The organism is Bartonella sp. AS69XJJH (genome assembly GCF_042195585.1).
GTDB lineage: Bacteria > Pseudomonadota > Alphaproteobacteria > Rhizobiales > Rhizobiaceae > Bartonella.
In genome coordinates, this window is the sequence record NZ_JBHIOO010000003.1 from 115,343 (window position 1) to 167,943 (window position 52,601).

Genomic DNA, 52,601 nt, shown 5'->3' on the forward strand with positions numbered 1-52,601 from the left:
TCTTGCCCAAGAAGAGCTACCATCGTTATATAAAAAAGTAGAGCAATTTGAAAAAGAACTCCAGATTTTGCTTTTGCCTAAAAATGTTGCTGATGAAAAAAACGCTATTGTTGAAATTCGAGCAGGAACGGGTGGATCAGAAGCAGCACTTTTTTCCGGTGATCTTTTCCGCATGTATGAACGTTATGCCCATGCTCACAATTGGAAAGTAGAAGTTATTTCACTCAGTGAGGGGGAAGTTGGCGGATATAAAGAGATTATTGCTACCATCTCAGGAAAAGGTGTCTTTTCTAAATTGAAATATGAATCAGGGGTTCATCGTGTGCAACGCATCCCTGAAACAGAGACAGGTGGACGTATCCATACATCTGCTTCTACCGTTGCTGTGCTTCCAGAGGCTGAAGAAATTGATATTGATATTCGTCCTGAGGATATTCGTATTGACACAATGCGTGCATCTGGAGCAGGAGGACAGCATGTTAATACAACAGATTCAGCTGTTCGTATCACGCATATTCCAACAGGAATTATGGTCGTACAAGCAGAAAAATCACAACATCAAAACCGAGCGCGAGCCCTTCAAATTTTACGAGCACGCTTATTCGATATCGAACGACAAAAAGCGGAAAGTGAACGTTCAGCTTCTCGTAAAAGCCAAGTTGGTTCTGGCGATCGTTCAGAACGTATTCGTACCTATAATTTTCCACAAGGACGCGTCACGGATCACCGTATTAATCTAACCTTGTATAAGCTTGATCGCATTCTAGAGGGAGATCTTGATGAGCTTCTTCATGCTCTCATCTCAGATTATCAAACAACCCAGCTGATGGAAATGGATAATAATTGAGCAAATATTCTTTCAAGAACGTCATCCAACAAACGCGAGAAAAATTGCGTACGAAAGGAATTTTGGAAGCCGATCTCGATGCGAAAATACTTGTTGAATGGATAACAGGAATAAATGCTGCTGAACGAATTTCTAAACCAGATATGCATCTGTCTTCTGAGCATATTATACAAATAGAACAGGCTGTACAACGGCGTATTGCAGGCGAACCCGTCTACCGTATTATAGGAGCACGAGAATTTTATGGCATATCTTTCGCATTGTCTCAAGAGACGTTAGAACCCCGTCAGGATACAGAAACGCTCATCGATCTTGTTCTCCCTTTTCTCAAAAAACAGGTCGAAAATTCGAGAAAAACAACATTCCTTGATATGGGGACAGGAAGTGGTGCCATTGCCATTGCACTCCTTAAACAAATTCCCCAATCCTATGCGGTGGCGGTCGATATTTCTGAAGATGCCCTTAATACAGCGAAAAAAAATGCAAAAAATGCTGAAGTAGAACACCGCTTCACACCTCTTCTTAGCGATTGGTTTGATTCTGTCACAGGTCCCTTTGATTTCATTGTTTCCAATCCACCTTATATTCCCGCAAAAGATATCAAAAAACTTGCAAAAGAAGTGCGCTTACATGACCCATTGCGCGCTCTGATAGGAGGGGAAGATGGACTTGATTTTTATCGAAAACTCGCCCATGAAGCAGCCGACTACTTAAAAGAAAACGGCTATGTCGCTGTTGAAATTGGTTTCTCTCAAGAAAATGAAGTCTGTAATTTGTTTGAAAAAAATGGTTTTCAATGTTTAGAAATGCGCAAAGATCTGAGTGGAATACCCCGCGCACTTCTATTTGCATGCAAACATTAAAATTCCCAATCATCATCCGTGGTAGCAACTGCCTTGCCAATGACATAAGAAGAACCTGCCCCTGAAAAAAAGTCATGGTTTTCATCAGAGTTTGGTGATAACGCTGCCAAAATAGCAGGATTAACACGACAAACCTCAGGGGGGAAAAGAGCTTCAAAACCTAAATTCATTAAAGCCTTATTAGCATTATAATGAAGAAAAATTTTAACATCTTCTGTTAATCCAAGCGCATCATAAAGATCTTCAGTATATTTGCATTCGATGTTATAAAGGTCAAAGAGCAGGTTAAAAGCAAAATCTTTAATTTCTTGTCTTTTGGCTTCATCAAGCTTTGCAAAGCCCAATTGGAATTTATAACCTATATAATAACCATGGACTGCTTCATCACGAATGATTAATCGAATGAGATCTGCTGTATTGGTCAACTTAGCGCGACTGGCCCAATACATGGGCAAATAAAAACCAGAATAAAATAAAAAGCTTTCCAGCAAAGTCGAAGCAATTTTTTTCTTCAGTGGATCATTTGCTTCATAACGCTCAAGTACTAATCTAGCCTTTTTCTGCAAATGAATATTTTCTTCTGACCATCTAAACGCATCATCAACTTCTACCGTCGAACAAAGGGTTGAAAAAATAGAGGAATAAGAACGTGCATGAACCGCTTCCATGAAGGCAATATTCGTCAAAACTGCCTCCTCATGCTCTGTTATCGCATCAGCCAGAAGCGAAATGGCTCCTACGGTGTTTTGAATTGTATCTAGAAGCGTTAATCCTGTAAAAACACGAATTGTGAGTTTACGTTCTTCATCCGTTAAGCTTGACCATGAAGGAATATCATTGGAAAGTGGTACCTTCTCAGGTAACCAAAAATTCCCAGTTAAGCGGTTCCATACTTCAAGATCTTTCTCATCATGTAATCTATTCCAATTAACAGCGCACACAACAGGATTTTTGGTTGTAATCTTTGTCATATGATGATCTCCTATAAACTACACGAAACACAGCCATCAACTTCTGTTCCACTTAATGCTACTTGCCGTAATCGTACATAGTAAATACTCTTTATACCCTTTTTCCAGGCATAAATTTGTGCGCGGTTAATATCACGTGTGGTAGCGGTATCAGGAAAAAATAATGTTAATGAAAGACCTTGATCAACATGCTGTGTTGCAGCAGCATAGGTATCTATAATTTTTTCAGGACCAATCTCATAAGCATCTTGGTAAAAATTCAAATTCGTATTATCCATATAAGGAGCGGGATAATAAACCCGCCCAATTTTTCCCTCTTTGCGAATTTCAATTTTTGAAGCAATTGGATGAATAGAAGAAGTAGCATGATTAATATAGGAAATAGATCCCGTAGGTGGAACTGCCTGCAAATTGCGGTTATAAAGCCCATACTCAATAACTAATTTTTTGAGTTCCTGCCAATCCTTTTGATCTGGGATAACAATATTGTTCCGTGCAAAAAGCTCTTGCACAAGCGCAAATTGTGGTTTCCATTCTTTTTCAATATATTTTTCGAAAAAACATCCATCTGCATAAGCTGATTTTTCAAACCCTGCAAACATTTCTTGACGTTCACGTGCAATCAAATTGGAAGCCCGTATAGCGTGATATGTCACAATATAAAAATAGATATTAGTAAAATCAATCGCTTCTGGAGACCCATAATAGATTTGCTCACGTGCTAGAAACCCATGCAAATTCATTTGTCCCAAACCAATCGCATGACTTTCAGCATTGCCTTTCGCAATGGAAGGCACACAGGCAATATTGCTCATATCTGAAACCGCAGTAAGAGCACGAACAGCAGATTCCACGGTCTGTCCGAAATCAGGACTTTCCATTGCTTTGGCAATATTCATGGATCCAAGATTACAAGATATATCACTTCCAATCGTGCGATAAGTTAAATCTGTCTCCAGTTCACTCGCCTCACTCACCTGCAAAATTTCTGAACATAAATTGCTCATACTTATGCGCCCAGCTATCGGATTCGATCGATTAGCAGTATCCTCAAATAAAATATAGGGATAACCCGACTCAAATTGAATTTCCGCTAATGTCTGAAAAAAAACGCGTGCACTTATTTTCTTTTTACGAATTTTTGCATTATCAACAAAAGAACGATAATGCTCCGTTAAAGAAATATCGCTAAAGGGCTTACCTGTCACACGCTCGATATCATAAGACGAGAAGAGGTACATATCCTCATTATTCCGTGCAAGCTCAAAAGTAATATCAGGAATGACGACACCAAGGGAAAGCGTTTTGATTCTAACTTTTTCATCAGCATTTTCACGCTTTGTATCCAAAAACTTCATAATATCTAAATGATGGGCATGCAAATAAACAGCCCCAGCCCCCTGCCGTGCCCCAAGCTGATTGGCGTAAGAAAAAGAATCTTCTAAGAGTTTCATCACCGGTAAGACACCTGAGGACTGATTTTCTATTTGCTTAATTGGTGCCCCAGCTTCCCGCAAATTGGTTAAACAAAGCGCCACACCTCCACCACGTTTTGAAAGCTGCAAAGCCGAATTAACCGCACGACCTATCGATTCCATATTATCTTCAACACGTAGCAAAAAACACGAAACCAATTCACCACGTTGTTTTTTCCCAGCATTTAAAAATGTCGGGGTTGCCGGTTGAAAACGTCCTGTAATAATTTCATCCACAAAATTTTCAGCAAGAGCTTTATTCCCTTGTGCCAAATATAAAGCTACAAGACAGACGCGATCTTCATAACGTTCAAGATAACGTTTCCCATCAAAAGTCTTCAGTGTATAGCTGGTATAATACTTAAATGCGCCTAAAAAGGTAGGAAAACGAAACTTAAATGCATAAGCACGTTTAAAAAGTTTTTTTATAAAAGAAAAATCATAAAGCTCAAATAAAGCTTTTTCATAATAACCTTCTTCTATTAAGTAATCTATTTTTTCCTTCAGGTTATGAAAAAAAACTGTATTTTGATTAACATGCTGAAGGAAATACTGCCGTGCGGCAAGCCGATCCATATCAAATTGAATATGACCATTTTCATCATAAAGATTAAGCATTGCATTCAGCGCATGATAATCAGTAATCTGATCCGGTTTCTGCGATTGTCCTATACCAATTGTTTCCAAAATCTTTCCAATCCCTTTTTTACATAAATAACGTCTTCATCAGTTCCACGCAGCTCAAAACGATAAAGGCAAGGTACACAACATTTTTCAGCAATGATTTTACTTGCTAAATTATAATAGCAACCAAAATTACGATTCCCACCACCAATGACACCACGAATTAATTTTCGATTCTCAGCTTCATTAAGAAAATGGATAACAGCTTTCGGCACTGCCCCTCTTCCCTCACCATCTGCATATGTAGGAACAACCAGTACATAAGGTTCACCAACCAATGCAGAAGGCTTTCTTTTATCAATTTTGAAGAGTCGTTGACCAAGTTGCGAGACAAAATGTTCTGTATTACCCGTTGCACTCGAATAATAAACAATAAGCCCCATTAAGCACAAAGACCACTAATCATATCTGGTCTAAAACCAGACCAATGATTTTCACCACAAACAACGACAGGAACCTGACGATACCCCAGAGATTGAACAAAACTGTATGCTTGTTCATCACAAGAAATATCAACAACACGATAATGAATGCCTTTTGCATCAAAAGCGCGGCGTGTAGCATCACATTGGACACAAGATGGTTTACTATAAATAGTGATCGACATTTTCTTCAACTTTCACAATTCCAAACAATCAACCCTACACGGTTAATCTAATAATTTTATAGGTACTCAAGAATAACAAAAAAACAGAAATTGTACGCAAAACATGTGGTTATTTTCAAATAGTACGCAACTTCCTGAACATAACAAAATTCCTCATCAAATAACGTCAAAGACTATGATGAGAATAAGCGATTATTCTACAACTTAAATGGCAAAGCCCCCTAGTTATAAACAATCTTTTGCTTGGCAAACAATTCCCTCCTGCTGTCTAAAAAACTCACGTTCTAAACTACCGTTTTTCAAGAGCTCTGTTTGCTCTTTTACGGCAAAAATCAATTACAAAAACGAAAGGAAATCCTTCCAAAAGAGATCCTTCAGTAAAAATACTGCTATGCCTTTGGCCAGTAAACTCTTTACAATAATGGAAATAACTTAGATACCAAACGAAACACACTAACACCCTCTCTTGTGCTTATTTAGAATCACCAATCATTTTGATACTATATATAGTATATACTCTCTCTCTTTCGTCAAGGTGAATTCAATTATTATTTTTAATTTTCCACGATCTTCCCACTAAAATTTTCAGTCCTCAAAACTATGTAATAATATAACATTTTATTGACAAACGTTATGTTATTACATAGTTTCCAAAATAATAAGCAACGATGGTAAAGAATATGGATCTGCACTTCAATAAGACAACATTAGGCTATGGGAATAGGATAGCAATAAAGAATTTTTCAGCAAAGCTAAAAGCTGGTTCATTGGTCGCAATAACAGGTGATAATGGCGCTGGAAAATCGACACTGCTAAAAGCCATCGCTGGATTGATTAAACCTCTCAAGGGAAAAATTACAAAACCAAAAAAAAGCCGCATTGCTTATCTTGCTCAGCAATGTGATGTAGATAAAACATTTCCAATTGATGTGAAAACGCTTGTAAAAACAGGACTGTGGTCTTTTTGTGGATTATGGAAAAACCAGCGCCCTTATGATTCTAAGATTCAAAATGCGCTTAAAATGGTTGGACTTACAGAACTCGCACCCCGTTCGCTTGAAACATTATCAGGCGGGCAATTACAACGCGCTCTTTTTGCACGTATCATTGTGCAAGATGCCAATATTATTTTGCTTGATGAACCTTTCAATGGTGTAGATAATAATACCCAAAAAGACCTTCTTGCACTGATCACATACTGGCAACAGCAAGGACGCACAGTTCTCACCGCACTCCATAACCCTCTCATCGTGCAAGAATTTTTCCCCCAAATGATTCAAATTGATCAACAAAACGCCTTTTATGGAGAAACAACACAGTTTTTAAACAACGCCATTCATCACGTTATGCCACTTCTCACATCCAATTCTTTCCCTATTAGCGCACAAAAACAAAATCTTCCCATCAATGATCCTCTCTTTCTTAGGTTATAAGACGTGTATGCATTTTTTCTTGCCCCCTTTGTTGATTTCCAATTTATGCAAAACGCCCTTATCGGTTCTATTTTTCTGTCTATTAGCGCTTGTCCTGTTGGTGTATTTTTAATGCTCCGTGGAATGAGCTTGACAGGAGATGCTATCTCTCATGCCATTCTTCCTGGTGTTGCAACTGCTTTTCTGATTTGTGGCTTTTCCCTCATATCTATGACACTTGGTGGCATCTTCGCTGGTATTATTGTTGCTTTAGCAACCATTTTAATTTCACGAAATAGCTTTCAGAAAGAAGATGCATCCATGACTGTCTTTTATCTTATTGCACTCGCGGCAGGTGTCATTATTATCTCACTAAAAGATTCAACAATTGAGCTGCTTCATCTCTTATTCGGATCGGTTCTTGCACTTGATGCACAAGCCCTCTGGTTAATCACTACTATAATGCTGATTACACTATGCAGTCTTTGTATTTTTTGGCGTGCACTCGTTTTAGAAAGCTTTGACCCCCTCTTTTTTAAATCACTCTCTCCATTGAGTAAATATATTCATATTTCATTGCTTGGACTTGTGGTGTTGAATCTGGTTGGAGGCTTTCAGTCACTAGGAACATTACTTTCCGTTGGCATTATGATGATTCCAGCTATTACAGCCCGTTTTTGGTTTTCACGGCTAGGCCCTATTTGCGCGCTTTCCACTCTTTTTGGAATCATTTCTAGCGTATGTGGTCTCCTGCTTTCTTTTCATCTTTCACTTCCCTCCGGCCCTGCTATCATCATTGCTGCAGGATTTATTTATCTTGTTTCCTGCTTAATAAGTCCACGTGGCTTTATTGTAACATGGTTTCCCCACCTCTTTTATACCTCCTCACTTTAAGGAAAAAAATGTGCCTAAGTTTGCTCAAACAATTGTTTTTCTTGGAGCTTTATTGCTTGCCCTTTCTCCATTTTCTGCTTCTGCACACAATAAAATCAAAGTTGTTGCGAGCTTTTCTATTCTTGCAGATCTCGTAAAAAATGTAGGAGATAACCATATCTCTATGACCACTTTTGTCGGTCCCAATGCGAATACCCACACTTATGAACCTACCCCCCATGATGCTCAAGCTCTTAGAAATGCTCAAATTATTTTCATCAACGGACTTCATTTAGAAGGATTCATTGATCGCCTCATTACAGCAAGCGGTACAAAAGCACTTCTTGTCGAAGTTAGCGCTAACATTCCCTCCCTTAAAATGAAAAATCAAGAACATAATGCCTCTCACCACCATAGCGTTATTGATCCACACGCTTGGCAAACAATTCCCAATGTCAAAATCTATGTAAAGAATATCGCTGCTGCTTTTTGTAAAATCGATCCACAATCCTGCACCAGCTACAAAAAAAATGCCGAAACCTACATCAAAAAACTTGAAATAGCACAAGATACCCTGAAAACAAAAATTGCTACTATTCCTAAAGATAAACGTATCATTATCACATCTCATGATGCCTTTGGCTATTTTGCCGAGGAATATGGTTTTACTATCCTTGCCCCTCAAAGTGCTTCAACAGAAGCTGAAGCAACCGCAGCCGATGTTGCTAAACTTATCAAACAAATTAAAGCGAATAAAGCAGCTGCACTATTCGTTGAAAATATCTCTAATCCCCGTCTCATAAAACAGATTGCAAAAGAAACAGGTTTAAAAATTGGTGGGACACTTTATTCTGATGCATTGTCAAACAAAAATGGCCCTGCAGCAACTTATCTCGATATGATGGAACATAATGTGAATACCATCATTGATGCCATCACAAAACATTAAGATCTTCTACAAAAGAGATAAAAAAGAGTTCATAAAATCCTAAGTCTATGATTATGTTACTAATGATACCCAATATCTATAATTGATAACATTGATATGAAATAAAGTTACTTTTAAAGAGAAATTTATACTCAATAAATGCTAAGATAGATAAAGTAAGTGAATTTATTGCCTCATGGTGCCCAGATCGTCAACGGCATCATTCTATTTTCCAACGCTTCTTTTACAATTTTTACAATAACTCTCAACACTTGAAACGATTCATAAGAAGCATTTGGGGTCTCTTTCCTAAAGTATTTTTATCTACCCAACTCCATTTATAACATGCAAGTAGAATTAATGTATGAATAAAAAAACACTTGAAAAAAATGCCTCTTATGAAGAGTCTCAACACAATAATTGTTGCAATGTTGGAAACTGGCAGAGAGTACGATGATGGCCCAAGCTTGATTTTTATAAGTATAAAGATTGAGATACACAATGGATTTTATGTTATACTACTCATAAACGACTGCGTGAGAAAATAGTTGGAACAACCTTACAAGATATTTTAAACAAGTGCGTGAATTGGCAACCTAATAGCCTTCTGTTTAGGTGTTCTGTTTTGTATGAGAGATGCAACTCTATTCAAAGAACGTAATAAAAAATGTGTTCGGCAATGCGTAATCTCCATTATGTAAGAGACATTAGCTCAGATGTTTTTGAGAATTGCAATACTAAATTAAAAGATGATGCTAAAGATAGAATCTATTTTTTATCTTGATGCTTTCATATTCCCCTAAATTAAGCAGTCCCCTCATTTTAGAAATTACACAAGCAGATAAGTTTATTCTACTCTGGCATACACAACTGAATACAGCACTGAACCGTCTTCATATTTGTCTCAAACATACTGCTATATAAAGTTTAGGTTGATTTATAAGCAACAAAAAAGCACGCGCTTTATAAGAAAGCAATATCATAAAACCATTAATAGACTGGCAATATATTTAAAAAATATACCAGCTTTTATAAAATGCTTTGCAAAACAACAATATAACTGTCTTTGTCCCTGCTGATTCTTATAGGTGTTCGCACCAATCCCTTATGTTATATTCATAAAGATCTGTTTAAGGATGATCTATAGGCAATTTTAAATTCAAAAATATAGAATGATCAATGAAATGTTACAGATGTGTTTCATTTGCTTTTATCATTAAAAATAATGAAAATTGTAAAACAAGCGCGTCTTCTATCTCTCAGTGATTTCTTTTGCAACTGATTGGATACCCTCGCTGAGAATTGCATAGTGATTTACATGAGTAAAAAATAAACTTGCAGTATGCGCACATAGGTTTCTCTCTAATTTATGTTATTGGTAGAAAAAACAAATGCTTCTTATAGGAGCTCTGAAAGCATTTTAGATCATATGGTCAGCGGTAAAATAGAATGTGCCTATTCTCGTACAGACTATTTAGAACAGCGTCGTATTTTGTGGCTCAAATAGACTTCTTATGTTAGGAAACAAAGCTAGGATATGGGGCGCATCCTCCCTTATCTGTGAATTATTGTTTCCCTCTATTTCTCTCATTTACTTTTTATAAGTTACATAAATTATTACATCAAGGAACATATGATAATATATTGTTTTTTATAAAAAAATTATAAATGAGAAAATATGGTTAATAAATGGTTATTTTATATTGATATTTTTTTATAATGAAAATGATTTTATTATGTTTGAGGTTTGAAAATAATATTCTTCTCACAGACCCTGAAAATGCACATTTTGTTCATATAAATGTTTTGACATTCTCAGCGCCATGGGACAATGGATCATTACCAAAACTTTTAAAATTTTATTTTTAATCCCATCGGTTATAATCTGATTTTGTAAATGTAATCGAGAAAATCGAAACGCAACATTATCATGACGCGGTATAAAAGAAAGTCGTGTCACATCAATTAATGCTTATTTATTATTTGTGCGCTTTCCAGTGTTTTTGTTAAAAGTATGAAAATTCTGATGAGCGACAGTGAAACTTAGTTTTTGATCATAGTCGTGTGTCAAGCGTTCTTTTATTTCAATCGTAAAGATGATATCATTCCAGCGCGTTAAAACATGGCAACCTGTTCCAATAGGCTTGATAAGCTCAATTTTTGTGTGAAAGACAGGTCCTTTATCTGGATGTTCGCCTAATAAGATTATTTCAGGTCTGAATGCTAAAAGATCAGTTTCTTCGCTATAAGAAAATGAATGCCCTAAATGTTGTTCTAAGACATGGCGATTAAGAAAATTCATAGGAGGAGAACCAATAAAATCAGCAACAAATGTTGTTGCTGGAGTGTCGTAAATTTCCATTGGTGTTCCAATTTGCTCGATAGCTCCTTTATTCAAAACGACTATTCTATCAGCTAATGTCATAGCTTCTAGTTGATCATGGGTAACATAGAGGCTCGTTGTTCCTAATGAACGCTGTAGTGTTTTTATTTCAATACACATTTGCGCCCGTAATTTTGCATCAAGATTTGAAAGAGGTTCATCAAAGAGAAAAACACGGGGTTGACGTACAATCACACGCCCCATTGCAACACGCTGACGTTGTCCTCCTGATAATTGTCGTGGTTTACGATCAAGAAATGGTTCTATCTCCAAAAGCTTTGCAGCATGTGCGATACGTTTTTTAATTTCTTCTTTAGGGGTTTTACGATTTTTAAGACCATATTCTAAGTTTCCACGAACTGTCATATGGGGATAAAGGGCATAATTTTGAAAAACCATAGCGATATCACGATCAGCTGGTTCACGATCATTGATACATTCGTTATCAATGCATAATTCACCTGAAGTAACTTGTTCAAGTCCTGCTATAATACGTAATAAGGTCGATTTTCCGCACCCTGAAGGACCGACAAGAACAAGAAGTTCTTTATCGGCAACAGTTAAGTTTAAATCATCAATGACCAGAATGCCGTTGTCATACTGTTTTTTTATATTTGATAACTGGATTATGGCCACAATTACTTCTCCGTTTCAATAAGGCCTTTGATAAAAAGCCGCTGCATGAAGATAACAACAAGAACAGGGGGAACCATAGCAACAACCGATACTGCCATGAGTATATTCCATTGAGGATCATGTTGAAGAGATTCAACAACAAGCTGTTTTAAAATAATAAGGATCGTTTGATGATTTTGATCCGTTGTGATGATAAGAGGCCAGAGATATTGTATCCATCCATAAATGAACATAATGATAAATAAAGCAGCGATATTGCTTTTACTAAGAGGAAGAAGAATATCCTTAAAAAATTTAACTGGACCTGCCCCATCAACACGTGCCGCCTCTAAGAGTTCATCTGGAACAGTCAAAAAAAACTGGCGAAATAAAAATGTAGCGGTTGCGGATGCAATAAGTGGAATAATCATTCCACTATAGGTGTTAACCATCCCCAATTTTGCAACAATCTCATAGGTTGGAAGAATACGAACTTCGACAGGGAGCATCAATGTAACAAAAATAAGAACAAAAGCAGTTTTTCGGAAGGGAAAGCGCATGTAAATAATTGCATAAGCAGACAAAAGTGAAATAATAATTTTTCCAATACTAATCCCAAGAGCCATAATGAATGAATTCATTAAGAGTGGCCAGAGGTTGGGCAAACCTAGCTGTGCAAGGCCATCACCAAAGATTGTTTTATAATTTTCCAGAGCATATTTCCCAGGCAAAAGAGGAAGTGTTCCTGAGTTAAATGCTGCTGAACTATGAGTTGATGCAATGATAGCAACATAAACTGGAAAGCAAATAATGATGATACCAACAATGAGAGTAATATGGGTTAGAAATTTCAAAACAGGACGATTTTCAACCATAATTTGTTTCCTAATATTGTACACGGCGCTCAATCCAGCGAAACTGGATAAACGTTAAGACAATAACCATCAACATCAATATTGTTGATTGTGCTGCTGATGCACCGATTATTTGATTTCTAAAGCCATCATCATATACTTTATAGACGAGGATGCTCGTTGCACGCGCAGGACCTCCAGAAGTGGTATTATCAATAATACCAAAAGTATCAAACATAACATAATTGATATTGACAATAAGAAGGAAAAACGTCGTTGGTGAAATTTGCGGGAAGACCACTGTCCAAAATCGTTTAAAGGGACCAGCACCATCAATGGCGGCTGCTTCTATTTGAGAACGCGGAACAGACTGAAGACCTGTAAGAAAAAAGAGAAAATTGTAAGAAATTTGTTTCCAACTAGCCGCAATGACAATAAGAATCATTGCTTGAGTGCCATTAATACGATAATTCCATAGCACCCCTATTTTCTCGAGAAGAAAAGGGATAATTCCGATGGTGGGATGAAAGATAAACAGCCACAATATACCTGCCAATACTGGAGCAACAGCATAGGGCCAGAGCAAAAGCATTGTATACGCCTTTTTTGCACGGATGACACGATCAACACAGACAGCTAAGAGAAGTGATATTGTCATTGAAGCGACAGTAACGGAGATGGAAAATACTGCGGTTGTAAGAAGTGATTGCCGATAAGTAGGATCAGAAAGAACGGTTAGATAATTTTCAAAACCAATAAAGGTTGTTGTAAAACCAAAGGGGTCTTCACGCTCAAAAGATGATTTTATTGCCTGAGCAGCAGGCCAAAAGAAAAACAAAAAAGTCACAAGAAGCTGAGGAAAAAGCAGTCCGTAAGAAAGTAGACTATTTTTAAAATATGCTTGTTTTTCTTGCATTCGTAGGGCTCTTTAAATGTAGAGACTTTAAAAAGGTAAACAAAAAGGACTCAACTGTTTTTGTTGAGTCTTTAATGTTTAACAATAAAACGAAATTAATGATTAGACTTTTCAAATTCACGCAAGAGTTTATTTCCACGTTCAACGGTCTCATCTAAACCATCTTTCGGTGTTTTTGAACCACTAAGAACAGCTTCCAACTCTTGATCAAGAATGGCTCGGATTTGTGGTAAATTACCAAATCTTATCCCCTTCGAGTTAACTGTTGGTGGATTAAGATTAATCTGTTTGATAGCTATATCCGCACCTGGCGTTTTTTCATAGAAATGTTGTTTTTTGCTCAATTCATAAGTCGTTTTTGTGGTTGGAAGATAACCTGTTTCCTGATGCCATTTTGCTTGATTTTCTGTTTTTGAAAGAAACTTAAGAAAAGCAGCTGCCCCTGCATATTCCTTCGGGGTATGGCCCTTAAACGCCCAAATAGAAGCGCCCCCAATAACTGAGTTTTGTGGTGTTCCTTCTGTATCCTTATAGTACGGTAGCATACCAACCCCCACATTAAACTGAGCTTCAGAAACAATTCCAGCATGTGATCCCGAAGATTGCATAAAAATTGCACAATTTTGTGCCATAAACATTGGTGTTGAATCTAATGCACCTGCTGGACCACCATAACGGAAAATACCTTGATCAGACCACTTTTTTAGGTCAGTCCACATACGCACTTGTAAAGGTCCATTAAATGTAAGTTCTGAATCAAGTCCTTTAAAGCCATTTTCCTTCGTTCCAAAAGGAACATTATGCAACGCTGAAAAATTTTCTATACCAATCCATTGAGCGGCATAAGCCATTGTAAAACCACAAGTTGCCGCTTTAGTCTCAAGAATTTTTTTGGAAAAGTCTTCTATATCTTGCCACGTTTTAGGAGGCTGTTCTGGATCAAGCCCGGCTTTTTTAAAGATATCTTTGTTATAATAAAGGATGGGTGTTGAAATATTGAATGGCATAGAGACGATACGTCCCTGTTCATCGGAGTAATAACCACTAATAGCAGGGAAATAATCTTTAGGATCAAATTCTTGTTTTGTATCAGCCATAAGTTGATAAAATGGGTAGATTGCGCCTTTTGCAGCCATCAGAGTTCCAGTACCAACGTCATAAATTTGAGCAAGCACTGGCTGTTTCTTTCCACGAAATGCTGCAATGAGTGAAATCAACCCCTCTTCATATTCGCCGCGAAATGAAGAAATAACTTTATACTCAGATTGACTTGCATTAAAATCGTTAATAAGACTTTCTGTTTGCTTTCCTAATTCACCACTCATAGAATGCCAAAAGCTGATTTTTGTCTGCGCAAAACTTGCTGTTATTCCCGCTGTGGACATTATGATAGCAACCGTGGCCGCTATGGAAAGATAAAAACGACTCATGGTTCACCCTTTCTGAAGTGATGGAATACAAACTACCCCTAAATTTATAGTATTACACACGAACATGCTATGAAAGTTTTATTTCACAGATAATACATTTTCTCATTTAAACAGGAACCACCAAAAGGTCAAATGAATTTGTTTAAATTTATTCATTTTCTTTTATAAGCTTTCTTAATGTATTAACGAGATACGCGTTTGTAACTATCTGAAAAAAGTGAAATGGCTTTAATAAGCAAAGTCAATTGGTGAAAAGATATAGATCATAAATGTCATTCAATGACTATTTTAATATCTGAATTTACTTTTTTAAAAAGAATTGTTTATTCTTTTGTTATTTATTTTATAATCTTCGGCTTATAACTTTAACACGATGTTGCTACTGAATTTAACGAAGAGATAAATAGTATTTTTCTTAAAATTAAGAAAATCGTTTTTAAGCGCTTAATAAGCTCCTTCCCTGTAGCGAGATCACACCCATCACGCAAAACAAAATGACTCTGTATTACCAATTTCCATGCTGTTAAAAAACCTTTTAATACATCTACATTTCATGATAACACCTATAAAATAAGCCATAAAGCCTCTCCACTAAAGTATATAAGACTTTTTGTATACCATCATTTTTACACTTCATAAAAGTGCAAAACAACACCATCACATGAGACCCAAATGCTTCAACAAGTCTTGCATTTAAAATACGTTAAATGAATATTTTTATTCTTTTCTCAATAATTTTTATCCACACACCAACCCTGCTTATAATGTGCAAACGAATGATTTTGATTGATTCATTGGAAAAAGATCTAAAATAAGAGAATCTTACGTATTAATGTCTCTTTTTCGCATGAAAAAACTATTAATTATCATTATAAATCAATGTATTATTGTTATATATTAGGTAATTTTTCTTCTTTCATTACGCTAGCTTTATGAGGATATATAGTTCCTTTTGTGTTGTTGTATTTTTTACCTTTGTGCACGCAATTGCAATGCGAGATCAGGTTGATCTGTCGTAATGTAATGTACAGGCATATCAAGCCAATGTGATAACCGAGCTTTTCCATTAATTGTCCATACCCCTACAGTAAAACCAGCCTCAAGAGCTGATTCAATAAAGTTCCGTGAAACAATAGAGCCATCTAAACTTAGATCAGAATAACCTAATTGCTTCCATTCAGAAAAATGACGGTACATATCACCTTTAAAATTATCAACACATGGACCAGATGGTATTCCCGCTTCAATAAAAGGACGGAGGATAAAAGGATCAAAACTAATTGCAGAAACCCGTTCTGATAAATTTCGGTTTTTTATTAGCGCAAGCGCTTTTTGGGATAATATTGTTTCACGCTCCACTTCACCACATGTCTTGATTTCAAGATGCAATGCAACATTCGTTGGTGCTAAAAGATCAAGCACCTCTTCTAATAAAGGGGGGGCTTCTTGGCTTCCTTTTACGCAGAGCTGTTTGCGTGTTTCATTATCAATGTCGTGAATATACCCCTTTTTTCCAACCAATTGGTCTAGACGAAAATCGTGAAAGACAACCACTTCACCGCTTTTCAGCAAATGAACATCACATTCAACTTCATCGACACCTAACGCTATAGCATTATTAAATGCCGAAAGGGTATTTTCAGAATAAAGATGAGCTCCACCACGGTGTGCAACAATTTTTTTCTCAGACATGCAAAATTCCACACTTCTCAATTTTAAACGATATTGACGTACAGATTGCCAGATACCGGCTTATATCATATGAAAATACACAATCATTTTTAAATGATTTTTTCTACACTTTTCGAATATCAAATACTCAGTCATATTTTATTCTTAAAAAGACTTACCCTTCATCTTTAATTATTCCCATTCAATAGTACTAGGAGGCTTTGAGGTTACATCATATACAACACGATTAATCCCTCTAACTTCGTTAATAATACGTGCTGCCGTCTTACTTAAAAACGCCATATCATAGGGATAAAAATCAGCAGTCATTCCATCTACAGATGTGACGGCGCGAAGAGCACAAACAAATTCATAAGTGCGACCATCGCCCATCACGCCAACAGTTTGAACAGGAAGAAGAACAGCAAAAGCCTGCCAAATTTCGTCATAAAGACCGGCTTTACGGATTTCCTCAAGATAGATAGCATCCGCTTCACGCAAAATTTCTAATTTTTCACGGGACACAGTACCTGGACAGCGAATTGCAAGACCAGGACCTGGAAAAGGATGGCGACCAATAAACTGCTCTGGTAATCCTAACTCTCGCCCTAGCAAGCGAACCTCATCCTTAAAGAGCTCACGCAACGGTTCTACAAGTTTCATATTCATCTTTTCTGGTAGCCCACCCACATTATGATGGCTTTTAATGGTTACCGTTTTACCAATAGCAGACACACTCTCAATAACATCTGGATAAAGTGTTCCTTGTGCTAAAAACTCTGCACCTCCTAATTTTTTAGTTTCTTCTTCAAAAACTTCAATAAAAAGACGACCTATCGTTTTGCGCTTTTTTTCTGGATCTGTCTCACCTTCTAAAGCATTAAGAAACATATCGGCAGCATTAACGTGAATAAGCTCTATATTATAATGATCACGAAAGAGCTTGAGAACTTCTTCAGCTTCATTCTTGCGCATCAGCCCATGGTCTACCAAAACGCATGTCAGTTGATCTCCTATAGCTTCATGAAGGAGTACCGCTACAACAGATGAATCCACTCCCCCTGAAAGACCACAAATTACACGACTTTTCCCAACTTTTTGTCGTATCGTAGCAATGGCCTGCTCACGATAAGAAGCCATTGACCAACTACCTTTAATAGCAGAGATCTTATGAATAAAATTTTGCAAAAGTTTTGTACCATCTGGTGTATGGATAACTTCAGGATGAAACTGTACCGCATAAAAATGTCTTTTTTCATCAGCAATAGCCGCATAAGGAGCTCCTTTTGAAGTTCCTATGACACGAAAACCTTCTGGTAAAGCTGCCACACGGTCACCATGGCTCATCCATACTTGATAATGAGAACCTTTTTCCCACACTCCATCAAAAAGGGCACTCTCTTCTTGCACTTCCAAAAAAGCACGCCCAAATTCACGCTCATGTCCAGCTTCAACCTTTCCTCCAAGCTGAACACACATGACTTGTTCACCATAGCAAATACCCAGAATCGGAATACCCGCCTCAAAAATTTCCATTGGAGCACGCGGAGAGCCCTCATCAATAACGGAATAAGGACTCCCTGATAAAATAATAGCTTTAGGATTTATGCGGCGCACAGCTTCTAAAGCCAATTGAAAAGGGGCAATTTCACAATATACCCCCATTGCTCGTACCCGTCGTGCAATAAGTTGTGTAACTTGTGAACCAAAGTCAATAATAAGAACAGTGTCTGGATGTGATATGCTCATAGAAAACCAATCAATAATTGTAAAAGAAAACTCATGAGAGTTATGATTCAATCTTTCTCTTTTCACAAGCCTGTTTTCTTAAGAAAAAATTATTCTCGTAAAATTTATGATAAAAAATGCAAAAATATGGATCAATGTTTTTTTTGCAACACAGATAAAAAGAAACCATCTGTTTGTGTTGTTGCGGGCGATAATGTCAGTCCATAATTTGAAAAAACTGGTTGCACCGGAGAAAAACTAAAATGTTTCTGCCAAAGTGCTGGCATATCTATTGGAGAAAAATGAGAATGTTGTTGAAGGAAATGGGCAATTTGTTCCTCATTTTCATCTGCAAAAAGAGAACAAGTAATATAGACTAGGCGCCCATTTGGCTTAAGATAAGCTATCGCTTCATTCAAAATAGCTCTCTGTTCTGTTTGGCGTTGTTTTACCTGCTCTAATGTTAAACGCCATTTCGCATCTGGACGACGACGCCATGTTCCTGTCCCACTACAGGGTGCATCCAGTAGAACTCTATCCATCTGACCCATTAATGATTTTAATTCTTCTTTTTGTGCTCGTATTTGTACATTACGAACACCAGCGCGTCGAAGACGATCAAAAATAGGAGCCAAACGAGCTTTGTCTGAATCATAAGCATACATTTGCCCACGATTATTCATATCGGCAGCTAAAGCTAATGTTTTACCCCCAGCACCTGCGCAATAATCTAATACCTGCATGCTTTCTCGCGCTTCCACAAGGTGAGCAACAATTTGAGATCCTAAATCCTGTATTTCAAAGTGTCCTTTTTGAAAAGCTGGTTCCACTTGAACATTAGGATGACGATTAAACTTTTCAATTGGTGCAATTCTTAAAGCTTTCCCAAACCATGGAAAAGATTTAAGTCTGATTTTTGCTAATTCTTTCAGCACCTTCTCTGGTGTTGCTTTTAAGCTATTTACCCGCAAATCTAAAGAAGGACGCGTTGCTAGCGCAGCCGCTTCAATGACCCAATTATCGCCAAATAAAGGACGCAGATGCGCTTGACACCATTGCGGAATATCACCACGAATATAATCTGGAGCATCCACTAATTGCTGACCTTGCCACGATTTACGCTGTTTAGCCCCTAATAACTGCGGCGCAAACCTATCTTCGGCCAACTCACCGTCAATTTGCTCCAGCGTCATTTGTCCAGCATCTAATAAGGTAGCGAAAACAATATCTCGGATATCATCACTTTCTATACGCCATTGTAAAGAATAACGTCGTCTTAAAACATCATAAACGATTGTACCAATGGCTGCGCGATCACCTGCTCCAGCAAAGCGATGAGAAAGGCCCCAATCCTTTAAAGCTTCTCCTACTGGGCGATGCTTCATTTCTATCTCTTTGAGAACATCTATTGCTGCTTGCAAACGCCCACCTAATCGCATTCATTTCTCCCATTAAAATAATAAAATTTTAAATTGTCTAAAAAAATAATATTATCGTCTTCTTGCCAATGAAACCTTCTCAAAGCCATAAAAATTTACATTCAATATTAAAATGATCGATCATACTTTTTTATAAGATCTAATTTAGAGCATCTAGATTTTTCCTTTCATCTTCTGCCCATTCGCTATTCGCTTTTTATCCTTCTACCTCTCATACTAAAAGATACGCAGCCATCCATAAAGAACTTATCTCCGCCATGCCTTACGAAAAAACTAAACTCTTTGATTATTGCGTAAAATAAAATTTACGAGGATTATCTGAATAACAGAAAAAATCAAATATCTCCCATCTTTTGATGGCGATCCTTCTGAAAAAATAGAAAAAATCTTCTCATAAAGTTAAACAAGTTCATCTTACGCTCACCCAAAAATTAACTTTTTAGAAAATGCTTGGAACCACTATTTGGCATGACCGTTTTTACTCTAATGGCAACTGCCAGACAATTTAAAAGGAGAAAATAATGACTTATAATAATGGAAAAACAACTTCATCTAAAAGCCGTCATAACACAATGCCCTCAAACAACGGAAAGAAATCCGTCCAAAGTGATCAGACAAACACTCGCCAACGTGCGTCAAAGACAGGACGGAAGACAACAAAAAATTAATTCTAATTTTATATAACTTATTTCATATAGTCTTAACAGAAAGAATTAGAGTTTTGAGCTCTAATTCTTTCCTTTTTGGGATTATTACACCAAATCACAAACAGAAAAAGCGCGGTCTCCCTTTCTTGTTTGCGGAAGATTTTATTTATGCGATATGACATTAGGCTCTTGTATCTTTAGACTGGCCCACGATAATTTGGACTCTCCCGTGTGATAGAAACATCATGCGTATGACTTTCATGAAGTCCCGCATTCGTAATACGTACAAATGTTGCTTTTTCACGAAACTCTACGAGATCTTTTGCTCCAACATACCCCATCGAAGCACGAAGTCCACCAGCAAGCTGATGTAGAACTGATGCTATAGGACCTTTATAAGCCACCTGCCCCTCCACACCCTCAGGAACCAACTTAAGTTCATCACGAACATCATCTTGAAAATAACGATCTGCCGATCCTCGTGCCATAGCACCAACAGATCCCATGCCGCGATAAGCTTTAAAGGATCGTCCTTGATATAGATAAACTTCACCAGGGCTTTCTTCTGTACCAGCTAAAAGAGAGCCAATCATAGCAGCACAAGCCCCACCTGCTAAGGCTTTAGCAAAATCACCTGAAGCTTTTATCCCCCCATCAGCAATAACGGGAATACCTACCTTATCAGCAATTTCTGCCGCACTCATAATGGCTGCAAGCTGAGGAACACCAACGCCTGCAACAATTCGCGTTGTGCAAATAGAACCAGGACCAATACCAACTTTTATAGCATCCGCACCACTGTCAATCAAAGCCTGTGTTGCTTGCGGAGTCGCGACATTACCAGCAATAATGGCTGGAGAAAACGTCATTTTTTTAATACGCTCAACTGTGTCTAATACACGCTGAGAATGTCCATGTGCAGTATCAATCACTAGAATATCAACGCCTGCATCAATTAATCGTTCAGCCCGCTCAAACCCATCGTTCCCTACACTACTTGCAGCTGCAACACGCAAGCGACCTTGCGAATCTTTGGCAGCGTTTGGATTTAATTTTGCTTTTTCAATATCCTTAACTGTTATCAGTCCGACACAACGATTTTGTTCATCCACAACTAATAATTTTTCAATACGATGATGGTGTAAAAGATACTTCGCTTCATTGAGTTGAACATTTTCACGCACTGTGATTAAATTTTCATGCGTCATTAATTCATAAATTTTTTGTTTGGGATCCGATGCAAAACGCACGTCCCTATTTGTCAAAATGCCAACAAGCCGTCCAGCAGTTTCGCCTTTAGCTCTATTTTCAACAACCGGAATACCGGAAATACCATGAGAACGCATCAAAGATTTTGCTTCTTCAAGTGTTGCATCTGGACCAATTGTGACTGGATTAACAACCATACCAGATTCAAACTTTTTTACTTGGCGGACTTCTTCTGCCTGCTCTGCCGGAGACATATTACGATGAATAACCCCAAGACCACCAGCTTGAGCCATCGCAATTGCCAAACGCGATTCTGTTACCGTATCCATTGCCGCAGAAAGCAATGGCAAATTAAGCTTAATATCCGCTGCAACGCGCGTACTGAGATCCACTTGACTAGGCATAACAAGAGAATGACCGGGTTGTAAAAGTACATCATCAAAAGTCAGTGCCAATGCACCTGTACCCGTTTCAACAATCTTTGCCATAGAAAATTCCTTTTATAATAAAACACCGCAAGGAGCTTTAAAGTACAACTGCGGTTCTCATACATGGTAGATTGGCAAAAAATTATGCCATGCTACAAACAAAATGAAAAGAAAAATAAATATTTTTTTTAAGTGTGGTTTATAAAAATTTACAATTGTGATTCAATAGGTAACCAACTTATTATTTTTGCAAATGCGCGACGCCAAAAATTGCTTTCTGGCTCATAGTCAATGCTATATTTTTTTTCATTTTCAATAAAATCCCAATAAATACGATTATTATCACCAAGACGCAGATGATAGCTCATTTCCCCTGTGGTTTCTTCAGAAAACAACAAATCTAATCTTGCTGTAATGGGAGCACATTCAAAAAGAATGCCCATTTCTGTATTTAATGATGCTGACCTAGGGTCAAAATTTAAAGATCCAATAAAAGCTGTTTTACGATCAATTAAAAAAGCTTTGGCATGTAAACTTGCCTTACTCGATCGAAACAATCGTAACCCATGGGTGTCGCCCTCCGCTTTTAATTCATAAAGATTAACACCACTTTTCAACAATGCCTTACGATACGGTACATAACCACCATGCACCAATGCTACATCAGTAGCTGCTAAAGAATTTGTCAAAATTTTGACATCAACACCCTTTGAAACCAAATTACTAAAATTCTGCGTACCAACCTTACCAGGAACAAAATAAGGTGACGTAATCTGAACCGTTTTTTGGGCATTTCCAATAACCTTTGAAAGTGCCTTCATAAGCCAATTGCTTGCTTTTTTACGCAATGCTTTTTCTGGAGGGTCAGAAAGAACAACAACTTTGTCTGCTAAAAATAACCGCTTTCCTGTTTGGATAAAACAATTAAAGTTAATGTGCTCTTTGACATAATCTAAATAAACTTTTGCAACCTTGGAATCACGAAATTTGCGTAATTTATCCTTCCAATAGCTAAGATCACTTGCGCTTTTAGGGACAACCAAAGTATGAATTGGCAAAACAACAGAACTATTCCAAAAATCATCAAAGATACTTTCTACCTTTTTAACAGAGGGACCGATTAACATCAAATCTAAATCTCGAAAATGGGATTCTTTACCAGCATCAAAATAAGAATCTGCAAGATTACGTCCTCCTACAAAAGCGACCCTGCCATCAACAATAAAAGCTTTATTATGCATTCTACGTGTTACAGTAATTGCCCGTAATATAATTTCTAAACCACGGCGTAAACCACCTTTACGCGATCGCCCTGGATTAAACATTCTCACCTCAATATGAGGATGTTTATCTAGCGCAATATAAGCTGGATCACGTGCCTGAGCATTAATATCATCCAAAAGAAGCCGTACCCGAACACCCCGATCCGCTGCCTCAACTATTTCACTTAATAATAAGCGCCCCGTTAAATCATCGTCCCAAATATAATACATCAGATCAAGACTACGCCCAGCCTCTGCAGCTCCTATTGCACGAACACAAAACGCATCCAAATTGCTGATAATGAGGGAAAGGGCATCTTTATCAATCCCCAATCCATTTTCTTCCTCAGCTAATTGACTGACGATACGATCAAGCTTAGTTTCATCTTTCTGAATAGGTAACGCATAAGAACATTGCCCCCTAGCATTTTTCACAAAACGCCCATAGGTGTAGATTGCCAACATAGATGCAATAAAAAAAAAGAGGACAAAACCAACAACAATCTGCAAAAGAGTCAAAGAGGGTAAACTTTCTATTTTAAACTATCGCATCGTCAGCAATGCAAATGATAATCACTTTATCTTAATCGTGTAGAAGATAAAATGCCACTTCTTGCTTAAGAGAGTATAAATTTAATATTGATGATACAAAAATTTCAGCGGTAGTATTTAAAAGTTTTTAAAAATGCCTCTCTGCTTTCATAAATGTAAACTTAACTAAAATTGTATAAATTGAAACAAACGATTAAAATAGTCACAAATTTTATAATAAATGATTGTTTTCTTAAGCCACCCCCCACGGACTTTATCAAAATCCACTCTACTTTTTGAAACTCATGCCTATCATGAAGAGAAATTTGTTATGAATTTTACTTTCGTTCTTGATTTCTTATTGCTCTCAATTCTTCCATTTTTCTATAAAGTGTAGAGCGACCAATATGAAGGCGGCGCGCAATCTCACTCATATGTCCCTTATAATGTTTAACTGCTTTCTCGATAATATCATGCTCCATCTCTGCAAAAGTACGCACATGCCCATCAGTATTCAAAAATTTTATCGATTCTTGTTCATTATCTTCTTGCATGTTAGCCTCAATGATATTGGGAACATTCATTAATGAATTTCCCATTAATTGCGGAAAATCTCGAACAGTTAATAACGGTCCTTCACTAAGTAAAATCGCACGAAATAAAAAGGTTTCAAGCTCATTTCTATTGCCAGGCCAATCATACTGCATAAGCAAGGAAAGAGCAGATCCTGCTAACCCATGGACATGTGATCGCCCTGTTTCTGTGATAATGCGATCAATCAAACGTTGTGTGATCTCTGGAAAATCATCCCTTAATTCTCGTAAAGCAGGGACGCTAATAGACAAGTGAGAAAATTGTTCAAACAAACTATGCAAAAAAAAGTTCTCATTAACCAAGTCCTTTAAACGCGATGTTGAAATAGCAATGATCCGAAAAGGAAAAAATTCTCCTTTTGTATTCCTTTCCCTTTCTTTAAGGTAATGAGCAAACCGTTTTTGCTGTATGGGCTCAAGTCGATCAATATCACAAAGGCAAAGTGTCCCTTTTTCAAGAGAAGAAACCAATGGTAGAAATTCTTTAAACCACTGCTGATTTTCTTCTTCTGGATCAACGATGGCTGAACATTGAAAACGAATAAAAACACCCTCCGAAAATAATCCCTCATGATGAATCATCCGAGCTAATGTCTCACGTCCTGTTCCAACTTCCCCCTCTATCAAAAGATTCTGTAAAGAAGTTGCTGCTTGTCTCGATTGTTCTAACACTATCTGCATAGCTCTACTTTTTATGCAAAGATCAGAAAACTGTAAATGATTCTCTTTTTTCCGCCGAATATCTCGAACCTCATGCTTCAAGGCAGAAATAAGAGCAAGAATATCCAAAGTAACTCTTACACGTAATAATGTTACTGGATGGATCCAATAATCAATAGCTCCAGCTGTTAAAGCTTTCTGGAGTAAATGCTGATTCTCTTGTTGTGCTATAACGACAATAGGAACAGAAACACCAGCAACTCTAATCATTTTTATCAAATCGCTCACACTCAAATCACTCATAACGACATCAAGGAGTGCAAGCACAATGTTTTTACGCCTGTGTAAAAGATCAATCGTACGGAGACCATTTTCTGCTTCAATGACACGATAACCAAAACCTCGCAGCATAGCAGAAAGTTCTATACGTCTTCCAAAATCTTCACTCGCAACAAGAATGGGACCAACCATAATGTCAATAATCTCCTTTGAGACCACTCAGCGGCTTAATATAAAAATTGTTGTAAACCATAAGAAATATTTCACCTCTTGTGTTTCACTTACGAACTTCATCAAGCTGTCAATTAAATACAACATTAAGGCATTTTTTTCCATTTTTTTGCTTTTTCATTGATTTTCATCAAATTTTTCATATTGACTCATGGGATAATTTAATAATGTTATAGAAACTAGAGAGCAAAATAATCTAAATAGAGTGTAATAAATGAAACATACCTATCATATTTTATGTCTTACAATCACCGCCTTGCTATTAAGCGCCTGTAACTTTTCGCAATATTATAACTCAAATATGCCAACTGGAATTGATGGAAAATGGGTTGATGAGAATGGTATTATTTCTTCTTTCCACAATGGTGTTTTTGAAACACGTGCAGCAGATACAGAAGAAAAACTATCAGAAGGGGCATATAATTATCTCAATGCCCAAAATATAGAAATTGAAATACGCTCTATTCTCCGTGGAACAATTTCTAGAGTCAATTGTACAATGTCATATGACGCCACACAACTTCTCTGCACCTCACATACAGGGGCACAGTTTTTCCTTAAGCGGAAATCTTAAACAAAGTACAAGGGAAGCCTCTCTTAAGAACAGAGCAGAGGGAGCACATACATTAAGCAGGAGGCGATCCTTTCTCCTCCTGATAAAAAATCCTCTCTAAAATACGCAAAGAGGCTGGTATAATCTTTATCCTGAGAATTTTCTAAACATTATGAAATGCGTAAAATAATCGTTTTCTTCCACCAAACATCAGTAAAGCCCCCTCACAATAAAATTGTGACTTTGTATCCTTCAATCTATTTTAACCTAAATAACATTTTATTTGATAGGAAGCTTTAATCTAAACAGCGCCAATGCGCAAAAGATCATGAAAATGAACAATTCCTATCGGTTTTTTATCTTCAACCACGAAAAATGCACCAATATGATGATCATTAATAAAAGCTGTTGCTGCACCAACAAGTGTATTTGGCTTTAAAACTTTAGGAGCTTTGGTCATCACCTCATCAACATTAAATTTTGATAAATTAAAATGCATGTTACGTGCAAGATCGCCATCGGTTACAATTCCGATTAGTTCACCTTCTTGATTCACAACACCAACACAACCAAAATGTTTTTCCACCAAAACATTCATTGCTTCAGTCATAGCTGTTCCTTGCATAACCAAAGGAATATTATCACCCTCATGCATAATATCACACACATATTTAAGGCTTGCACCAAGAGAACCACCAGGATGATATATTTTGAAATCCGTTGCGGTAAAACCACGCATTTCTAAAAGAGAAACCGCTAATGCATCTCCCATTGCCAATTGCATAATTGTTGAAGTTGTAGGGGCTAAACCATGGGGGCAAGCCTCTTCTATCTTTGGTAATAATAGCACAATATCAGCTTGTCGTCCTAACACAGAGTGCTTACTTGATGTCATCGCAATAAGGGGGATACGAAAACGCGCCGCATAACTCATAATACCACTTAACTCTTGAGTTTCACCAGACCATGATAAAGCAAGAATAACATCACCAGATCCAATCATACCAAGATCACCATGATTGGCTTCTGCAGCGTGAACAAAAAAGGCAGGAGTTCCAGTTGAGGCTAAGGTTGCTGCAATTTTTGTCCCTATATGACCACTTTTTCCAAGACCCGTAATGACCACATGTCCACGAGCATTTCTAATAGTTTGAACAGCTGCTTCAAAAGAAGAAGAAAGACTTCCCAGAAGAGCTTTTTCAAGGGCTTCAAGCCCCTGCTTTTCACTGGCCAGTGTATTAAGTGCTGATGCAACAGCACCTTGCAAAGCCATATGAGGAGACGATATTATCATAATTAAATTCGATCAATAAAATTAAATGAGAGACCTATATCATTTTTCAACACTAATGGTTTCCAGTAAATTTTTCAATGAAGCAGAAACGTGGCTGTGCATATCAGCGCGCGCCAAAGAAAATGCAACGTTGGCTTCAATGAAACCCGCTTTAGAACCGCAATCAAAAGTGCGCCCTTCTACTTGCAAACCCCAAAAATCCTGTTCGTTTGAAAGCCTTATCATCGCATCCGTTAGTTGAATTTCATTTCCTGCTCCTCGTTCTTGAGTGGAAAGAATATTAAAAATTTCTGGCTGCAAAATATAACGTCCATTGATGTACAAATTTGATGGTGCCGTTCCAAGCGCTGGTTTTTCTACCATTTTTGTGATTTCAAAACCATTTGCAATCTGTTTTCCTTTCCCCACAATACCATATTTATGGGTTTCTCTAGGATCGCATTCTTGAACTGCTACAATATTTCCTCCACCCACCTTTTCATAAAGACTAATCATCTCAGAAAGGCAGCCCTTTTTGGCTTGAATCAGCATATCGGGTAATAACAAAGCAAAAGGTTCGCCTGCAACTAATTCACGCGCACACCAAAGAGCATGCCCTAATCCCAAAGGTTGCTGTTGCCGAGTGAAAGAAGTTGACCCTGGTAATGGCTGTAAACGGTATAAATGTGCAAGATCTTCTTTCTTTCCACATTCAGCAAGTGTCGTGTATAATTCAACTTGCGCATCAAAATAATCCTCAATGACGGCTTTGTTACGTCCAGTCACAAAAATAAAATGCTCAATACCAGCTTCCCTCGCCTCATCCACAACATATTGAATAACAGGTTTATCAACAACTGTTAGCATTTCTTTAGGAATTGTTTTGGTCGCAGGAAGAAAACGCGTACCAAGACCTGCTACTGGGAATACCGCTTTCCGGATTTTACGCACACTCATCCTCCTCAATGAATTCATATAACTTTTTTATTTTATTTATCATATGTTTTTACGAAATGGTAAAAAAGATATCTTATTGTTTTGATTATCATTATAATGGGCAATCAAAAATGTAAAAAGAGTATGAGAATTTATTGAAAGGATTAAAACGAATTGTTTATTTCAGTTTTCTCCCCTTCTTGATCATATTATCGATTAAACTAAATACAAAATAAAGTTATTGCACATCTAATAAATTGAATATTAATGGGGATTTCAAAATGCAAAAAACAGAATTGAAGACTTTCTCTTTTTTAGAGAAGTCCATAAATTGGAGAACTCTTCTCACTGGCTCTGCCGTTATTTTTTCTGCTTTTTTAATGTTTTTTGTATCCCTTTCATATGCTGATAGCGGATTTAAACACTGGATTAAAGAATTTAAAAAAATAGCTATTGCTCACAATATTACCCCTTCTACGTTTCATATGGCGTTTAAAGGTATTAATGCAATTGATCCAGAAGTTCTAAAAAGTGCCGCATACCAACCGGAATTTGTTGCTCCTTCATGGAACTATTTCGATAATCGTGTCCATGATATTGCAATTGAGGAAGGACGGCGCCAAACTCAAAAATGGAACAAATGGCTTCTTCAAATTGAAAAACGTTTTGGTGTTGACCGCAATATTCTGCTTGCTATTTGGTCAATGGAAAGCAACTATGGGAAAGTTTTAGCTAATAAAAGTGTAATGCGTGACACCATTCGCTCTCTTGCAACTTTAGCCTATGCTGATAAAAAACGTGCAAAATATGCATATACACAGCTGATTGCTGCTATGAAAATTCTACAAAGTGGCGAAATTAAACGCTCTCAACTCACTGGATCTTGGGCCGGTGCATTGGGGCATACACAATTTATTCCAAGCAGTTATCTCGCCTATGCAGTTGACATGGACCAAGATGGACGGCGTGATATCTGGAACTCTGTTCCAGATGCTCTGGCTACTGCTGCTAACCTTCTCCACAAAAATGGCTGGCAACCTAATCTTATTTGGGGAGTAGAGGTAAAAGTACCGCAGGGGGAAAACCTCCCTGAAGGCTGGTATTCCTTTGAACAATGGAAAAAATTAGGTGTAAAACACGCAAATGGGCATCCTCTTCCTACATTAGCTGAACAAGCAATATTAAAATATCCAGATGGAGCAAAAGGGCCTATATTTTTAGTCACAAAAAATTTCTTTGTTCTGAAACGTTATAATAATGCAGATCGTTATGCATTTGCTGTTGCCCTTCTTGCTGATCGCATTGCCGGACATCCTGGATTAGTGAATGATTGGCAAAGACCTTTTCAACCTCTTACTTTTCAAGAATGTAAAGAACTGCAATCTCGCTTAAGTGCACTGGGCTATTATAAAGGGAATGTTGACGGAAAAATTGGAACAGCTTCTCGCAAAGCAATTAAAGCTTTTCAACTGCGTCACGGTCTAAAAGAAAATGGATACCCATCATCTCAAGTGCTTTTTCTCCTTCGCAAACAATAATGGAGACTAAGGTTTTGTCTTCTTTTCGCCTGATATACTTGACATTATTGCTATTTTCACTTTCTATTGTGGGGATCTTACAGCCATCCCCAAGTAAAGCAACGAACTTCTTCAAATGGTTATCACAACATAACAAACAAACACAACAACCACCGCAAACTATAGAACAAAAAATAGATAAGCCGCAAAAAAAGATTTTAACACAAAAAAACATACAAAAACTAAAAAATGAGAATGCAGAGCGCATTCTTGTCATAGGGGATTTTACAGCTTCTGCTGTTGCCGATGCACTTAAGAAGTTTTTTATAAATAATAGCGATATCGTTATCATGAACAACACAATGCCAGCTTCCGGCTTAGTTCGAACGGATTATTATTCTTGGCAAAGCAATATTTCTAAACTTATTGATCAAAATAACCCCGATGTTATTATCATGATGATCGGTGCAAATGATAATCAACCAATCACAGACTCTTATAACACAATTAACACAGATCAATCAGAATGGATGCGCATCTATAAACAAAGAATTATCGAAATTGCTGAAAGTCTTCATGCCTCTGGAAAATCATGGATATGGATAGGTCAGCCTTCTTTTGGAAATGACCTTTTGACACAAAAAATGAAATTTTTTAATGAGCTCTACAAACAAGAAACAGAAACAGCAGGAGGATATTTTCTTGATATCTGGAGCGGCTTTAGTGATGAGGCAGGAAATTTTTCTTTTTCAGGCTATGATATTAATGGAAAAATAACCAAATTACGCACCAATAATGGCATGCATTTCACCTCTGAAGGAAAGAAAAAACTTGCCTCTTATTTAGAAAAACCATTGAAAAATATTTTAAATTTTTATGCTTTTTCCCATGAAACTCCTTACTCAACCGATCAAGCTATTCAAAAACTTACACAAGAGTCAGAGAATCAAAAGCGGAGTAATAGTATGCGCCAGCCTCCGATGAACCTCGATGATATGGCACAACAAAATACTCACCTTTTAGGCAAAAGAAAGTCAAGTTTTATAAAAAAATCATGGTTTCCACCAAATGGGTATCAAAAAGATCGAGCTGATGATTTTTCTTTCCCATAATGTCTCTTTAAAAGACAAAATCTAATTTCCTCTATAAACAAAAAGCGAATAAGATAAAAACTCTGTTTATAGAGCTAATGAAAAGAGCTTGTGCATAAATCGCAACTGCATCTTTCGAATAAGATGAAAACGGCATGGTGTTAACCATACCGTTATATCTTATACTTATAGTCCACGTTTGTTAATCATTGCCTCTGGTAAAGGCATCCGTCCCCGAAAAGCTTTATAAAGTTCCTCTGGATCACAACTTCCTCCAGCGGAGTAAATAAAACGTTTCAACTTATCAGCAAGCTCTGAATTAAAAACATCTCCTGTTTCTTCAAAAGCTTGAAAAGCATCAGCATCAAGGACTTCCGACCACATATAAGAATAATAACCAGCGGCGTAACCATCACCTGAAAATATATGCGTAAAATGTGGAGGACGATGACGCATAATAATTGTGTCGGGCATTTGCAGCTTTTCTAATTCTTGGCGTTCAAACATTGTTGGATCAGTGACTGTTACGCCTTGATGAAAAGCCATATCCACGAGAGCTGATGAAGTAAATTCAACTGCAGCAAAGCCAGCATTAAATGTCTGTGCTGACAAAACCTTATCCATTAATGCTTGCGGCATAGGATGTCCTGTTTTTGCATGCGTAGCATAAGTTTGTAAAATCTCTGGTACAGTTAACCAATGTTCGTAAAGTTGAGAAGGCAGCTCAACAAAATCACGCGAAACCGATGTTCCCGATACAGATGGCCATGTAACATCAGAAAGCAAACCATGCAATGCATGCCCAAATTCGTGGAAAAGCGTACGCGCATCATCAAGTGATAAAAAAGCAACTTCCCCTTTGGGTGGTTTAGCAAAATTACAAACATTGTAGATAATAGGCTTTTGTCCGCCATCCAATTTATGTTGTGATTGCAAACTACTCATCCACGCACCGGACCGTTTTGAAGAGCGTGCAAAATAATCACCAATGAAAAGCCCAAGTAAACTTCCATCAGATTTCTTTACTTCCCACAAACGTGCATCAGAATGCCAAAGTGCAACAGCGTTTTTTTCTTCAAATGTAATGCCAAAAAGTTTTTCTGCTACCCCAAAAGCTGCTTTAATCATACGATCAAGCTGAAAATAATATTTAACCTCAGCGCTATCGAAAGAAAGTTTTTCAGTGCGAAGTTTTTCAGCATAATAACGCCAATCCCAAGCAGCTAAAGATTCATTGCTGCCCTGATTGTTGGCAAAATTTTGTAATTCAATTTGCTCAGTGGAAGCCTTTGATCTTGCGCGCTCCCATACAGGCATAAGCAAATCCATAACGGAATCAACACTTTTAGCCATGGTATTATCGAGCTTCAAATCTGCGAAAGATTTATATCCCAATAATTTAGCCTGCTCATCTCGAAGCGCAACAATCTCTACAATAATTGTTTTATTATCATTCTTGTTATTATTTTCACCACGTTTAGCCCAAGCTTGGAATGCAACCTCACGCAAATCACGACGATCAGAGAATTTTAAAAAAGGTTCAACAATCGAACGTGCTAGTGTTAATGCATACGCTTCTTCATTACCTCTTTCACACGCAATTTCCTTCATTGAAGCAATAAGATCTTGCGGTAAACCAGATAAGTCTGTTTGTTTTAAAAACAAAATCCATTCAGCTTCATCATTTAAGACATTTTGTCCAAAAGTAGCATTTAAGAAAGCAAGTCTTTCATTAATTTCCAAAAGCCGTTTCTTAGCTTTTTCATCGAGCTTTGCCCCATGACAAACGAACTTTTTCCACCATAATTCAAGAACACGTGTTGTTTCACTCTCAAATATGCCCAGCTGCGACTGTTTATAAAGCACATCTATTTTCGCAAATATCCGCGCATCCATCATCATTTTTGAAGAATAACGAGAAAGTTTTACAACAAATTCTTGTTCTAGCTGTTGAATTAGTACATTCGTATGAGCACTGGTGCGCAAGAAAAATATTGAACAGACACGATCAAGCGCTTTGCCACAAAGCTCAAAAGGCTGCAAAAAATTCTCAAGCGTTGGTGGTTCTTGCACCATCGCAATCGCCTCTAGTTCTTCTTCGGCTTCTTGAAGTGCCTGTTCAAAAGCGGGTTTAAAATCTTCATCACTTATAGAAGAAAAATCAGGAAGACCTGAAAATCCCTTCCAGTCCAGCACTGCTGCTTTTGTCATAATATTTTATGTCTCCATTATAAATTTAAGCTGTAACAATTATCTTTACGACACAAATTGATAATATACTAAAATTATTTCGTGAGTTTCAAAACTACCTTTCAAAACGCTATTGAATAAAAAACCTGAAAATTGTAAAATTCTTTCATTTCAAACCATATTATATTGAAGCAATGAAAATTATTCGCTCGCACATCACAATAGAATTGCATATTAATAAAAATACTTGAAGAAAGGCATAATCTCCACTCTTTATAAAAGATTGCTGTAGATTCTTTTGAAAATCGCAAAACTACATTAAAGAAATGATGATAAAAATCAGAACTGATTTTTACAGTTACGCTTTTTATCCTCAAATTAAGCTGTATTCTCGTTTTAGTGATTCAGAAACTTGTTTATAACTTATAATTTACCCTTGACTTTACTTGAAATATTAACAATTGGGAATATAGCTGGGGGGGTTTTTAAAATCTTCCATAAACTTTTGTTTTTATCTCATCTATTATCTAGATTTATAACTCTCCAACTCTTCAGGAGGTACTTTATCATGACTGAAATCAAAACGACCTTCGACTTCAAAAATTTTTCTCCTGAAGCTCTCGCTGAAAAGTTAAAGAACCAGCATTTTGCAGACTCTATTGATATCATCAATGACCTCGATATCATGGAACGTGTAACTATTCTTAGTCTTCTGCCTCTTGATTATGTTATCGAACTTTTTGATAAACCAGAGCTTGAGCAACCTGCTGCCATCCTAGAACTTCTCCCTATAAATCGTGCTGTTGAAATTCTTGATGGCATGTCTGCCGATGCTGCTGCAGACGTCTTTCAAGAAATGGATAAAGAAACCCGCACACGACTTTATGCCTTGCTTAAACCCTTAACGCGCGCTGAACTTAAAAAACTCACCAGTTACCCTGATCATACAGCAGGGGCACTGATGACAACAGAATTTATAGCGGTTCCTTCAAACTGGACCATACAAAAAACTTTGGATCACATCCGTGAGGTCGAGCGAACACGTGAAACAGTTTATACCAGCTATGTAATTGACCCTAAAACAGGTACTCTTCTCAAAGCTGTTTCACTGCGTAACCTTATTCTTGCCTCACCTGATGAACAAATTCTTCATGTCCCTACCCATGACTCGCCCATTACAATATCGCCCTTCACGCATCATGAAGATATCGCACGCCTTTTCCAGCGCCATGATCTTCTCTCTGTGCCTGTAGTTGATGAAAGTAACCATGTCATTGGTATTGTAACCGTCGATGACGTGCTTGATACTATGGTTGATGAGATGAATGAAGATGCCTATAAATTTGGGGGTATGGAAGCGCTTAATAAGCCCTATATGCAAATTAAGTTTCCTGAAATGATGAAAAAACGTGGAGGATGGCTCGCTTTACTCTTTATCGGTGAAATGTTGACAGCAAGCGCTATGCAACATTTCGAAACAGAACTCGAAAAAGCGATTATTCTTACACTGTTCATACCTCTCATTATGAGCTCAGGAGGAAATTCCGGCTCGCAGGCTACATCCCTTATTATCCGCGCATTGGCTTTACGTGAGCTCACGTTGAAAGACTGGTGGAAAGTGATTATTCGTGAAATTCCAACAGGACTATCCCTTGGTCTTTTACTCGGAATTATTGGTGTTACGCGCATTGCTCTTTGGCAAAAACTAGGTATCTACGACTATGGCCAACATTGGATTGCTATTTCGACAACAGTGGGTACAGCTTTAGTCGGAATCGTTACCTTTGGTTCTCTTTCTGGATCTATGCTGCCTTTTATTCTTAAAGGTTTAAAATTTGATCCAGCAAGTGCTTCTGCTCCTTTTGTGGCAACTTTAGTAGATGTCATGGGCATTATAATCTATTTTTCTGTAGCTTCCCTCATTTTGTCAGGAACTCTTCTTTAAACATGTAAAGTAAAAACTCTTTCTTCTGGAAAGATCTTGTCATGTAACCTAAGATCTTTCCAGAAGAGAATAAGCTCTATTATTTGTTTTCTAGCACACCACTCCATAGATAATTTATTATTTTTTATTGAATAACAGCTCTGAATGTCGTAAATTTACCTTATTATTAAGCGCCTCATGTTAGATCAATTAAAGTCATCTTCTTGCCAGTCACAAACGAGATCGGTGTATGGCTAAAAAGCTATTCAAGAAAAAAATTAAATACTTCTTACATCCTCTCTCTCTCGTATCAAAAACTGTCGCAATACTGACAGCTGAGAAAGAATAATAATGATGATGCTATAGGCTTTATATTTCTTCACAAAGGCGTTGATCGTATACTATTCGCGTATATTATATCATTTATGAACCCTATCATGAAATGGATGTAGTGTACGTTAAGAAATCTCTCTTAAGTACATGTAGTGTATTCTGTTTAAAGCGTTCTGTTTGGCATGAAAAGCATGCTCCTATTAGAGAATGCGATAAACAAAATGTGAGGCAATGCACTATCTCCATGGTTTAAAAGATATTGCTTAAATGCTTTTGAAATCATAAATTTGGCTTAACGGCAAAGATGGGAATTTTCTTTTGATGCCTTCATATTCTTTTTAAATAAGACTGTATTCCGGTTTCATAAATAAATAAAACAGATATAATGCTTGCCCCAATCTGGCATACAAAAGCTAGAGCTTCTTATAAAATGCTTAATCGTCTCAATATTTATCTCAAATACACGGTTGCATTAGATCTGGATTTGGATTGACAAGTTATAGAATAAGAAAAAGCTTTGTTAGAATAAAAATGTCGTACAGTCGTCAATAAATTAGCTATGGATTGAGAGATCTTCTGGATTTTTATCAATCTCTTTGTAAAACAACAACAATAATAATACGATTAGCTTTATACTTACTCTTACAAGCGTTCATATAAATTCCTTGCGTCATAATGATAAAAATCAAATTGACGGTGATTTTTTGGATAATTCTTAGCTCGAGAATAGAACATACGTACTATAAAAATCCTTTTACGAAGCTCCAGCAATTGAAGCTTAATAGGGCCTTAAAGACTTGGATAAATAGTTTTACCATAAAAATATTGTCTCCATCTTCCAAAACTATTAAAAAACATGTAAAAGGTTTTTTAATAGTCAGGCAAAGAATGTAAAGACTTTGCCTCAAATGAAATTTCATTAAACGAAAAGAAGAAAATTTATGCAATTGCGTAACATTGCCATCATTGCCCACGTTGACCATGGGAAAACAACGCTTGTGGACGGACTTCTCAAGCAATCAGGAAACTTCCGTGATAATCAGCGTACAAGCGAACGTATGATGGATTCAAACGATATTGAAAAAGAACGTGGAATTACAATCCTAGCGAAAGTGACATCTGTTGTTTGGAAAGATACTCGAATTAATATTGTTGATACACCAGGACACGCCGACTTTGGTGGAGAAGTTGAGCGCATTCTAAATATGGTTGATGGAGCCATTGTACTTGTTGATGCTGCTGAAGGACCAATGCCACAAACAAAATTTGTCGTTGGCAAAGCCTTGAAAGTGGGATTGCGTCCTATTGTTGCTATTAATAAAATTGACCGACCTGATGCACGCGTTGATGAAGTCATTAATGAGGTTTTTGACCTTTTCGCTGCTCTTGATGCAACCGATGAACAGCTTGATTTTCCTATTCTTTATGGATCTGGACGCGATGGATGGATGGCTGAAGCCCCTGAAGGACCAAAAGATCAGGGATTAGGTCCTTTATTTGATCTTGTAACGCAGCATGTCCCTTCTCCTAGTGTAGCAGAAGGACCGTTTCGCATGATTGGAACTATTCTTGAAGCGGATCCGTTTTTAGGACGAATTATTACAGGGCGGATTCATTCTGGCTCTCTAAAACCCAATCAAAATGTCAAGGTTCTTGGACAAGATGGAAAACTTTTAGAAACTGGGCGGATTTCAAAAATTTTAGCATTTCGTGGCTTAGAACGGCAACCTATTGAAGAAGGAAGTGCTGGTGATATTGTTGCGATTGCAGGTCTACAAAAAGGTACCGTTGCTGATACTTTCTGTGATCCTACTGTTAATGAACCCCTTACTGCCCAACCAATTGATCCTCCTACCGTTACTATGAGTTTTCTCGTCAACGATAGTCCCCTTGCTGGAACTGAAGGCGATAAAGTAACAAGTCGTGTCATTCGTGACCGATTGTTAAAAGAAGCAGAAGGTAATGTCGCTCTTAAAATTGAAGAATCAGCCGATAAAGATTCTTTCTATGTTTCAGGACGAGGAGAATTACAGCTTGCAGTTCTCATTGAAAATATGCGCCGTGAAGGATTTGAGCTTAGTGTTTCACGTCCACGTGTTGTTATGCAAAAAGATGAAAATGGAATAACTCTTGAGCCAATCGAAGAAGTTGTTATCGATGTTGATGAAGAATATTCCGGTACTGTTGTACAAAAAATGTCTGAACGTAAAGGCGAAATGGTGGAATTACGTCCTTCTGGAGGTAATCGTGTCCGTCTTGTTTTTTACGCACCAACCCGAGGACTTATTGGTTATCAATCTGAACTTTTAACGGACACACGTGGTACAGCAATTATGAATCGCCTTTTCCATGCTTATGAACCTTATAAAGGAGACATTTCTGGTCGTGTTAATGGTGTTATGATTTCAAATGACAACGGTGAATCTGTCGCTTATGCTCTTTTTAATCTTGAAGATCGTGGGCCTATGATCATCGATGCCGGTGTGAAAGTCTATCAAGGTATGATTATTGGCATTCACTCACGAGATAATGATTTAGAAGTCAATGTGTTAAAAGGAAAAAAACTCACCAATATGCGCGCTTCCGGAAAAGATGAAGCCGTTAAGCTAACTCCCCCCATTAAAATGACACTAGAACGTGCCTTATCGTGGATACAAGATGATGAACTTGTGGAGGTAACCCCTAAAAATATTCGTCTCCGCAAACTCTATCTTGATCCTAATGAACGTAAACGTTTTGAAAAAACACGTGCTTCAATTTCAAGTTAATTTCATAATCTCTTTGAGAAAATATTTAATTGTATTGAGCCTCACTATATTCCAGAAAGGATGTCTCTATGAATATTAAGGAAATACCCGTAGGCAAAAATCCACCAGAAGATATTAACGTTATTGTGGAAGTCTCCCTTGGTGGTCAACCAATAAAATATGAGATGGATAAAAAGTCTGGCGCATTATTTGTTGACCGTTTTCTTCATACATCAATGGTTTATCCTGGAAATTACGGTTTTGTCCCTCATACGCTTTCAGATGATGGTGATCCTATTGATGTCCTTATCTGTAATACCCGTCCACTTATGCCTGGTTGTGTTATCAATGTTCGCCCCATCGGAGCTCTGATGATGGAAGATGATGGTGGTAAAGATGAAAAAATTATTGCCATTCCCACTACAAAATTAACAAAACGCTATATCAATATTCATGACTATACAGATTTGCCCGAAATTACACTCAAACAAATTGAACATTTCTTCAAGCATTACAAAGATCTGGAACCTGGGAAATGGGCTAAAATTGAAGGATGGCGAGATAAAAACTTTGCTCATGAATTAATTACGCAAGCTGTTGAGCGCAATAAAAAATTATAACGATTTTAATAAAATAAAGCCTATAAAAAATAGGCTTTGTTATTTATTTTTTCTACGAGATGCAATCTCTAAAGGATTGCCATATCTGCTTTAGCTCTTCTAAATGTGTTGAAAAGTAAAGTTGTTTGTAGCGAGATATTGCGCCATTTTTCAGAGAAATAGAAGAAGATGGTATTTTCCACTGCTTCGCAAGAAATTTAATGAGAGCTTTATTCGCTTTTCCATCTTCAGGAACAGCACGAAGGCGTATAACCAGATATTGTTTTTCACCATCCCTACATTCAACCCCTATTATTTTGTCAACGGATGATTTAGGAATGAGATATACAAACAAAATCAAGTTATTTTTATCAACTTGATAAAACATGTATTCGCCTCAAGTAATATTTCTATATATACATGTTTGCGTAAGCGCGCCACATGAAAGTACGAATAAAATAAATAATAATGAAAACTACAATAGGTGAAATATCAATTGTTCCCAAATTTGGTAAAATTCTCCGGACACGGCTTAGAACAGGATTTGTAAGACAGTTTAGAAAGCTTCCTATCAAAACAACAAAGCGATTGCGCGAATTTACGATATTAAAGACATAAAGCCAAGAAAAAATGACACTAGCAATTAAAATATAAATATAAATATCAAAAATAAAATCAATCGTTCGAAGCAATGCATAAGTCATGCGTCATCCCTTTCAATCAAGGAAACAGAAGAGCTTATAGACAACCTTCATTAAAGCAGGTCTGTGTATCAAAAAATGGTTTTATATTTCAATACTCTTTTTTCTTGAATAAAAACCAGACATCTAAATTCTTCAGCTCTCTATTTAATGACAATGCAGCTAGAAAACAAATATCAAAATTGAAAATAGCACATAAAAATAGAAGAAACAGCAAAGAATCTAAAAGCTTTTAAAAACTCTGAATATTCCTTGTAGGATTAATCTTAAATATCATTGTCTTAATTATTAATATATAAAAAACAAACAAAATAAAAACGGCCTTTTAAAGGCCGTTTTTATTTTCAAAATTATTTCTGCAAAGCAGTCAAACGATTAAGAGCACTGCTAAAACCATCTAGCTGAACAAATAAATCATTCAAAGCTGGTTCACCTGCAGCAGCAATTGTCATCGCCAACTTTAACTGTTTTCCAGAACGCAAAGCTGCTACGTGATTTTTGTCAAAAACGACAGGAACCACACAACCTGCTGGTACACAAGTCCGAATACCGGTTTCGATAACAGCTTTTCCCTCATCAACTTGTAAACGAACAGGCTTAGAAACCAAAATGCCAAAAGGAACTGTTAAATTACCAGATACAACACCCTCAGCATCGAGAGTAAGACCCATAGCGACAACAACACGCCCCTGCTCATTCACTTCTTGACGGTGCATAAAACAAATTCTTTTCCCTTCTTGTATACCACAGTTAATAGTCCACAAACCATAGGTTTCAGTCAAAGAAGAAGCTCCATTTGGCAATGTCGCTGCCGCATCTTTTGATGCAGGAGGCTTTGAACTTGTTGCAAATGCAACAGATGAAATACTCAAGAGAGTAAAAACTATAAGTAAATTAAATAACTTTTTCATTTTATATTCCTGTTCTTTACATAAAAGAGAAACATGTTTATTATTTATTATAATATAAAGCATCTTAATAAAAAAAGCTTTCTGATAATCATATAGCTTTTATAATGGTCTAAGGCTACCTCGAAATTCGCTGACCACTTTCGTATAAACATGCTTTTTGAAAGAAACCGCAATCAACGGAAGGGTTTCTAGATCGATCCATTTCCATTGATCGAATTCCGCTTTACTGCCATCTGGTGGCGGATTAATCGCAATTTCAGAAAGCTTTCCTGTAAACTGGAAAGCAAACCACTTTTGTATTTGCCCACGATATTTATTGGTTAATGTGCACCCAATAAGTTCTTGTGGAAAATCATAATGGAACCAATTTTGTGCTTCTTTAATTAACTTTACAGATCGAATACCCGTTTCTTCATAAAGTTCACGATATGCTGCATCCAATGGTTTTTCATCTTCATCAATCCCTCCTTGAGGAAGCTGCCAACGATGAGATATTTCAATATCTGCATGAATGGGCATCTTTAAACGACGCCCAACCCACACTTTACCCTCATGGTTAAAGACAACAATCCCAACACATTTGCGATATGGAAGAATCTTCAAATCAATACCTGCATCCATTTAATATTCCTCAAAATCGCAAGCTATAGATATCAATGCTCACTTTAACACATCCTTATTGGGATCTGGTGGAAATGCTGCATTTGCCATTTCACCTCGTAACAATTTATAAGCCTCATTCAATTGAATATCATCTTTAGGGTCTTTGGGAACAAAAGCAGCTGAACCAGATCCTTTATTACTCTCTCTTTTTCCTTTGATATGTCCTTTTAATGCAGACTCACCAATTTTTACATCATAACCCTTATATTTTTCAGGGAGTGGTTGCTCTACAATAATATCAGGCGTAATCCCTGTTCCTTGAATAGAAGTGCCAGATGGCGTGTAATAAAGTGCTGTTGTTAAGCGTAAAGCTCCATTTTCACCCAAAGGAATAATTGTTTGAACAGATCCTTTACCAAAAGACTGCGTTCCTAAAATTGTTGCACGACGATGATCTTGTAATGCACCAGCAACAATTTCAGAAGCACTTGCCGAACCACCATTAATAAGGACAATGAGCGGTTTTCCATTGATGACATCACCTGGTTTCGCGTCAAATCTTGTCACATCACTCTTTTTGCGCCCACGAGTCGACACAATTTCACCTTTATTGAGAAAAGCACTCGAAACACTAACAGCTTGATCTAAAAGCCCACCCGGATTAAGCCGCAAATCAAGGACGTAACCTTTTAGCTTATCTTCAGGAATTTTAGATTGGATATCTTTAATTGCCGCCAGAAGGTTATTCAATGTCTGCTCAGAAAACTGGATAACTCTCAAATATCCAATGTCACCCTCAACCCGATATTTCACCGCTTTTACTTTGATAATATCACGAACAATCTTCACTTCAAATGGCTTATCAACGCCAGAACGAATAATTGTTAAGGTAATTGGTGTTCCAGGAGCACCTCGCATCTTATTAACAGCTTCATTCAATGTTTGACCATTCGTTTGTACATCATCAATTTTTGAAATAAGGTCTCCGGCTAGAATACCTGCTTTTGAAGCGGGAGTATCATCCATTGGTGAAACAACTTTAATTAAGTTTTTTTCCATAGTGACCTCAATACCAAGACCTCCGAACTCTCCTTTCGTAGAATCCCGCATATCCTTGGCTTCTTCAGCATTCAAATAAGATGAATGAGGGTCCAGTGATGTGAGCATGCCATTGATAGCATTTTCAATAAGCTTTTTATCATCTGGAACTGTAACGTATTGCATACGCACGCGCTCAAAAACATCGCCAAATATAGCTAGCTTTTTATATGCATTATCTTCATTATTTGCAGCAACAGACTGCACCATAATCATTGAACAGGCGCCGAGCAATACCCCAGCGACCAAAAGAATAACTTTACGAATCATTTTGGCTCCTTCTTATTTTTTCAGTCTGCCACCAAGGAGTTGGATTTACAGGTTTTCCCTGCTTTCTAAACTCAATGTAAAGCATTGGAGAAGTTTTTCCTATATCCAATGCAACACTGTTTGAAATAAATTGCATCTCCATTATACCCAGAGGCTCACCTGAAAGAACAAACTGCCCCTGTTTTACATTAATTCTCGACATTCCAGTAAGAATGATATGATAACCATTTCCAACATTGAGAATGATTAAGTGTCCGTAAGAACGAAATGGCCCAGCAAAAGCAACAAAAGCATCCACAGGTGATATAACAACAGCTCCTGACTCTGTTTCTATCGTTTCACCAAAGCGCGTAATCTGCGAACTTTTGTTAGAGCGATGTATTCTTTTTCCTGAAACAGGAAAAAGTAAAGAACCTTTTCGGCTTTCAAAATTTGACTGTTCTAATAATTGCAAACTTTTCCGTACCTGTACTGATGCATCAGAGCTAAATTTTGACTGACGGTCGAGCTCTAAAATCAATTCTTCCAAAGACTGCGCTTTTTTAGCAAGAGCAATATTTTTTTGTTGCTGTTCTGTAAGTTCTTTTTCTGATTTTTTTTGTAGTTTGTTTTTTTGGTCTAATAAAAGCTCTAGACGTTTTCGCTGCTCTGCTTGATTTTGCAGTTTTGTCTTTAATGCCTTATATTCTGTAGTAATGGAATTACTCAAATTGGTCAACTCCTTGAGTTTTTCTGTTAAATCTCGTGTTTTCTCCTGCATCTGAGGAATAACAGTACCTAATAAAACAGAACTACGTATAGAAGCCAACGCATCCTCTGGCTGTATCATAAGAGCAGGAGGTGGATTCAATCCCATACGTTCTAAAATTGCAAGAACTTCCGCAAATTCAGCGCGACGATTTTTTAAACTTTGATAGACTTGTACCCGCTTTTCTATCATTTTTTTAAGCTTTTCTTCCCTTTTAGCAATATCATCTGCTACTGTACGTTCTTCTTTAGCCGCCTTTATGAGTGCATCACTCAAAACACGTTGATCTTTTTTTAAATGCTCAACTTGATGCATAAGAACAGCAACACGCTCACGCGAAAGTGAAATATTTTGGCGAATTTCTCCCAATTCTTTATGTACTTCCGTACTTCCCATTGTATCTTCCGCATGCGATACAGAGGAGCAAAAAAACATACTCAAGAGCAAAATGACAAATATCACGTACTCCCCATATAAATATAGCATCTTTCTATGAAGAAGCTTTTTCATTTGCAAAAACCATGACACCTCATCGTATACATTAGAGATGCTTTAAATGGTGTCAGCTAAAACAATATTAATAAATATATAAATAAGTGCTAAAAATTGCACAAAAATATTAAAAACGATGATACGGATGATTATTTTCAATTGTTACAGCGCGGTAAAGTTGTTCTGTAAGAAGAATACGTGCAATTTGATGTGGCCACGTCATCAAACCAAACGATAAAAGAAAATCAGCACGCTTCCTTATTTGTTCATTATGCCCATCAGGTCCTCCCAAAGCAATGACGACATCTCGAATGCCCTCATCACGATAACATCTCAATTTTTCAGAAAAAGAAGTTGAAGAAATCGATTCCCCGCGCTCATCTAACACAATTAATCGACATTTTTCAGGTAAAAATTCAATAAGTTTTCTCCCCTCTTCCTCCATACGTTGACAAGCTGTTTGAGCACGACTTTCTGGTATCTCTTGCAAATTTTTTAAATGAAAGCCTACATCTCTAGAAATTTTAGAAAAACGATCCAAATAATGCCGAACTAATTTTTGCTCCGCCCCACTTTTCATACGACCAACCGCAAAAATAGAAATTTGCATTTTAATGATCTCCGAAGAGAAGCGAAGCCGTATCGTTTAAATCCGGAGTCATCCATATTTTTTCTAAATTATAAAAAAGACGAATTTCTGGACGAAAAAGATGAGTGATAATATCACCTGTATCAATCAATACCCAGTCACCTCCAGCGAGCCCTTCTACACGCGCAAGCCCCTGCCCACTAGTTTTCCAAGTATGTAATAAATGATCAGCAACAGAAGATACATGACGCTGCGAATTTGCTGAAGCTATGACCATATAATCAGCCAAAGATGACTTCCCTCGAATATCAATAGTAACAATATCTTCTGCTTTTGTATCTTCTAAACTCTTGAGAATAACTTCAAGGCTCTCACTAACAGAAAAAACTTTTTTTTCTTTTGAAGGCATAATATTATAAGAGTGTTTGTGTACAACGTTTTTCAGATCAATATCCTTTCTTATCGTTGTGGAATCTAAAAAAGAGATTTCTCTAAAGAGAAGCAGAATCTTATGAAATGTTCAAGAAAAATCATTCTTCTTCAAACGAAGGTTTGTTGAAGATTGAAAAGATAAAGGTCCATGCAAATAAGTCCAAACTGGTGGCTTGATAAAAGGTAATCGCTTACTTTCTCTCTCATCCAACCGAAAACGGCGATAAGTATGTGCCATAGGAGAAGAAAGTGCCGACCGATTGCCTAAAGGACGATCAATAATCGCAATAGGAAGCATTGAGACAATATCATGCCATCGATACCAATGATGTATCGTCGTAAAACTATCTGCCCCCATAATCCATACAAAATTTACGCCACTGTAATGGGTAAGAATATGAAAAATCGTATCTACTGATACTTTGCTCCCTATAGCCTGTTCAAAACCTGTTAAGCGAATTTTCGGATGATCAATAAGTTTAAAACTTAATTGCATTCTCTCCTCTAAAGAGAGTAACTGTGTACAATCCTTTAAAGGATTTCCTGGAGTGATCATCCACCATAACTGATCAAGATGCAAACGCCGAATGGCAATTTTTGCAACAAGAAGATGCCCCGCATGCGGTGGATTAAAGGAACCACCAAAAAGCCCCACAACATTGGATCTTTCAACATGTGGCATACAATTTTTCCATGGGAAAAATGGTGTTCTCAAGCTCTCACCTGACCATTTCCTTTAACATGATATTGAAATGAAGTTAGCTGTTCAACACCTATCGGGCCACGTGCATGCATTTTTCCTGTTGCAATACCAATTTCCATTCCAAAACCAAATTCACCTCCATCAGCAAATTGTGTGGACGCATTGTGCAGCAAAATAGCTGAATCTAAATGATTAAAAAATTTCTTTACCACTTCCAAATCCTCAGCAATAATTGATTCCGTATGTCCTGATGAATAACTCTTGATATGAGAAATGGCTCCCTCAACACCCTCAACTGTTTTAACAGAAAGAATAGCATCAAGATATTCATGCGACCAATCTTCTTCAGAAGCTAATTTGACATCTGGCATAAGAAAAACAATATCTTCTGTGGCACGAATTTCACACCCCTTTTCCTGTAAAGCAGTTAAAACAGAAAGAAATTTTTTTAATGCTTGGCTGTCAATGAGAACTGTCTCAACAGCACCGCATATCCCTGTCCGCCGCAACTTTGCATTTAAAACAATATTGCGTGCCATATCTAAATTTGCCGATTTATCAATATAAATATGACAAAGTCCCTCCAAATGAGCAAAAATTGGAACACGTGCATCAGACTGAACGCGGGCAACAAGGCTCTTTCCACCACGCGGTACGATCACATCAATCGCCCCATCCAATCCTTTGAGCATTTCCCCAACGGCAGCGCGATCTGTCGTTCCAACCATTTGGATAGCATCTTTAGGTAAACCAGAGCGTTCTAAACCTTGTACCAAAGCTAAATGAAGAGAGTGAGAAGAATAAAAACTATCCGAACCACCGCGCAAAATCGCAGCATTGCCTGCTTTTAAGCACAAAGCACTCGCATCAACTGTAACATTTGGACGACTTTCATAAATAATGCCAATCACACCAAGAGGTGTTCGTACACGACTTATATGAAGCCCATTTGGACGTTTCCACGCACTCATGACCTGCCCAACAGGATCAGATAAACGAGCAACTTGGCGAACACTGTCTATCATTGCACGTAAACGCAAGTCATCTAATTTTAGCCGATCAATCATTGCAGCTTTCAAATTATTCTGAGCAGCATTCTCTAAATCTTGACAATTCGCTCGTAAAATTTCATCTGATTGAGCCTCTAGACTTAAAGCGATCATTTCCAATGCATTATTCTTTTGCTCAGAAGAAGCAACAGCCAACGCTGCAGCGGCATAGCGTGCTTTTTGTCCCATATCTTTCATTTGTTCTTCTAAAGTCATCGTATCATCCACTCTGCGAAAACAATAAAAACAAAAGTAACTTTTTTAAACAGAATTGGTCAAGCAACGTACAATCATATCATTACGATGCACCATAGCAGAGCGCGCCTCATACCCAAGAATAGCTGCAATATCTTCACTTTTATGTCCTATAATGCGTACAGCCTCATCTTTGTCATAGCTTACAAGTCCACGCGCAATCTCAACTCCATCTGTACCAACAATTGCAACCGTATCCCCACGCTGGAAATTTCCCTCAACGCCAATAACCCCTGCTGCTAATAACGATTTTCCTGTTTCAAGAGCCCTAATGGCTCCTTGATCAATCGTCAAAACACCAGATGGATCTAAATGACCAGAAATCCATGTTTTCCAAGCATTGACAGATTTCTTACTTGCCGCAAAAAAACTCTTGCGTTCACCTTTGTCAATTGCAGCAAGGGGATTCATACGCTTGCCTGAGGTGATAATCATCGCCGTTCCAGCAGCATTAGCTATTTTTCCGGCATCAAGCTTAGTCTTCATTCCTCCCCGTGAAAACTCTGAAGCAGCAACATCTGCCATTTTTTCGATATCATGCGTAATGGATGCAACAAAAGGTATAAATTCAGCCGTTGGATCACTATGGGGAGACTTTGTATAAAGACCATCAATATCGGATAAAAGTATTAAAAGATCTGCCCTCACCATTGTTGCCACACGTGCAGCTAAACGATCATTATCACCATAACGAATTTCAGTTGTTGCAACAGTATCATTCTCATTAATAACAGGCACAGCTCCCAAATATAAAAGCATCTCAATCGTCGCACGTGCATTGAGATAACGCCTTCGCTCCTCCGTATCAAATAAAGTGAGCAAAATTTGGCCTGTTTTGAGCCCATGTTGAGCAAGCGCATCACCATAGGTTTTTGCTAACTCAATTTGCCCCAAAGCAGCACATGCCTGACTTTCTTCCAATTTCAAAGCGCCCTTAGGAAGCTGTAGCAATGTCCTTCCTAAAGCAATAGCGCCTGAAGACACCAATAATATCTCTACGCCTCCTTTGTGTAATTCAACAACATCATTGATCAAGCTTTTAAGCCATTCAACGCGTAAACCCGTCTGTGGATCAACCAAAAGTGCAGATCCAATCTTGACCACGATACGTTTATAGTGTGTAAGTTTTTGCGATCCAACAGCCATCTCAATCAACCTTGCTATCCCCACTAATCTCCTCTTTGCGTGACATTTCAATAATATGTGCACCAGCACGCAGCACATTTTCTAAACCTTCGCGACTAACCGCAGAAAACATCATAACAGGTTGATCCGTTACACTTTGCAAAGCTTCCCGTTTAGCTTCACGCTCTTCAATTGTCAGAGTATCTATCTGGCTTAAAGCAACAATTTCAGTTTTATTACTTAGATTATTTCCATATGCCTCAAGTTCATGACGCACAATTTGATATGCTTTTGCTACATCTTCTTCTTGAGAAGAAATTAGATGAAGCAGTACGCGACAACGTTCCACATGTCCTAAAAAACGATCTCCAATTCCCACACCTTCATGCGCTCCTTCAATTAATCCTGGAATATCAGCCAAAACAAATTCACGACCATCAATACGTACAACACCAAGATGAGGATGTAGAGTAGTAAAAGGATAATCTGCAACTTTTGGTTTTGCAGCCGTTACAGAAGCTAAAAAAGTTGATTTTCCAGCATTGGGTAAACCAATAAGCCCAGCATCAGCAATTAACTTCAAACGAAGCCATACTGCACGCTCTTCTCCAGCCAAACCTGGATTTGCACGACGCGGTGCCCGATTTGTCGATGTTGTAAAATGCAGATTACCAAAACCGCCATTCCCTCCTTTTGCAAGACGATAGCGCTGTCCCACTTCTGTTAAATCACAGATTAATGTTGTATTATCTTCTTCAAAAATTTGCGTCCCAACCGGAACTTTAAGGATGACATCATCACCCTTTTCACCCGTCATATTACGCCCCTTGCCATGCCCCCCTGTTTTTGCTTTAAAATGCTGTTGGTAGCGATAATCAATCAGCGTGTTAAGCCCATCAACAACAAGAGCCCAAACATCACCACCCCGTCCTCCATTCCCCCCATCAGGTCCTCCAAATTCTATGAATTTTTCACGACGAAATGATACTGCTCCAGAACCTCCATTACCAGAACGAATATAAACTTTAGCTTGATCAAGAAATTTCATTGGAAGCACTCACTGAGGAATCAATCTCTCTACCTCTACAGGCAATAAATTAGTTTTACCAGTTTTTCATCATTGATAACAGAAAAACTGTCAATATCGCCGATAACTCTTTGAGAAAAAAAACATCACATCTAAATAGGTTAAGTAAAGTTAAGTCTTCTTAAAAGAAGGCGCTATTCTTGTATTTTTGTTTTTCCCTTAAATTCAAGTGCTAGAAGATAAAGCTCTACTGATTCTGATCGGCTTGCGGGTGGTTTAACATGATAGACTTTTTTAAAATGCTGTTTTAATATCGTAAGAAGAGTGTTTTCTGCTCCTCCTTGAAAAGCCTTTGCTAAAAAATGTCCCCCAGGCTTAAGAACCGAAAGAGCAAAATCAGCCGCAACTTCACATAAATAAATCGTTCTTAAATGATCCGTCTGACGATGACCTGTTGTTGGTGCTGCCATATCAGAAAGAACCACATCCGGTTTGGTCCCTAAAGTTTCAATTAATTTCTGCGGTGCATCTGTATGTAAAAAATCCATTTCCAACATCGCGACTCTAGGCAATGGATCAACATGTAAATAATCAATCCCAACAACGCTAGGATTTTCATCACTTGACCCTACTATACGCTCAGCCACCTGACACCAGCCCCCAGGTGCTGCTCCTAGATCAATAACCTTTTGGCCTTTTTTCAAAAACCTATAGCGCTCATTAATTTCAATGAGTTTATAAGCCGCACGCGAACGATAACCATCTACTTTTGATTGATGTACATAAGGATCATTCAGATGCCTCTCTAACCATCGTCGTGATGAAGCTTTAATGGTTCCTGCTTTCTTTTTTACGCGCTGATATAATTCATGTGACCCTGAACCTCCATAGCCACCTCTCGGTGTTTTTGTTGTTTTTTTCATCGTTATTCATTGTCTCCATATTTAATTCTCTAACGCTTGAAATTTCTGCTCTTTCTACGACGACACCATACCCCATCGCGTAACATCAGCTCTATCAAAATTCCTTCCCTTAATCCACGATCAGCAACTCTTAAACGCTGACTTGGCCAAACTTCCCGAATAACATCTAAAATTGCACAACCAGCTAAAACTAAATCTGCTCTCTCGCGCCCAATAAAAGGACTTATGATACGCTTTTCTATGTCCCATGATAATAGGCGTTGTGTCATAAGAGTAATGTCTGCATCATTCATCCAGATACCATCCACTTTTTTCCTATCATAACGCTCTAAATTAAGATACATTCCTGCTAAAGTCGTAACCGTACCAGAGGTTCCCAAAAGATGAAACTTCGAACCTTGCGCTAACTCTCCTAATTTATGACGATCTGAAAAATTATTTAATAACCCTCGCACATAGCTTTTCATTTTTTCAAAATCGTCTAAGTTAATATCATTTCCCCCAAAACGTTCAGCAAGCGTAACAACGCCAACAGGAAGAGAAGTCCAAGCAATAATTTGTCTCGCTAAACGAAAAGAACGCTTTTGAGAAACATCAAGTAGCACAATTTCTGATGACCCTCCTCCGATATCAAAAAGCACAATTGCATCAGTATTTGGTTCAACAAGTGTACTACACCCTATAACAGCAAAACGCGCTTCTGTTTGCCGATCAACAATTTCCAATTCAAGACCTGTCTCCTCCAAAACACGCTGAATAAAATGTCTACCATTTTCTGCAGAGCGACAAGCTTCCGTTGCAATCAAGCGATAACGCTTAATATGTCTTTGTTTTAGCTTTAAATGACAAATCTTTAATGCTTCAATCGCACGATCCATAGCTTGTGTATTAAGAAAACCGTTATTTATTAAACCTTCTCCCAATCGTACAATACGAGAAAAAGCATCAACAACACGAAAATATCCAGGTTTACCGGGAGATGCGATAAGAAGACGACAATTATTTGTTCCGAGATCAAGTGCCGCGTAAAGAGGTGGAGACTTTACTGGATGGAAGCGTCGAAGAAAAGGTGCTTTGAGTTTTTTTGTTTTTTGGACACCTATCATTATCTGACTATGAAACTCTAAAGCTGTCTCAGATTGAACAAAACCCTGTTTCTGTTCATAATGTTTTTTTCTCTGTTGTCTCTTTATATCAACAAGGACAGAGTATGCCTCTGTTCTTGACAGTGCAGAACGATTATTTGTATTACTACCGCACTGATCGTGCAACTGATCTGCTTTGGTATCATATATTTCTCCTCGTTTTAACTCTTTTGAACCATAATTTAACGGGGTCATTTCTCTTATCCCTTGAGCGTTCCCCCAATAAATAAACGCGAAAACTCTTCTGCTCATTCCTAAATAAAGCAATAATGCAGCAACAAATGATAAATACAAGAAATCATTCTTTCTTTTCCTATCATTAAAATTTTCTACACTAGCATCATTCAGATTTTTGTATAACCTTTTGGTTGTTTCCGTGAAATCATGTTTCTCTTTATGAACTTAAAACTATAAATTAATCGTTTACGTTCACATCAGTTTTTATAAATTATGCTCTTTTCTTTATACTATTTACACGGAGCACACCTCTATTGTAATAAACCCACATTATCATATTATTTACTGACTCTTGAGGTTACAAGAACCTATACATTAGTGCGGTTTATAAGAAAAAAATTTTCAATCTCGTTATCCACACACAAATCTCGTTTATTATATGAAACGAAATGGCTTTGATTACGCTGGAATAAAAGTTCCATAGTACTACAAAAAGCAATTACAATAGCTCTTATTTTGTGAATACCAATAAAAATTATCGTTCAAGAAAATCTCTAGGATTATAAATTTATCTGAAAAATATTAACTTGATTTTCTATTACATATAAAGAACTTATTATGACTTTATATTCATAAAACTCTCACTCTTTCCAATAAATCATCTCGATATCATATTATATAAAACTTCTTACTTATTTGACCTTATAATTTACACTCAAAAATATAATACAACGATTTATGAAAAAATGACTCTTGTTAAAAATACTCGATGGATTTTAAGGGCTTAAAGAATTAAGTGCCGCACTTAGCCCTTTAAACGGTACAGTAAAAGAAAATACCTTTCCTTCTTTAGTTTTATAGGAAATACGTACTTTATTGTTCTGCTCTATTTGTTTAGTTAAAACCGGACCTACAGGTGATTGTGCCAAACAAACCGTTTCATTACATTGCGTATAATGAATAAGAACAGGTTTTTTAACACCTTTTACAAACATTTGAATCGGAATATTTATATCAGAATTTGGCAATGTTCGAAAAAGCATCACTGCTTGACCATTTGTCGTAGAAACAAGAGACCAACTAAAAATGGTATTTCCTTCTTGATCATGAACAGTCTGTGTCACATTACATATACCTTGCTTATGTTTAAGCTTTTGTTTTTCGTCACAAATCAAAGTCCAGTCATAAAACTGCATAATAATTCGACGTGTTTCGCCAGGTTCGCCCTTAGGTATCGATAAGCGCGGTGGATGCACTGTATAAATATTATTGTTCTCGTTGGCAAAGCTTTCGCTCTTGCCTATTAAGGCAAGAGCAAACAGAATCTTTACTAATATACTTCTCGTTTTTACAATAGCAGCCATTTTTTCTATTATCATCTCAACCTCAGAGTAATTCCAGCACCTATTCCCCAATGACCTCCAGCACTTGTCACAGATACATTCGAGCGAATATTTCCATCTTCAGATGTATAACCAGCACCAAGAGCAAATGCGGACTGACTGCGCCACAAACCACTACCAAATGAAACACTTAAAGATCCTGGTATATCATAGTAACGTAAATTAGACACGGCCAGACCAATAGCAGCCGCTTGTCTTGCTTCTTTCCGAACATCCTCAATAGCATAATTCAACGTCTCAAACTTCATATC

The 52,601-nt window shown here is 37.4% G+C and carries 46 protein-coding genes (1 of these 46 cut by a window edge); 13 read left to right on the forward strand and 33 right to left on the reverse strand.

Annotation, left to right across the window (positions count from 1 at the left end):
- A protein-coding gene (gene prfA / locus ACFIK6_RS02490) for a peptide chain release factor 1 (protein WP_375641638.1) crosses the window boundary here: on the forward strand, positions 1-847 show its 3' portion. The gene continues 230 nt to the left of window position 1, outside the view; 847 of the gene's 1,077 nt are visible here — the last part of the coding sequence; the start codon falls outside the window, past its left edge; its stop codon occupies positions 845-847.
- The gene (gene prmC / locus ACFIK6_RS02495; RefSeq protein WP_375677325.1) at positions 844-1,710 is read left to right on the forward strand and encodes a peptide chain release factor N(5)-glutamine methyltransferase; all 867 of its coding nucleotides are present in this window, start codon (positions 844-846) and stop codon (positions 1,708-1,710) included. Before prfA ends, prmC begins: the two co-directional genes overlap by 4 nt.
- Here the strand turns inward: prmC and nrdF are convergent.
- The 4 genes from nrdF to nrdH are packed head-to-tail and all read right to left on the reverse strand — an operon-like array spanning position 1,707 to position 5,447.
- Positions 1,707-2,681: a class 1b ribonucleoside-diphosphate reductase subunit beta gene (gene nrdF / locus ACFIK6_RS02500; protein ID WP_273722534.1), complete on the reverse strand. Its 975-nt coding sequence runs from the start codon at positions 2,679-2,681 to the stop codon at positions 1,707-1,709. The genes prmC and nrdF overlap by 4 nt on opposite strands.
- Before the next feature lie 11 nt (positions 2,682-2,692).
- Positions 2,693-4,843: a class 1b ribonucleoside-diphosphate reductase subunit alpha gene (gene nrdE, locus ACFIK6_RS02505; protein ID WP_375641640.1), complete on the reverse strand. Its 2,151-nt coding sequence runs from the start codon at positions 4,841-4,843 to the stop codon at positions 2,693-2,695.
- Positions 4,825-5,223 carry a class Ib ribonucleoside-diphosphate reductase assembly flavoprotein NrdI gene (gene nrdI, locus ACFIK6_RS02510; protein WP_375636005.1) on the reverse strand — a complete coding sequence of 133 codons (399 nt, stop codon included), beginning with the start codon at positions 5,221-5,223 and terminating at the stop codon, positions 4,825-4,827. The genes nrdE and nrdI overlap by 19 nt, the downstream gene beginning before the upstream one ends.
- Positions 5,223-5,447, reverse strand: coding sequence for a glutaredoxin-like protein NrdH (nrdH, locus tag ACFIK6_RS02515; protein ID WP_005774163.1), 225 nt, complete (start codon positions 5,445-5,447; stop codon positions 5,223-5,225). Before nrdH ends, nrdI begins: the two co-directional genes overlap by 1 nt.
- Positions 5,448-6,127: 680 nt before the next feature.
- Here nrdH and ACFIK6_RS02520 point away from each other — a divergent pair.
- From ACFIK6_RS02520 to ACFIK6_RS02535, 4 genes are all read left to right on the forward strand, one after another.
- On the forward strand, positions 6,128-6,880 hold the full coding sequence (locus ACFIK6_RS02520) for an ABC transporter ATP-binding protein (protein WP_375641641.1): 753 nt from the start codon (positions 6,128-6,130) through the stop codon (positions 6,878-6,880).
- Between the two features lie 3 nt (positions 6,881-6,883).
- Positions 6,884-7,753: a metal ABC transporter permease gene (locus ACFIK6_RS02525; RefSeq protein WP_273790610.1), complete on the forward strand. Its 870-nt coding sequence runs from the start codon at positions 6,884-6,886 to the stop codon at positions 7,751-7,753.
- 10 nt (positions 7,754-7,763) lie between these two features.
- The gene (locus ACFIK6_RS02530) at positions 7,764-8,681 is read left to right on the forward strand and encodes a metal ABC transporter solute-binding protein, Zn/Mn family (RefSeq protein ID WP_375641642.1); all 918 of its coding nucleotides are present in this window, start codon (positions 7,764-7,766) and stop codon (positions 8,679-8,681) included.
- 1,348 nt (positions 8,682-10,029) lie between these two features.
- Positions 10,030-10,167, forward strand: a complete 138-nt coding sequence (locus ACFIK6_RS02535) for a hypothetical protein (RefSeq protein WP_375641643.1) — start codon at positions 10,030-10,032, stop codon at positions 10,165-10,167.
- 465 nt (positions 10,168-10,632) lie between these two features.
- On the opposite strand, the gene ACFIK6_RS02540 is transcribed toward ACFIK6_RS02535, so the two are convergent.
- The 7 genes from ACFIK6_RS02540 to ACFIK6_RS02570 form a co-directional block, all read right to left on the reverse strand.
- Entirely contained in the window at positions 10,633-11,679 is a 1,047-nt protein-coding gene (locus ACFIK6_RS02540; protein ID WP_375641644.1) for a sn-glycerol-3-phosphate import ATP-binding protein UgpC, read from the reverse strand.
- A gap of 2 nt (positions 11,680-11,681) precedes the next feature.
- Entirely contained in the window at positions 11,682-12,533 is an 852-nt protein-coding gene (gene ugpE / locus ACFIK6_RS02545; protein ID WP_375641645.1) for a sn-glycerol-3-phosphate ABC transporter permease UgpE, read from the reverse strand.
- 10 nt (positions 12,534-12,543) lie between these two features.
- On the reverse strand, positions 12,544-13,428 hold the full coding sequence (gene ugpA, locus ACFIK6_RS02550; RefSeq protein WP_375641646.1) for a sn-glycerol-3-phosphate ABC transporter permease UgpA: 885 nt from the start codon (positions 13,426-13,428) through the stop codon (positions 12,544-12,546).
- A gap of 95 nt (positions 13,429-13,523) precedes the next feature.
- On the reverse strand, positions 13,524-14,858 hold the full coding sequence (gene ugpB / locus ACFIK6_RS02555) for a sn-glycerol-3-phosphate ABC transporter substrate-binding protein UgpB (protein WP_375641647.1): 1,335 nt from the start codon (positions 14,856-14,858) through the stop codon (positions 13,524-13,526).
- A gap of 969 nt (positions 14,859-15,827) precedes the next feature.
- Positions 15,828-16,550 (reverse strand): glycerophosphodiester phosphodiesterase, encoded by a 723-nt coding sequence (locus tag ACFIK6_RS02560; protein ID WP_375641648.1) that lies wholly within the window; start codon positions 16,548-16,550, stop codon positions 15,828-15,830.
- Positions 16,551-16,721: 171 nt separating this feature from the next.
- A complete protein-coding gene (gene guaA, locus ACFIK6_RS02565; protein ID WP_375641678.1) occupies positions 16,722-18,278 on the reverse strand; it encodes a glutamine-hydrolyzing GMP synthase in 1,557 nt (518 codons plus the stop codon).
- A gap of 131 nt (positions 18,279-18,409) precedes the next feature.
- Positions 18,410-19,696 carry an RsmB/NOP family class I SAM-dependent RNA methyltransferase gene (locus ACFIK6_RS02570; protein ID WP_375677326.1) on the reverse strand — a complete coding sequence of 429 codons (1,287 nt, stop codon included), beginning with the start codon at positions 19,694-19,696 and terminating at the stop codon, positions 18,410-18,412.
- 521 nt (positions 19,697-20,217) lie between these two features.
- Here ACFIK6_RS02570 and ACFIK6_RS02575 point away from each other — a divergent pair.
- The gene (locus ACFIK6_RS02575; protein WP_375656618.1) at positions 20,218-20,364 is read left to right on the forward strand and encodes a hypothetical protein; all 147 of its coding nucleotides are present in this window, start codon (positions 20,218-20,220) and stop codon (positions 20,362-20,364) included.
- 176 nt (positions 20,365-20,540) lie between these two features.
- Here the strand turns inward: ACFIK6_RS02575 and guaB are convergent, their stop codons facing one another.
- The 3 genes from guaB to ACFIK6_RS02590 all read right to left on the reverse strand — a co-directional run bounded on the left by guaB (position 20,541) and on the right by ACFIK6_RS02590 (position 25,497).
- Complete coding sequence (gene guaB, locus ACFIK6_RS02580; protein WP_375656617.1) at positions 20,541-22,040, reverse strand: IMP dehydrogenase; 1,500 nt, start codon at positions 22,038-22,040, stop codon at positions 20,541-20,543.
- Between the two features lie 149 nt (positions 22,041-22,189).
- Entirely contained in the window at positions 22,190-23,761 is a 1,572-nt protein-coding gene (locus tag ACFIK6_RS02585) for a phospholipase D family protein (RefSeq protein ID WP_375677327.1), read from the reverse strand.
- A 350-nt stretch (positions 23,762-24,111) separates the two neighbouring features.
- On the reverse strand, positions 24,112-25,497 hold the full coding sequence (locus ACFIK6_RS02590; protein WP_375641652.1) for a sigma-54-dependent transcriptional regulator: 1,386 nt from the start codon (positions 25,495-25,497) through the stop codon (positions 24,112-24,114).
- A gap of 253 nt (positions 25,498-25,750) precedes the next feature.
- Here ACFIK6_RS02590 and ACFIK6_RS02595 point away from each other — a divergent pair, with 253 nt between their 5' ends.
- Positions 25,751-26,110 carry a hypothetical protein gene (locus ACFIK6_RS02595; protein ID WP_273722518.1) on the forward strand — a complete coding sequence of 120 codons (360 nt, stop codon included), beginning with the start codon at positions 25,751-25,753 and terminating at the stop codon, positions 26,108-26,110.
- 280 nt (positions 26,111-26,390) lie between these two features.
- On the opposite strand, the gene ACFIK6_RS02600 is transcribed toward ACFIK6_RS02595, so the two are convergent.
- Both ACFIK6_RS02600 and ACFIK6_RS02605 read right to left on the reverse strand, forming a co-directional pair.
- Positions 26,391-27,383, reverse strand: a complete 993-nt coding sequence (locus ACFIK6_RS02600; RefSeq protein ID WP_375677328.1) for an SIS domain-containing protein — start codon at positions 27,381-27,383, stop codon at positions 26,391-26,393.
- Positions 27,384-27,422: 39 nt separating this feature from the next.
- Complete coding sequence (locus ACFIK6_RS02605; protein WP_375677329.1) at positions 27,423-28,313, reverse strand: UTP--glucose-1-phosphate uridylyltransferase; 891 nt, start codon at positions 28,311-28,313, stop codon at positions 27,423-27,425.
- Positions 28,314-28,579: 266 nt separating this feature from the next.
- Here ACFIK6_RS02605 and ACFIK6_RS02610 point away from each other — a divergent pair, with 266 nt between their 5' ends.
- Both ACFIK6_RS02610 and ACFIK6_RS02615 read left to right on the forward strand, forming a co-directional pair.
- Complete coding sequence (locus ACFIK6_RS02610) at positions 28,580-29,836, forward strand: lytic murein transglycosylase (RefSeq protein ID WP_375677330.1); 1,257 nt, start codon at positions 28,580-28,582, stop codon at positions 29,834-29,836.
- Between the two features lie 14 nt (positions 29,837-29,850).
- Positions 29,851-30,927, forward strand: a complete 1,077-nt coding sequence (locus ACFIK6_RS02615) for an SGNH family hydrolase (protein ID WP_375677331.1) — start codon at positions 29,851-29,853, stop codon at positions 30,925-30,927.
- 165 nt (positions 30,928-31,092) lie between these two features.
- Here ACFIK6_RS02615 and ACFIK6_RS02620 read toward each other — a convergent pair whose 3' ends face one another.
- Entirely contained in the window at positions 31,093-33,117 is a 2,025-nt protein-coding gene (locus ACFIK6_RS02620; protein ID WP_375641657.1) for a M3 family metallopeptidase, read from the reverse strand.
- A gap of 547 nt (positions 33,118-33,664) precedes the next feature.
- Here ACFIK6_RS02620 and mgtE point away from each other — a divergent pair.
- The 3 genes from mgtE (at position 33,665) to ppa (ending at position 38,720) form a co-directional block, all read left to right on the forward strand.
- Positions 33,665-35,041: a magnesium transporter gene (gene mgtE / locus ACFIK6_RS02625; protein ID WP_375641658.1), complete on the forward strand. Its 1,377-nt coding sequence runs from the start codon at positions 33,665-33,667 to the stop codon at positions 35,039-35,041.
- A gap of 1,253 nt (positions 35,042-36,294) precedes the next feature.
- A complete protein-coding gene (gene typA / locus ACFIK6_RS02630) occupies positions 36,295-38,121 on the forward strand; it encodes a translational GTPase TypA (RefSeq protein WP_375641659.1) in 1,827 nt (608 codons plus the stop codon).
- Positions 38,122-38,189: 68 nt separating this feature from the next.
- The gene (gene ppa / locus ACFIK6_RS02635; protein ID WP_273722510.1) at positions 38,190-38,720 is read left to right on the forward strand and encodes an inorganic diphosphatase; all 531 of its coding nucleotides are present in this window, start codon (positions 38,190-38,192) and stop codon (positions 38,718-38,720) included.
- 52 nt (positions 38,721-38,772) lie between these two features.
- Here ppa and ACFIK6_RS02640 read toward each other — a convergent pair whose 3' ends face one another.
- The 16 genes from ACFIK6_RS02640 to ACFIK6_RS02715 all read right to left on the reverse strand — a co-directional run.
- Positions 38,773-39,087 carry a DUF167 domain-containing protein gene (locus tag ACFIK6_RS02640; RefSeq protein ID WP_012754584.1) on the reverse strand — a complete coding sequence of 105 codons (315 nt, stop codon included), beginning with the start codon at positions 39,085-39,087 and terminating at the stop codon, positions 38,773-38,775.
- Positions 39,088-39,109: 22 nt separating this feature from the next.
- Entirely contained in the window at positions 39,110-39,403 is a 294-nt protein-coding gene (locus tag ACFIK6_RS02645; protein WP_375641660.1) for a YggT family protein, read from the reverse strand.
- Positions 39,404-39,750: 347 nt separating this feature from the next.
- On the reverse strand, positions 39,751-40,311 hold the full coding sequence (locus ACFIK6_RS02650) for an invasion associated locus B family protein (RefSeq protein ID WP_273790632.1): 561 nt from the start codon (positions 40,309-40,311) through the stop codon (positions 39,751-39,753).
- A 99-nt stretch (positions 40,312-40,410) separates the two neighbouring features.
- Positions 40,411-40,932 (reverse strand): RNA pyrophosphohydrolase, encoded by a 522-nt coding sequence (locus ACFIK6_RS02655; protein WP_375641661.1) that lies wholly within the window; start codon positions 40,930-40,932, stop codon positions 40,411-40,413.
- A 39-nt stretch (positions 40,933-40,971) separates the two neighbouring features.
- A complete protein-coding gene (locus ACFIK6_RS02660) occupies positions 40,972-42,282 on the reverse strand; it encodes a S41 family peptidase (RefSeq protein WP_375641662.1) in 1,311 nt (436 codons plus the stop codon).
- Entirely contained in the window at positions 42,272-43,516 is a 1,245-nt protein-coding gene (locus tag ACFIK6_RS02665) for a murein hydrolase activator EnvC family protein (RefSeq protein ID WP_375641679.1), read from the reverse strand. Before ACFIK6_RS02665 ends, ACFIK6_RS02660 begins: the two co-directional genes overlap by 11 nt.
- 133 nt (positions 43,517-43,649) lie before the next feature.
- The gene (rlmH, locus tag ACFIK6_RS02670; protein WP_375641663.1) at positions 43,650-44,132 is read right to left on the reverse strand and encodes a 23S rRNA (pseudouridine(1915)-N(3))-methyltransferase RlmH; all 483 of its coding nucleotides are present in this window, start codon (positions 44,130-44,132) and stop codon (positions 43,650-43,652) included.
- A gap of 1 nt (position 44,133) precedes the next feature.
- A complete protein-coding gene (gene rsfS, locus ACFIK6_RS02675) occupies positions 44,134-44,520 on the reverse strand; it encodes a ribosome silencing factor (protein WP_375641664.1) in 387 nt (128 codons plus the stop codon).
- Positions 44,521-44,631: 111 nt separating this feature from the next.
- Positions 44,632-45,225 (reverse strand): nicotinate-nucleotide adenylyltransferase, encoded by a 594-nt coding sequence (locus ACFIK6_RS02680; RefSeq protein ID WP_375641665.1) that lies wholly within the window; start codon positions 45,223-45,225, stop codon positions 44,632-44,634.
- Between the two features lie 29 nt (positions 45,226-45,254).
- Complete coding sequence (locus ACFIK6_RS02685) at positions 45,255-46,511, reverse strand: glutamate-5-semialdehyde dehydrogenase (RefSeq protein WP_375641666.1); 1,257 nt, start codon at positions 46,509-46,511, stop codon at positions 45,255-45,257.
- A gap of 45 nt (positions 46,512-46,556) precedes the next feature.
- A complete protein-coding gene (proB, locus tag ACFIK6_RS02690; RefSeq protein ID WP_375641667.1) occupies positions 46,557-47,696 on the reverse strand; it encodes a glutamate 5-kinase in 1,140 nt (379 codons plus the stop codon).
- A gap of 1 nt (position 47,697) precedes the next feature.
- Positions 47,698-48,723, reverse strand: coding sequence for a GTPase ObgE (gene obgE / locus ACFIK6_RS02695; protein ID WP_375641668.1), 1,026 nt, complete (start codon positions 48,721-48,723; stop codon positions 47,698-47,700).
- Positions 48,724-48,896: 173 nt separating this feature from the next.
- Positions 48,897-49,625, reverse strand: coding sequence for an RlmE family RNA methyltransferase (locus tag ACFIK6_RS02700; RefSeq protein WP_375641669.1), 729 nt, complete (start codon positions 49,623-49,625; stop codon positions 48,897-48,899).
- A gap of 29 nt (positions 49,626-49,654) precedes the next feature.
- Positions 49,655-50,965 (reverse strand): Ppx/GppA phosphatase family protein, encoded by a 1,311-nt coding sequence (locus ACFIK6_RS02705; protein ID WP_375641670.1) that lies wholly within the window; start codon positions 50,963-50,965, stop codon positions 49,655-49,657.
- Positions 50,966-51,723: 758 nt separating this feature from the next.
- Positions 51,724-52,326 (reverse strand): invasion associated locus B family protein, encoded by a 603-nt coding sequence (locus ACFIK6_RS02710; RefSeq protein WP_375641671.1) that lies wholly within the window; start codon positions 52,324-52,326, stop codon positions 51,724-51,726.
- Positions 52,323-52,601 (reverse strand): YadA-like family protein (locus tag ACFIK6_RS02715; protein ID WP_375677332.1); only part of this gene is annotated, 279 nt, incomplete at its 5' end. The genes ACFIK6_RS02715 and ACFIK6_RS02710, both read right to left, overlap by 4 nt.

Bases quoted from the DNA above. Each gene is read 5' to 3' on its own strand.
- nrdF (WP_273722534.1), bottom strand. From the start codon at position 2,681: ATGACAAAGATTACAACCAAAAATCCTGTTGTGTGCGCTGTTAATTGG.
- nrdI (WP_375636005.1), bottom strand. From the start codon at position 5,223: ATGGGGCTTATTGTTTATTATTCGAGTGCAACGGGTAATACAGAACAT.
- nrdH (WP_005774163.1), bottom strand. From the start codon at position 5,447: ATGTCGATCACTATTTATAGTAAACCATCTTGTGTCCAATGTGATGCT.
- ACFIK6_RS02520 (WP_375641641.1), top strand. From the start codon at position 6,128: ATGGATCTGCACTTCAATAAGACAACATTAGGCTATGGGAATAGGATA.
- ACFIK6_RS02535 (WP_375641643.1), top strand. From the start codon at position 10,030: ATGTTATTGGTAGAAAAAACAAATGCTTCTTATAGGAGCTCTGAAAGC.
- ugpE (WP_375641645.1), bottom strand. From the start codon at position 12,533: ATGGTTGAAAATCGTCCTGTTTTGAAATTTCTAACCCATATTACTCTC.
- ugpA (WP_375641646.1), bottom strand. From the start codon at position 13,428: ATGCAAGAAAAACAAGCATATTTTAAAAATAGTCTACTTTCTTACGGA.
- ugpB (WP_375641647.1), bottom strand. From the start codon at position 14,858: ATGAGTCGTTTTTATCTTTCCATAGCGGCCACGGTTGCTATCATAATG.
- ACFIK6_RS02560 (WP_375641648.1), bottom strand. From the start codon at position 16,550: ATGTCTGAGAAAAAAATTGTTGCACACCGTGGTGGAGCTCATCTTTAT.
- guaA (WP_375641678.1), bottom strand. From the start codon at position 18,278: ATGAGCATATCACATCCAGACACTGTTCTTATTATTGACTTTGGTTCA.
- ACFIK6_RS02570 (WP_375677326.1), bottom strand. From the start codon at position 19,696: ATGCGATTAGGTGGGCGTTTGCAAGCAGCAATAGATGTTCTCAAAGAG.
- ACFIK6_RS02575 (WP_375656618.1), top strand. From the start codon at position 20,218: ATGACTTATAATAATGGAAAAACAACTTCATCTAAAAGCCGTCATAAC.
- guaB (WP_375656617.1), bottom strand. From the start codon at position 22,040: ATGGCAAAGATTGTTGAAACGGGTACAGGTGCATTGGCACTGACTTTT.
- ACFIK6_RS02590 (WP_375641652.1), bottom strand. From the start codon at position 25,497: ATGGTTGGTCCCATTCTTGTTGCGAGTGAAGATTTTGGAAGACGTATA.
- ACFIK6_RS02595 (WP_273722518.1), top strand. From the start codon at position 25,751: ATGAAACATACCTATCATATTTTATGTCTTACAATCACCGCCTTGCTA.
- ACFIK6_RS02600 (WP_375677328.1), bottom strand. From the start codon at position 27,383: ATGATAATATCGTCTCCTCATATGGCTTTGCAAGGTGCTGTTGCATCA.
- ACFIK6_RS02610 (WP_375677330.1), top strand. From the start codon at position 28,580: ATGCAAAAAACAGAATTGAAGACTTTCTCTTTTTTAGAGAAGTCCATA.
- ACFIK6_RS02620 (WP_375641657.1), bottom strand. From the start codon at position 33,117: ATGACAAAAGCAGCAGTGCTGGACTGGAAGGGATTTTCAGGTCTTCCT.
- mgtE (WP_375641658.1), top strand. From the start codon at position 33,665: ATGACTGAAATCAAAACGACCTTCGACTTCAAAAATTTTTCTCCTGAA.
- typA (WP_375641659.1), top strand. From the start codon at position 36,295: ATGCAATTGCGTAACATTGCCATCATTGCCCACGTTGACCATGGGAAA.
- ppa (WP_273722510.1), top strand. From the start codon at position 38,190: ATGAATATTAAGGAAATACCCGTAGGCAAAAATCCACCAGAAGATATT.
- ACFIK6_RS02640 (WP_012754584.1), bottom strand. From the start codon at position 39,087: ATGTTTTATCAAGTTGATAAAAATAACTTGATTTTGTTTGTATATCTC.
- ACFIK6_RS02645 (WP_375641660.1), bottom strand. From the start codon at position 39,403: ATGACTTATGCATTGCTTCGAACGATTGATTTTATTTTTGATATTTAT.
- ACFIK6_RS02650 (WP_273790632.1), bottom strand. From the start codon at position 40,311: ATGAAAAAGTTATTTAATTTACTTATAGTTTTTACTCTCTTGAGTATT.
- ACFIK6_RS02655 (WP_375641661.1), bottom strand. From the start codon at position 40,932: ATGGATGCAGGTATTGATTTGAAGATTCTTCCATATCGCAAATGTGTT.
- ACFIK6_RS02660 (WP_375641662.1), bottom strand. From the start codon at position 42,282: ATGATTCGTAAAGTTATTCTTTTGGTCGCTGGGGTATTGCTCGGCGCC.
- ACFIK6_RS02665 (WP_375641679.1), bottom strand. From the start codon at position 43,516: ATGCTATATTTATATGGGGAGTACGTGATATTTGTCATTTTGCTCTTG.
- rlmH (WP_375641663.1), bottom strand. From the start codon at position 44,132: ATGCAAATTTCTATTTTTGCGGTTGGTCGTATGAAAAGTGGGGCGGAG.
- rsfS (WP_375641664.1), bottom strand. From the start codon at position 44,520: ATGCCTTCAAAAGAAAAAAAAGTTTTTTCTGTTAGTGAGAGCCTTGAA.
- ACFIK6_RS02680 (WP_375641665.1), bottom strand. From the start codon at position 45,225: ATGCCACATGTTGAAAGATCCAATGTTGTGGGGCTTTTTGGTGGTTCC.
- ACFIK6_RS02685 (WP_375641666.1), bottom strand. From the start codon at position 46,511: ATGACTTTAGAAGAACAAATGAAAGATATGGGACAAAAAGCACGCTAT.
- proB (WP_375641667.1), bottom strand. From the start codon at position 47,696: ATGGCTGTTGGATCGCAAAAACTTACACACTATAAACGTATCGTGGTC.
- obgE (WP_375641668.1), bottom strand. From the start codon at position 48,723: ATGAAATTTCTTGATCAAGCTAAAGTTTATATTCGTTCTGGTAATGGA.
- ACFIK6_RS02700 (WP_375641669.1), bottom strand. From the start codon at position 49,625: ATGAAAAAAACAACAAAAACACCGAGAGGTGGCTATGGAGGTTCAGGG.
- ACFIK6_RS02705 (WP_375641670.1), bottom strand. From the start codon at position 50,965: ATGACCCCGTTAAATTATGGTTCAAAAGAGTTAAAACGAGGAGAAATA.
- ACFIK6_RS02710 (WP_375641671.1), bottom strand. From the start codon at position 52,326: ATGATAATAGAAAAAATGGCTGCTATTGTAAAAACGAGAAGTATATTA.